This window comes from Natrarchaeobius halalkaliphilus (genome assembly GCF_003841485.1).
In the GTDB taxonomy this organism is placed as follows: Archaea; Halobacteriota; Halobacteria; order Halobacteriales; family Natrialbaceae; genus Natrarchaeobius; species Natrarchaeobius halalkaliphilus.
Genome location: NZ_REFY01000001.1, coordinates 171,637 through 229,307 on the forward strand (window position 1 = coordinate 171,637; position 57,671 = coordinate 229,307).

General features: G+C 54.8%; 49 protein-coding genes, 1 tRNA gene and 2 pseudogenes (1 of these 52 running past the window's edge). 40 read left to right on the plus strand and 12 right to left on the minus strand.

Annotated features, from left to right (window positions below):
* Positions 1-582 carry the 3' portion of a DUF5787 family protein gene (locus EA462_RS00835; protein WP_124176684.1) on the plus strand. Its footprint begins 399 nt before the window's first position, so the window shows 582 of its 981 coding nt (coding positions 400-981); the start codon falls outside the window, past its left edge; the stop codon is at positions 580-582.
* A 168-nt stretch (positions 583-750) separates the two neighbouring features.
* Here EA462_RS00835 and EA462_RS00840 read toward each other — a convergent pair whose 3' ends face one another.
* Both EA462_RS00840 and EA462_RS00845 read right to left on the minus strand, forming a co-directional pair.
* Positions 751-3,333 (minus strand): heavy metal translocating P-type ATPase, encoded by a 2,583-nt coding sequence (locus EA462_RS00840; RefSeq protein ID WP_124176685.1) that lies wholly within the window; start codon positions 3,331-3,333, stop codon positions 751-753.
* Positions 3,334-3,416: 83 nt separating this feature from the next.
* Entirely contained in the window at positions 3,417-3,611 is a 195-nt protein-coding gene (locus EA462_RS00845; RefSeq protein WP_124176686.1) for a cytochrome-ba3 oxidase subunit, read from the minus strand.
* Between the two features lie 98 nt (positions 3,612-3,709).
* Here EA462_RS00845 and EA462_RS00850 point away from each other — a divergent pair, with 98 nt between their 5' ends.
* Genes EA462_RS00850 through EA462_RS00865 form a run of 4 tightly spaced genes read left to right on the plus strand, consistent with a single transcriptional unit; the run spans position 3,710 to position 6,750 of the window.
* Positions 3,710-3,931, plus strand: coding sequence for a hypothetical protein (locus EA462_RS00850; RefSeq protein ID WP_124176687.1), 222 nt, complete (start codon positions 3,710-3,712; stop codon positions 3,929-3,931).
* Positions 3,928-4,770 carry a cytochrome c oxidase subunit II gene (locus EA462_RS00855; protein ID WP_124176688.1) on the plus strand — a complete coding sequence of 281 codons (843 nt, stop codon included), beginning with the start codon at positions 3,928-3,930 and terminating at the stop codon, positions 4,768-4,770. Before EA462_RS00850 ends, EA462_RS00855 begins: the two co-directional genes overlap by 4 nt.
* Positions 4,763-6,550 carry a b(o/a)3-type cytochrome-c oxidase subunit 1 gene (locus EA462_RS00860; protein ID WP_124176689.1) on the plus strand — a complete coding sequence of 596 codons (1,788 nt, stop codon included), beginning with the start codon at positions 4,763-4,765 and terminating at the stop codon, positions 6,548-6,550. The genes EA462_RS00855 and EA462_RS00860 overlap by 8 nt, the downstream gene beginning before the upstream one ends.
* Positions 6,550-6,750, plus strand: coding sequence for a CbaC protein (locus EA462_RS00865; protein ID WP_124176690.1), 201 nt, complete (start codon positions 6,550-6,552; stop codon positions 6,748-6,750). The genes EA462_RS00860 and EA462_RS00865 overlap by 1 nt, the downstream gene beginning before the upstream one ends.
* Before the next feature lie 13 nt (positions 6,751-6,763).
* Here EA462_RS00865 and EA462_RS00870 read toward each other — a convergent pair whose 3' ends face one another.
* Positions 6,764-7,075 carry a DUF7091 family protein gene (locus EA462_RS00870; protein WP_124176691.1) on the minus strand — a complete coding sequence of 104 codons (312 nt, stop codon included), beginning with the start codon at positions 7,073-7,075 and terminating at the stop codon, positions 6,764-6,766.
* Between the two features lie 96 nt (positions 7,076-7,171).
* Here EA462_RS00870 and EA462_RS00875 point away from each other — a divergent pair.
* From EA462_RS00875 to EA462_RS00995, 24 genes and pseudogenes are all read left to right on the plus strand, one after another.
* Positions 7,172-7,278, plus strand: a tRNA-Ile gene (locus EA462_RS00875).
* 281 nt (positions 7,279-7,559) lie between these two features.
* Positions 7,560-7,681, plus strand: a pseudogene (locus tag EA462_RS00880) (IS5/IS1182 family transposase); the annotation flags it as partial.
* Between the two features lie 160 nt (positions 7,682-7,841).
* Positions 7,842-9,869, plus strand: a complete 2,028-nt coding sequence (locus EA462_RS00885) for a DEAD/DEAH box helicase family protein (RefSeq protein WP_124176692.1) — start codon at positions 7,842-7,844, stop codon at positions 9,867-9,869.
* Between the two features lie 27 nt (positions 9,870-9,896).
* Positions 9,897-10,097, plus strand: coding sequence for a hypothetical protein (locus tag EA462_RS00890; protein WP_124176693.1), 201 nt, complete (start codon positions 9,897-9,899; stop codon positions 10,095-10,097).
* Positions 10,097-12,058: an AAA family ATPase gene (locus tag EA462_RS00895; protein ID WP_124176694.1), complete on the plus strand. Its 1,962-nt coding sequence runs from the start codon at positions 10,097-10,099 to the stop codon at positions 12,056-12,058. Before EA462_RS00890 ends, EA462_RS00895 begins: the two co-directional genes overlap by 1 nt.
* On the plus strand, positions 12,055-12,504 hold the full coding sequence (locus EA462_RS00900) for a hypothetical protein (RefSeq protein ID WP_124176695.1): 450 nt from the start codon (positions 12,055-12,057) through the stop codon (positions 12,502-12,504). The genes EA462_RS00895 and EA462_RS00900 overlap by 4 nt, the downstream gene beginning before the upstream one ends.
* 58 nt (positions 12,505-12,562) lie before the next feature.
* The gene (locus tag EA462_RS00905; RefSeq protein WP_124176696.1) at positions 12,563-13,927 is read left to right on the plus strand and encodes a DNA-methyltransferase; all 1,365 of its coding nucleotides are present in this window, start codon (positions 12,563-12,565) and stop codon (positions 13,925-13,927) included.
* Between the two features lie 2 nt (positions 13,928-13,929).
* On the plus strand, positions 13,930-14,532 hold the full coding sequence (locus EA462_RS00910) for a hypothetical protein (RefSeq protein WP_124176697.1): 603 nt from the start codon (positions 13,930-13,932) through the stop codon (positions 14,530-14,532).
* Positions 14,525-16,504 carry a DNA gyrase C-terminal beta-propeller domain-containing protein gene (locus tag EA462_RS00915; protein WP_165872000.1) on the plus strand — a complete coding sequence of 660 codons (1,980 nt, stop codon included), beginning with the start codon at positions 14,525-14,527 and terminating at the stop codon, positions 16,502-16,504. The genes EA462_RS00910 and EA462_RS00915 overlap by 8 nt, the downstream gene beginning before the upstream one ends.
* Before the next feature lie 995 nt (positions 16,505-17,499).
* Positions 17,500-17,871, plus strand: coding sequence for a DUF7344 domain-containing protein (locus EA462_RS17955; RefSeq protein WP_449289197.1), 372 nt, complete (start codon positions 17,500-17,502; stop codon positions 17,869-17,871).
* A 145-nt stretch (positions 17,872-18,016) separates the two neighbouring features.
* Positions 18,017-18,535 carry a DUF7342 family protein gene (locus tag EA462_RS00930; protein WP_124176701.1) on the plus strand — a complete coding sequence of 173 codons (519 nt, stop codon included), beginning with the start codon at positions 18,017-18,019 and terminating at the stop codon, positions 18,533-18,535.
* Between the two features lie 88 nt (positions 18,536-18,623).
* Positions 18,624-18,968 carry a hypothetical protein gene (locus tag EA462_RS17845; protein WP_394341810.1) on the plus strand — a complete coding sequence of 115 codons (345 nt, stop codon included), beginning with the start codon at positions 18,624-18,626 and terminating at the stop codon, positions 18,966-18,968.
* Between the two features lie 543 nt (positions 18,969-19,511).
* Positions 19,512-21,830, plus strand: a complete 2,319-nt coding sequence (locus EA462_RS00940; protein WP_124176703.1) for an McrB family protein — start codon at positions 19,512-19,514, stop codon at positions 21,828-21,830.
* The gene (locus EA462_RS00945) at positions 21,827-23,113 is read left to right on the plus strand and encodes an McrC family protein (RefSeq protein ID WP_124176704.1); all 1,287 of its coding nucleotides are present in this window, start codon (positions 21,827-21,829) and stop codon (positions 23,111-23,113) included. Before EA462_RS00940 ends, EA462_RS00945 begins: the two co-directional genes overlap by 4 nt.
* A gap of 92 nt (positions 23,114-23,205) precedes the next feature.
* Positions 23,206-23,448: a hypothetical protein gene (locus EA462_RS00950; protein ID WP_124176705.1), complete on the plus strand. Its 243-nt coding sequence runs from the start codon at positions 23,206-23,208 to the stop codon at positions 23,446-23,448.
* Positions 23,449-23,813: 365 nt separating this feature from the next.
* Positions 23,814-24,929, plus strand: a complete 1,116-nt coding sequence (locus EA462_RS00955; RefSeq protein ID WP_124176706.1) for a CRISPR-associated protein Cas4 — start codon at positions 23,814-23,816, stop codon at positions 24,927-24,929.
* Positions 24,916-25,482, plus strand: coding sequence for a hypothetical protein (locus tag EA462_RS00960; RefSeq protein ID WP_124176707.1), 567 nt, complete (start codon positions 24,916-24,918; stop codon positions 25,480-25,482). The genes EA462_RS00955 and EA462_RS00960 overlap by 14 nt, the downstream gene beginning before the upstream one ends.
* Positions 25,483-25,543: 61 nt before the next feature.
* The gene (locus tag EA462_RS00965; protein ID WP_124176708.1) at positions 25,544-26,077 is read left to right on the plus strand and encodes a hypothetical protein; all 534 of its coding nucleotides are present in this window, start codon (positions 25,544-25,546) and stop codon (positions 26,075-26,077) included.
* On the plus strand, positions 26,074-27,084 hold the full coding sequence (locus EA462_RS00970) for a tyrosine-type recombinase/integrase (protein ID WP_124176709.1): 1,011 nt from the start codon (positions 26,074-26,076) through the stop codon (positions 27,082-27,084). Before EA462_RS00965 ends, EA462_RS00970 begins: the two co-directional genes overlap by 4 nt.
* Before the next feature lie 544 nt (positions 27,085-27,628).
* Positions 27,629-28,216, plus strand: a complete 588-nt coding sequence (locus tag EA462_RS00975; protein ID WP_124176710.1) for a hypothetical protein — start codon at positions 27,629-27,631, stop codon at positions 28,214-28,216.
* Complete coding sequence (locus tag EA462_RS00980) at positions 28,207-29,289, plus strand: tyrosine-type recombinase/integrase (protein ID WP_124176711.1); 1,083 nt, start codon at positions 28,207-28,209, stop codon at positions 29,287-29,289. The genes EA462_RS00975 and EA462_RS00980 overlap by 10 nt, the downstream gene beginning before the upstream one ends.
* 56 nt (positions 29,290-29,345) lie before the next feature.
* Positions 29,346-29,916, plus strand: a pseudogene (locus EA462_RS00985) (IS6 family transposase).
* A 197-nt stretch (positions 29,917-30,113) separates the two neighbouring features.
* On the plus strand, positions 30,114-31,019 hold the full coding sequence (locus EA462_RS00990) for a site-specific integrase (protein ID WP_124176712.1): 906 nt from the start codon (positions 30,114-30,116) through the stop codon (positions 31,017-31,019).
* A complete protein-coding gene (locus EA462_RS00995) occupies positions 31,016-32,146 on the plus strand; it encodes a tyrosine-type recombinase/integrase (RefSeq protein ID WP_124176713.1) in 1,131 nt (376 codons plus the stop codon). The genes EA462_RS00990 and EA462_RS00995 overlap by 4 nt, the downstream gene beginning before the upstream one ends.
* 287 nt (positions 32,147-32,433) lie before the next feature.
* On the opposite strand, the gene EA462_RS01000 is transcribed toward EA462_RS00995, so the two are convergent.
* Positions 32,434-33,294 (minus strand): restriction endonuclease, encoded by an 861-nt coding sequence (locus tag EA462_RS01000; protein ID WP_124176714.1) that lies wholly within the window; start codon positions 33,292-33,294, stop codon positions 32,434-32,436.
* Positions 33,295-33,766: 472 nt separating this feature from the next.
* Here EA462_RS01000 and EA462_RS01005 point away from each other — a divergent pair, with 472 nt between their 5' ends.
* Positions 33,767-34,600, plus strand: coding sequence for a type IV toxin-antitoxin system AbiEi family antitoxin domain-containing protein (locus EA462_RS01005; protein WP_124176715.1), 834 nt, complete (start codon positions 33,767-33,769; stop codon positions 34,598-34,600).
* Positions 34,597-35,388, plus strand: coding sequence for a nucleotidyl transferase AbiEii/AbiGii toxin family protein (locus tag EA462_RS01010; RefSeq protein WP_124176716.1), 792 nt, complete (start codon positions 34,597-34,599; stop codon positions 35,386-35,388). The genes EA462_RS01005 and EA462_RS01010 overlap by 4 nt, the downstream gene beginning before the upstream one ends.
* Before the next feature lie 118 nt (positions 35,389-35,506).
* Here EA462_RS01010 and EA462_RS01015 read toward each other — a convergent pair whose 3' ends face one another.
* Positions 35,507-35,980, minus strand: coding sequence for a MarR family transcriptional regulator (locus tag EA462_RS01015; protein ID WP_124176717.1), 474 nt, complete (start codon positions 35,978-35,980; stop codon positions 35,507-35,509).
* A 689-nt stretch (positions 35,981-36,669) separates the two neighbouring features.
* On the opposite strand from EA462_RS01015, the gene EA462_RS17850 reads away from it, so the two are divergent.
* Positions 36,670-36,897 carry an ArsR family transcriptional regulator gene (locus EA462_RS17850; RefSeq protein ID WP_394341811.1) on the plus strand — a complete coding sequence of 76 codons (228 nt, stop codon included), beginning with the start codon at positions 36,670-36,672 and terminating at the stop codon, positions 36,895-36,897.
* A 380-nt stretch (positions 36,898-37,277) separates the two neighbouring features.
* On the opposite strand, the gene EA462_RS01025 is transcribed toward EA462_RS17850, so the two are convergent.
* Positions 37,278-38,135 carry a hypothetical protein gene (locus tag EA462_RS01025; RefSeq protein WP_124176718.1) on the minus strand — a complete coding sequence of 286 codons (858 nt, stop codon included), beginning with the start codon at positions 38,133-38,135 and terminating at the stop codon, positions 37,278-37,280.
* A 257-nt stretch (positions 38,136-38,392) separates the two neighbouring features.
* Here EA462_RS01025 and EA462_RS01030 point away from each other — a divergent pair, with 257 nt between their 5' ends.
* The gene (locus tag EA462_RS01030; RefSeq protein ID WP_124176719.1) at positions 38,393-39,004 is read left to right on the plus strand and encodes a hypothetical protein; all 612 of its coding nucleotides are present in this window, start codon (positions 38,393-38,395) and stop codon (positions 39,002-39,004) included.
* Positions 39,005-39,250: 246 nt separating this feature from the next.
* A complete protein-coding gene (locus tag EA462_RS01035; RefSeq protein ID WP_124176720.1) occupies positions 39,251-39,889 on the plus strand; it encodes a hypothetical protein in 639 nt (212 codons plus the stop codon).
* A 508-nt stretch (positions 39,890-40,397) separates the two neighbouring features.
* Here the strand turns inward: EA462_RS01035 and EA462_RS01040 are convergent.
* Positions 40,398-41,411: a tyrosine-type recombinase/integrase gene (locus tag EA462_RS01040; protein WP_124176721.1), complete on the minus strand. Its 1,014-nt coding sequence runs from the start codon at positions 41,409-41,411 to the stop codon at positions 40,398-40,400.
* Between the two features lie 876 nt (positions 41,412-42,287).
* Here EA462_RS01040 and EA462_RS01045 point away from each other — a divergent pair.
* Positions 42,288-45,548, plus strand: coding sequence for an AAA family ATPase (locus tag EA462_RS01045; protein ID WP_243641334.1), 3,261 nt, complete (start codon positions 42,288-42,290; stop codon positions 45,546-45,548).
* Positions 45,541-46,944, plus strand: coding sequence for a hypothetical protein (locus EA462_RS01050; RefSeq protein ID WP_124176723.1), 1,404 nt, complete (start codon positions 45,541-45,543; stop codon positions 46,942-46,944). Before EA462_RS01045 ends, EA462_RS01050 begins: the two co-directional genes overlap by 8 nt.
* Before the next feature lie 7 nt (positions 46,945-46,951).
* Here the strand turns inward: EA462_RS01050 and EA462_RS01055 are convergent, their stop codons facing one another.
* From EA462_RS01055 to EA462_RS01075, 5 genes are all read right to left on the minus strand, one after another.
* Positions 46,952-47,317, minus strand: a complete 366-nt coding sequence (locus tag EA462_RS01055) for a hypothetical protein (RefSeq protein ID WP_243641335.1) — start codon at positions 47,315-47,317, stop codon at positions 46,952-46,954.
* A complete protein-coding gene (locus EA462_RS01060; protein WP_124176724.1) occupies positions 47,314-47,970 on the minus strand; it encodes a nucleotidyltransferase domain-containing protein in 657 nt (218 codons plus the stop codon). Before EA462_RS01060 ends, EA462_RS01055 begins: the two co-directional genes overlap by 4 nt.
* A 700-nt stretch (positions 47,971-48,670) precedes the next feature.
* On the minus strand, positions 48,671-49,618 hold the full coding sequence (gene aglG / locus EA462_RS01065; protein WP_124176725.1) for a glucosyl-dolichyl phosphate glucuronosyltransferase: 948 nt from the start codon (positions 49,616-49,618) through the stop codon (positions 48,671-48,673).
* 73 nt (positions 49,619-49,691) lie between these two features.
* The gene (locus EA462_RS01070; RefSeq protein WP_124176726.1) at positions 49,692-51,047 is read right to left on the minus strand and encodes a molybdopterin molybdotransferase MoeA; all 1,356 of its coding nucleotides are present in this window, start codon (positions 51,045-51,047) and stop codon (positions 49,692-49,694) included.
* A 116-nt stretch (positions 51,048-51,163) separates the two neighbouring features.
* A complete protein-coding gene (locus tag EA462_RS01075; RefSeq protein WP_124176727.1) occupies positions 51,164-52,261 on the minus strand; it encodes an archaeosine biosynthesis radical SAM protein RaSEA in 1,098 nt (365 codons plus the stop codon).
* A gap of 430 nt (positions 52,262-52,691) precedes the next feature.
* Here EA462_RS01075 and EA462_RS01080 point away from each other — a divergent pair, with 430 nt between their 5' ends.
* From EA462_RS01080 to EA462_RS01095, 4 genes are all read left to right on the plus strand, one after another.
* Complete coding sequence (locus EA462_RS01080) at positions 52,692-54,593, plus strand: 2-oxoacid:acceptor oxidoreductase subunit alpha (protein ID WP_124176728.1); 1,902 nt, start codon at positions 52,692-52,694, stop codon at positions 54,591-54,593.
* 2 nt (positions 54,594-54,595) lie between these two features.
* Positions 54,596-55,531, plus strand: coding sequence for a thiamine pyrophosphate-dependent enzyme (locus tag EA462_RS01085; RefSeq protein ID WP_124176729.1), 936 nt, complete (start codon positions 54,596-54,598; stop codon positions 55,529-55,531).
* 135 nt (positions 55,532-55,666) lie between these two features.
* Positions 55,667-56,839: a bifunctional phosphopantothenoylcysteine decarboxylase/phosphopantothenate--cysteine ligase CoaBC gene (gene coaBC / locus EA462_RS01090; RefSeq protein ID WP_124176730.1), complete on the plus strand. Its 1,173-nt coding sequence runs from the start codon at positions 55,667-55,669 to the stop codon at positions 56,837-56,839.
* A 221-nt stretch (positions 56,840-57,060) separates the two neighbouring features.
* Positions 57,061-57,645 carry a DUF7344 domain-containing protein gene (locus tag EA462_RS01095; protein ID WP_124177172.1) on the plus strand — a complete coding sequence of 195 codons (585 nt, stop codon included), beginning with the start codon at positions 57,061-57,063 and terminating at the stop codon, positions 57,643-57,645.
* Positions 57,646-57,671 lie beyond the last annotated feature (26 nt).

A 57,671-nucleotide genomic window follows, 5' to 3' on the forward strand; every position in this document is an offset into this window, starting at 1 on the left:
CTCGGTCGACCCGGCGATCTCGAGGCCCAGCTTCGAACCGATGCGAGCCTCGCGCTGGTCGACGAGATCGTCCTCGCAACCGAGAGTTACGTGACGCGCGCCCACCTGCATCGGATCCCCGATTCGGTCGGCGTCTGGCGCGTCCACCGCGACGACGATCCGGGCGAACTCGAGATCGAGGAGATCCGAGAGGCCACGCCGCTGTCGGTCGACGGTTCCGGCATCGAGCCGCTCGCGTACCGGCCGGGCCGAACCGAGATCGCCGTCGTCTCCGCCGAGGAGAAAGCCCGCGCCCGTCGACGGCTTGCAGAGCGGTCGTACGGCAAGGGCTGGCGAACGTACGACTTTCCGGCGTGTGACAGCTGTAGCCCGACGACTGCGAGCGGTTCGACGCTCCCCTTCTGTGCCTGGGCAGGAAGGGCGGTGCACTCCGATTCGGAGTGTGGCCCGTCTTGTCCGGGCTACGACCCTGCACCCGATCCAGCGATCGATCTCGAGGCGGAACGCGACCGTCGAACGAGATGGTGCCGAGAGCCGGAGGGGAAACGACGACGACAGTCAGGGCTTGATCGATTCGGGTGAGGACTTTCCCCGTCGTTTCCCTTCTGCGATGGGATCCACCGCTGGACAGCCGACGAAGCCGGCGAAACGGCCCCACGTCTGCGAAAACGGCGAACGGGGAGTACTCGAGGGGGAGATCACAACTGCTGAGGAGTGAGCTTCGCACCGATCGCGGGGAGAAAACCGCGTTCACAACGACCGCGCCGAGTTCAGAACCACCAGAAGGCTGCTCGTTGCCATCGCGACGGCGGCAAAGAGCGGGTTCAACAGTCCGGTGATCGCGAGCGGAATCGCGACCGCGTTGTAGACGAACGCCCAGGCGAGGTTCTGGCGGATCCGACGGTGCGTGCCGGCGGCGAGATCGAACGTCTCGAGGACGGCCGACAGATCGTCTCCGACGATCACGGCGTCCGCGGCATCGGTCGCGAGGGTCGTTGCGCTTCCCAGCGCGATGCCGACGTCCGCAGCCGCGAGCGCCGGTGCGTCGTTGCTGCCATCACCGACCATCGCCACCGTTCCGCGGGTACGAAGCCGGCGGACCGTCTCCGCTTTCGCCTCGGGCGGCACCCCCGCGAAGACCTCGTCGATTCCCTCGACGTCCCGGAAGCGATCGACCGCGCCAGCGTCGTCGCCAGTGAGAACGACGATCTCTCGGCCGCCCGAGAGTTCCGCGATAGCCTCCCGCCAGTCGGCTCGGGGTGCGTCTCCGACGACGACCACGCCCCGAACCCGGCCGCCCCAGCCCACGGCGACGGGGACGTCCCCCGCGTCGCGTGCGTCGTCGATCCGGGACTCGAGGTCGGCTGACGTAGACAACCCGCGTTCGCGACACAGATCCGGATGGGCGACGACGACGCGCTCACCGTCGACGACGGCGCTGACGCCACGCCGGTCGCGTTCGAACGCCTCGACGTCGGCGGTCACGTCAGCGACCTCGGTCGCGTCAGCAGGCGGTGAGTCGTCGACGCCCATCGGGCCGCCGTTTTCGTGACGAGACCGATCCGCCGCCGCGTCCGCGATCGCAACGCCGATCGGGTGCTCGGAAAGCGATTCGACCGCCCCGGCGCGGGTGAGGACCTCGTCGATCATCCGGCTGTCATCGGCCGACGTAGTTTCGCTCCCGTCGACGAACACGCTGTCGACGGCCATCTCACCCATCGTGAGCGTGCCCGTCTTGTCGAGGACGACGACGTCGACGTCCGGAGCCTCTTCGAAGATCGTCTCTGCGGAGACGACGATCCCCCGCGTTGCACCGGCCTGGACCCCCGAAGCGACGGCCAGCGGCGTCGCGAGCCCGAGCGCACAGGGACAGGAGACGATAACTACGGTCAATCCGACCAGTAGCGCTGTTTCCGGACTCGAGCCGCTCGCGAGCAACAGCACGATCGTAGCGCTCGCGAGCGCAAGCACGAGCGGGACGAACACGGTCGCGAGCCTGTCCGCGAACCGCTGAACGCCGGGACGCGAGCTCTGGATCGACCACAACAGGGAGACGAGTCGATCGAGCGTACTCTCGGCGTCCTCACCGACCTCGATCACGACCGGCGCATCAGTCACGACGGTTCCTCCCCGGACCGGATCGCCGGGCTCTTTCTCGACCGGCAGCGATTCGCCGGTCACGAGCGACTCGTCGACGGCGACGTCGCCCTCGAGAACCGTTCCGTCGAGGGGGACTCGTTCCCCCGCTCGGATCAGAAGTCTGTCGCCGGGCTCGACCGCCTCGAGCGGGACCGTCTCACCGTCCGTCCGCCGCGCCTCGTCGACCTGCTGTTCCGTGAGATCCGAGAGCAGCGACGCAACGCGGCGCTTGATTCGCTCCTGGTAGTACGTTCCGGCGGTGACGACGAGGACAACGGCGACGGTGACGTCGAAGTAGAGATCCGCCCGACCGAGGACCATCGCGAGCGTGCTGTAGGCATACGAGCCGACGGCGGCGGTCGTGACGAGCAGATCCATGTTCGGCATCCCCGCCCGGAGGCTGACGTAGGCTCCCCGGAGGATCGGATAGCCGGTGTAAAAGAGGACGAACGAGGTCATCAGCCAGATGTTGACGGCGAGGTAGTAGCCGTCGAGTCCACCGAAGTCGACGACGGGCTCGTAGCCGAAGTACGTCGGATAGAGAAAGACGGCGTACCACACCATCACCATCATCCCGAACAGTCCGCCGCCGATGAGGAACGTTACGAGCGCCTGATCGCCGGACCCGTCGTCCGCGTCGACTCCTCGGTCGCGGGCGCTGTAGCCGTATCCCGAGACGAGGTCGGAAAGCTCCGTCCGCTCGAGGCGCTCGTCGTCGTACACCACCCGAACCGTTTCGGTGGCATAGCTCGCCTCCGCTGTCTGAACGCCCGCCGTCGATTCCGCGACGCTCTCTATGAACACTTCACAGGTCGAACAGTGCATTCCCTCGACCGTGAGAAAGGCCTCTTCGAGGCCGTTCGCCTCGCTCGAGGCCGGTGGCGTATCGGAGCCCGGACCGGATTCCGCGTCGGAACCCTCGAGGCGCTCGCGGATCGTCGTCTCGTCGAGATCGTCTCTCTTTCCGGTCTCATCGGTTGTCGCGAGCGTCCGCGCGACCTCGAGACAGCCGCGACAACAAAAGGTTCCATCGACCTCGTCCTCGGTGATCGGATCGCTCGGAGTCCGCAATCCACAGAGCGTACAGGACCGGTCGTCGGACTCAACCGTTCTCGCGTTCGTTCCGGACGCGGCGTCTCCGCTGTCGCTAGCCTCGTCCGAATCGGTGTGTGGGGATGTTACGAAACGGTCCATACGATCGATCGCCGGCGTCTAATACGGTCTGTTATGATTCGTTACCGGTGATCGCTTCCCATCCGGCGTTGGTTCCAGCTGCGTTACGCGCCGGCGGCGTCGCTATGACCACCAACGGGCGAAAACGCCACGTAGAGACAGGCAAGGATCAACAGGACGTTGATCGTCGAGACGATCCCGGCCATCACCGAACTCCCGAGTGCGTACCAGATCAGCGGAAACAGCGCCAACAACCCGACCGGAAGCGCTGCCCGCGGGGAAAGCTCCTCGAGTACCATACCGAAATTACCGAACACGTAACGGTAAACCTAACCCTGGTTCCTACCGTTCGGGAATACGTAGAGCCGTTAAGAGCCGACTATTCTAACGTCGACATATGAGCAAGGTGACCGACGAGCCAGCGCAAACGCGGGAGATCGGACACGACGAGTTCGATCCGGTCGGGACGCTCGCCCTGATCGGGCTGTACTTCCTGATCCTCGTCGTGCTGTGGTTTTTCATGTACTTCGTCGAGTTCCTCGGAAACGATCCGACGGTCGTAACCGGAGCTGTCACAGCGACTCCGCTGGCGGTGATGGCCGGGGTGGTGTATCGATGAATATTCACACCTATGAGAAGCTCTGGCTGATCGCCGCCATGCTGTTGATCGTCGGCTTCATCGCGACGATCACGTACGGCTCCGTCGGACTGGGAATCGCGATGGTCGGGGACCAACAGGAGACGGTCGAGCCGACCCAACTCGGTGAGGACGATCGCTTTGCCGAGCCACGCGTCGAACACGTCGGTGAAAACCAGTACGAGGCCTACGTGATCGCCCAGACGTTCCGGTTCCAGCCCGACCCGATCGAGGTCCCAGCGAACAGCGAGGTGACCTTTCACGTGACCTCGAGGGACGTCATCCACAGCTTCAGCGTCGCCGGCACCAACATCAACACGATGGTTATCCCCGGCGAGGTAGCCGAGATGACCGTCGAGTTCGACGATCCGGAGGAATACGGCATCGTCTGTAACGAATACTGCGGTCCCGACCACCACAACATGGAGGGCCAACTCCACGTCGTCCCCGAAGACGAGTTCGATCTCACCGAACTCTCGGTCGACGCGTCCGACGAGATCGGACCGGACGAGGAAGCCGCCTTCGAGATCAGCGTCGAAAACCGCATGCTCGAGGACAGGGACACCGCGGTTTCGCTCGAGATCGGAGAGGAGATGCAAACGGAAGAGGTGACGATCGGCGGCGAAGAAACCCACGTAACGACGTTCACCGTCGATGGAGCGACGCTCGGAGAGGGCGACCACAGTTGGACGGTTTCCGCCGACGGTCACGAGGAGTCGGGATCGATCACCGTGACCGACGGCGAGAGCGATGAGGACGGTGCCGACGATGGTGAAAGTGATGAGGACGGTACCGACGACGGAGGTGAGAGCGATGAGTAACGCGTACATCGACGAGTTCCCCGCCGAAGCGAAGATCATCCGGGCCGCGTTCTACAGTTCGTTCCTCGCGCTTGCCCTCGGTGGAGTGTTCGGCATCGTTCAAACACTTCACCGGACCGATGTCTATCGGTTTATGGACTCGGTGGACTACTACACCGTGCTCACCGCTCACGGCGTCTTTCTCGTGATCTCGTTTACGATCTTCTTCCTCGTCGGGATCTTCACCTGGGCGGTAACGACCAGCCTCGATCGGGGCCTCGAAGACATCCGGTTTAGCTGGGGCTGGTACTCGCTGATGGCGATCGGGATCACGCTGACCGGCGTCGCGATCCTGGCCGGCTTCACCGACGCGACCGACGTGAGCGCGTCGGTGCTGTTCACGTTCTACGCACCACTGCAGGCCCACCCGCTGTTCTACCTCGGGCTCGTGCTCTTCGTCGTCGGCACCTGGATCGCCGGCGTCGACTGGTTCCGCTCGTGGTGGGCCTGGAAGGCGGACAACCCGGACGAGCGGATTCCGCTTCCGACGTTCATGGTGTTGACGACGATGCTGATGTGGTACATCGCCACGCTCGGCGTCGCCGTTGCGATTTTACTGTTCTTGCTCCCGTGGTCGCTCGGCCTGATCGAGACCGTCAATCCCCTGCTTACCAGAACGCTGTTCTGGTTCTTCGGTCACCCCGTCGTCTACTTCTGGCTCATGCCGGCGTACATGATGTGGTACGTCATGCTTCCGAAGTTCTCGGGTGGAAAACTGTTCAGCGACCCGCTCGCTCGCGTCGTCTTCGTCCTCTTTTTGATCCTCTCGGTACCGACCGGAATCCACCACCAGTACCTCGATCCGGGCATCGCGGAGGGCTTCAAGTTCATCGCGATGACGAACACGATGTTCCTCCTGTTACCTAGCCTGTTGACCGCCTTCACCGTCGTCGCCAGCATGGAACACGGCGCTCGACAACGCGGCGGCGAGGGCTACTTCGGCTGGTTGACGGCACTCCCGTGGCGTGATCCCGTCTTCACCGGGATGGCGCTCGCGGGGCTGATGTTCGCCGCCGCCGGCTTCTCCGGAATGATCAACGCCGGCATGAACATCAACTACCTCGTCCACAACACGTTCTGGGTCGTCGGCCACTTCCACCTCACCGTCGGCACCGCCGTTGCGCTGACGTTCATGGCCGTCACCTACTGGTTCCTCCCGCAGGTGACCGGCAGGGAACTGTGGAATCGATCGGTCGCACTCGGCCAGGTCGTCCTCTGGTTCGTCGGCATGACGTTCATGTCCAACGCGATGCATCGGGCCGGTCTGCTCGGCGTCCCCCGTCGAACTGCCGAACCGCAGTACGAGGGCGTAACGTTCGAGGCAGCCGTCGGCTCCGTCGGAGAACTCGACGCCCAGATCGCACTCGGTGGCATCCTGCTCACCCTCTCGCTCGTCCTGTTCTTCGCGAACGTGATCGGAACCGCGTTCAACGGACGAAGCGATACCCTCCCCGCGAACGGCTACGCCGAAGCGCTTTCCGGGCCGGAAGACGCACCGCTCGTCCTCGACAACCTCAAACTGTGGACCGCGATCGCCGTCGTACTCGTCATCTTCGCCTACACCTTCCCGCTGCTCTCGATCATCCAACGTGGCGGGCTGTTCGGTCCCGAGACGATCGCCCTTCCCCTCAGCATCGAGTCGATCCCGACGGTTGCACGCACACTCGAGTCCCTCGCACTGACGACGCTCGAGTCAACGACTGAACCGATCCAGTCGCTACTCACGGGGGTGGCCAGATAGTGCGGATTTCAAACGGGGCACTCCTCGTCGTCGTCGCCCTGACCGTCCCGCTCCTCGTCGAACTCCGGACGGTCCTCTCGTGGGTCAGCGTCGAACTCACCGTCCTCGAGTCGACGCTGCTCGGCGGCGTGTTGATCGGTACGGTCCTCGTCTGGGCGCTGTGGCCCGAAGACGGTGACACGGACCCGTCCCGACCGTGATCGGTGGTTTCCCTCACCAGGTTTCGATCCGGCCCTCGCGAACGTCTTCGACGCACCCCTCACAGTCGGGATGGTCCGCCTCGTAACAGGCCGGCCGATAGCGCTCGTCGATCATCGCCGCCCGCTGTTGAGCATACCGCCGGCAGACGATCCGCGCCCTTCCCGCATCGTCCGTCGGTAACCTCCGTGCGTTCTTTGCGACTCGATAGGCTTCGCGAGCCTCTTCGAGCTGCCCGTCCGTCGATTCACGCAACTGCTCGTACTCCTCACCCGCCTCCCGCAGCTTCGACCGGAGGAATCGCTCGAGTCGACGACGGTCCGCCATTACTCGAATCGTTCGACCGCCCGGCACATAGTCCCGTCGCCGGAACAGCGACAGAGAGTAAGGATTAACTACGGCCCCTGTTACTTTCCGGACGACGGGCCCTTAGCTCAGTCTGGTTAGAGCGCTCGGCTCATAACGCGGCCGTACTTGCTGCGGTTGTGTGAGATACCGAGTGGTCGATGGTTCGAATCCGTCAGGGCCCATCCAGAAACTGCACGGTTCTGAGCCAACGGGTTTTCGGGATACAGCGTTTGTACCCCTTATTTTCTGCTTTCGGGTAGTGATTGGCCCTCGAGTCGTGTTCGGAGTTCATCCAGCTGCTAGACGCGGGTCGCTGTCGTCGTGCCTTCTCTGATAACCGATGTGCCGTGGACAGTTAATCAATTAGTGGTTGAGACGTGTTCGGACGATTTTTTGCGCATAGTAGAGTTTTGGTCTGTTGAAACCCTTATTGATTTACATATCTAGTCGGTAGTTTGAGTAGATGCAGACTCTCCCAAAGTCTCGGTTGCTCCGGTTTGTCGAAGAAGCATTTCAGTTAGCGCAACGCAATTCGATACTCCTCGAAGTTCTCGAAACAACGCTACACTCTCCATCAACACAGTATAACACCACGCCAAAGGAGTCGGCTGGCAACGAATAGTCGTTGTCTCGGTGAAGACATCAACGATCTCCGTTACGAATAAGCCGTTTCGGATTGTTCTTCTTCCCGATTCGATTCAGTAGGCCGATAACATTATTGTACCACGTGACTGGTTAGTGGTATATGTCCGACGAGCAAAGCGATGGGTTCGGAGCAATATCCGTCAAGCCCGTCATCGACTCGTCTACGACGGATTTCATCCAGGACTTCTACGTTCCTATCCTGTCTGAATCGGTAGAGTACAAGCGGGGTGCTGGCTACTTTACGACAAATTGGCTACAGTCAGCGGCCCGCGGTATTACCGAACTCGCAGAGAACGGTGGGACGGCTAAATGGATCACGAGCCCGATTCTCGACGAGAATGATTGGGAGGCCATTAAGACCGGTGATAAGGCGAAACGAGATCGTGTGCTACGGTCCTCTCTGAGCGGGACAATAAGTGAACTCGAGACCGCACTCGATAATGATACACGAAATGCTATCGCTTGGATGATTGCTGATGGGCTCCTCGAACTCAAACTCGCTGTACCCGAGCCTTCGCTGGGCGGAGATTTCCATGATAAGTTCGGGGTATTTATTGACGGAGAAGGGAATCGGATTGGGTTCCAGAGTTCTCAGAACGACAGCAAGCATGCGATGACCAACTACGAGGGGTATCGTGTTGATTGTGACTGGATCTCCGAGAGGGAGTCAACTGCCGTCTCCCGCCATGAACACCGCTTTGATCAGCTTTGGAATGACGAGAATGAACATGTTCGAACATACTCAATTCCGGAAAGTATCGAGGAGCAGATCGCAAACACCAGAGACTATGGTTCACGGCCGTACGAGCAACCAGAGCAAGTCTCTAGTGGCCCTGAAGATTTCTCACTGCGAGAGTACCAGAAGGAAGCCGTTGATGCTTGGTTTGGGAACGATTGCCGCGGGATGTTCCAAATGGCGACCGGTACCGGAAAGACGTTCACTGCACTGGCAGCACTTGAGCAATACGCGAAATCGGTCGATAAGCCGCTACTGACTGTTATTGCGGTACCTGTTACTCATCTTGCCTCCCAGTGGGCAGACGAGATGGAGATCTTTGATCTTCCGAAGCCCCACCTGCTGTTCGGTAGCGTCTCGAAGGACTGGAAACAGAACCTCTCGAGGATCACGACCAACATCGAATTGGCTACAAAGGACCATGAGATCGTAATTACTACCCACCAGTCCCTTTACAACGATGACTTTCGCGAGATGGTCGAGCGTCTTCCCGGACCGATCGCGTTCATCGGGGATGAGGTTCATGGGCTAGGCTCCGATGAGCAGCGATTGGGGCTAATCGAAGCTTACGATGCTCGAATCGGTCTTTCCGCTACCCCCGAACGGTATTATGACGAGGCTGGAAGCCGATATCTCCTGAACTATTTCGATGGTATCATTTTTGAATATCCGCTTGCAGACGCCATCCCGGAGTACCTGACTCCCTACGAGTACCACCCCATCATCGTAGAGATGACCGAGGATGAGGTCGAGGAATACAAAAAGCAGTCACGGAAGGTCGCTGCTGTCGCTGCAAGCGAAGAGATCGATGACGAGACGGTAAGCCAGGTCGCATCACAGCGTGCGGACATCGTAAAGAGTGCTGAACGGAAGTACGGGGCCCTTCGCGAACAGTTGAAACGGATGGATGATCCACACCACCTCTTGGTATATACTAATGACAGCCAAATCTCCGAAGTTCAGTCAATTCTTACCGAGAACGGTATCATTCAGCATAAATTCACTAATGAGGAAGATGAAGAAGAGCGAGATCGGCTATTAGACGGCTTTGAGCAAAGAGAGTGGGATGCCTTGGTTGCAATGAAATGCCTTGATGAGGGCGTCGACGTTCCTGCTACCAAGCGTGCCATCCTGATGTCAAATAGTGGTAACCCGAAACAGTTCATCCAACGCCGTGGACGGGTGTTACGGAAGGCCGAGGGCAAGGACAAATCGGTTATCTTTGACATGTTTGTCGTGCCCACGATGACTCCAGGCGATGACATCCCCGCGGTTGAGAAGAGTATCCTGGAACGGGAGCTCGACCGTTTCGAAGAATTCGCTGAGAATGCAATAAACAAACATGGGGCTTGGAACACCATTGACCGGGTTCGTCGGGCGTATAAATTATAAAGGATAGATGTGTTGATGGCTATAACGATGCAAGAAGATGAGGTGAGCTCACTCATCACAGAGGAAATAGATGGTATAGAAGATGATTCTCTTCAGTCCTTTATTGAAGCAATTGTTCAGCATGAACGTTCGCATCTAGACAATAAATTTGCGGAGTTTAATGATAAGTACGACGAGTTAGTCAAGAATCATGCCGACAATCAGTCGCTAGACGACTTTGACTCGTAATGGATACAATCCAATTCCTATCTATCGAGGGGAGAGATTACAGGCAATATAATGGAGAATTTAAACTCGATCTGAAAGTATCTGATGACAAGAATGTTAACGTCATCGAAGGGCAGAACGGGGCCGGCAAGTCGAACCTTCTGAACGCTATCACTCTCTGTTTCTACGACGATGAGACACACATCGATGACTCAGTCCTTGAGGCTGATCCACTCGTCAATCTGAAACGTCTCGATGATTTGGATCCTGGAGATACTGCAACGGGATACGTAAGTGTGAAGCTCGGGGATGAAAAGCCGGATTATATTTTCACGCGAGAGTTCACCACTGCGAAACAGCCCGATGGTAGCTATTCCGGATCAACCGGGGATCTCCAACTCAAGCAGCGAATCGGAGAGGACATGCATGACATGGATAACGCGAACGCCCAATTGAACCAGATTCTCCCGACCGGCGTTCACGAATATTTCCTATTCGACGGTGAGCAACTCGATGAATTCTTCGAGGACGGGTACTCAGAACGGGTGAAAGAAGGAATCCTTGATGTTTCTCACATCGAACTGCTAAACGAGTCTCTCGATCATCTTGAGCAGGTCCAATCTCGGCTCGAGAAACAATCTTCGGAGTTCGAAGGAAACGTTGGTGAGGCCGAGGCAGTGTACAGGGCTGAAAAGGAGACTCTTCAGGACCTCAAATCGGACCGTGATACTGCTAAAACGGAATTGGAAGAGGCAAGAGAGAGAAGGGACGAGTTGGACAAAGACCTTCGACAGAGCTCTCAGGAGGATGTCCGCGAGAAGCAGCTCGAACGAGAACGACTTCGGGAGCGACTCGATGACACACAAGAGGATTTGAATGATGCTAAACAGAAGGCCGGAAGCGCTCTAGCAACCGCAGGCATCACTGTATACAACGCAGATGCATTACGATTCGGCCTCACTAAGCTCGAGGAACTCGAACAGCAGGGAGAACTCCCCCCCAAGATTCAGGACTGGTTCATCGACCGGCTGTTGGAACGAGGAAAATGCATCTGCGGAGAGGATCTCGATAACGAGACACGGAAGGAGAACCTTCAACACCTCCAGAAAGAGGTCGCAGACATCGAAGATGAAAATATCGATGGGAAGATCCGAATACCGGATCTCCTTGACGAAGTGGACTCACAAGTACAAGACCTCTTAGACGAACGTACACAGGTTGAGGAGCTCCGGGAGAAACGAGGTGAGATACAGGGAGAAATCGATGATATCTCGGCATTCCTCCAACAGAAAGATACAATCGACGCAGAGGATGCAGCTGCTCTAGAACAGCAACGCGAGGAAGTCAATAAGCGCATCGAGGAGTTGAGCCATAAAATCGGGAAACTCGAGAGGGAAATCGAAGATCAGCAGGATACTGTTAAAGAAAAGAAAGCCGAGTGGGAGACGGAGATGGAGAAGGAAGACCAGCACCAGATTCTCCTTCGTCGGGTACAATTCGTAGAAGAGGCGCGCGAGGAAGTCAAGACAATTCGAACCAACATCCTCGACCAGGTTCGGAGCGAAACAGAAGATCGACTTGAAGAGTACTTCAACGAGCTCATCTGGAAGGACGAATCCTATGAAATTCATCTCACCGAAAATTACGAGGTTGAAGTGCAGGGACCTACCGCGGAGAAGAAACTCGCCTCTCTGTCTGCCGGGGAACGTCAAATTTTAGCATTGGCGTTTATGTCTGCGCTCTCGCGAATTAGTGGCTTTAGCGCTCCAATTGTCATCGACACGCCGCTTGGCCGTATCTCATCAAAACCTCGTAAACGTATTGCAGCACAGCTGCCAGGGTACCTCGAAGGTCGACAGGTGACTTTGATGATGACCGACGAGGAGTACACCGATGATGTTGCTGCCCTGCTTGACGGTCATATCGCTAATGAGTATGAACTGCAGTATAATGACGAAACCACTCAGGTGATCCCACAATGAGCGACACTCAGCAGCAACAGGAGTTCGAGAAAACAGATCCAAGCCGAGAAATTGGTGTAGATCCGGAGAAGCACCCACTGTATAAAGAGTTAGAGAACAACCCAAACTCGCCATTTTACGAAGAGGAACTAGTTGACATCTGGTTATTCACCGTCGGGTACGGACGCCAGCATAGTGAACGTGAACCACTCCCTGGTAATAAAAAGTGGATGCTCCGGATGACATCGCTCGATGATGACGAGGAGTGGATAGTCAAGTCGATCGCCATCGAAGAGACCGGGACCACAGATGTGCTTCAGGATGGGAAACAGATATTCACCATCGCTCAAGAGTACGCTAATTCCGGTATTGAGTTGGTACATGAAGAGGTTACAGATACAGACAGTGATTCTATCAGCGAACTGACTTCAGATGTCGTCCGCACTCATCGGAGTCAAAACGAATGACGGCGATGCGTCCAGTATCCACAGTATTGAATACCCCCAACCGGCCACAGATTAAACAATGAGTGATGATTCCGCTGGCCTTAATCATGAGCTACTCGGTCAGCAGGGTGTCTCGGGCGAAATAGAGGATGTTCTCGGTAGAATCGTGTCGTGCCTTGGAAAAGAAGTCACGCTTGGTCAAGAGCAGGATTCGGCCAATGACCAACTTCCTTCTGAGCTAAACATAAGCCCTACAGAAGCGCAGAAGCTGTACGAGAGCCTGAAGGCCCACTTTCAGGCTCAAAACACCGGTCCTCCTTTCTCTGATGTCAAGGAGGTTCAAGGTGATATCCCGGAAATGGAAGACCGACCCATCGATGTGGAACGCGCCAACGCTTGCAAGATTCACCCTAGCGATAGCGGTCGCGAGGATGACGGTCACAAATTGGAGTTGGAAGGCAATTCGGTAAACCTCATCGTTACCTCACCCCCGTACTGGCAGCTTCGTGACTACGGTGTCGAAAATCAGCTCGGCCAAGAAGATACCCCAGAGAAATACGTCGATGATCTTGTCGATGCACTAAACACCTGGGAAGAATTCCTGCACCCGAAAGGGTCAGTCTTCCTCAACATCGGAGATAAGTATCACGAAAAGAGTCAGGTCGGCATTCCGGGGATGTTCGCAGAAAGAGCTCGACAAGACGGATGGACGGTTCGAAACCATATTATTTGGGCAAAAAAGAATGGCCTCCCCTCCCCAGCGAAAGACCGATTAGTCCCCCGGCATGAGCACATCTTCCATCTGGTTCGCGACGATGACTACTACTATGATCTCTTTGGCTACTCCAAGGTCTTCGGAAACGGCGCGAATCCGGGCGACGTCTGGAACATGAGTCACGACCGTAACACCGGTGGTCACCTTGCCCCCTTCCCAAGTGAACTGGTCTTACGTGCCGTGACCTTAGCCTGCCCACCTGCTGTTTGTCCAAAGTGCGGTGAGCCTCATAGCCGTGAAATCGAGCGGCCGCTGCTGAATCTAAATCAGGATCGGCCACAGGCTAAACGGGCATTAAAGAAGTTCAAAGAATCCGACCTCACAGAAGAACATCTCAAGGCGATTCGTGCGGTCGGAATTTCCGACGCAGGGAAAGCCAAGGAGATTCAGGAAGAGACAGGCACTAACGATGACGAAATCCAGGAACTAGCTGACGAAGCGAAGGAGGTGCTAGGTGGGTATTTCCGTGAATTCACCTTCCCACTCCCGACAACCGTCGGTTGGTCCGGGTGTGAATGTGAGGTGGACCCGCAGCCTGGAATGGTTTTCGACCCATTTTCTGGCTCCGGGACTACCATCAACACCGCATACTCGCTTGGATATCAGGCGTGGGGGACCGACCTTGACCGCTCGAATTTCGAGCCAAAATTGGATAACTTTATGGATTGAGTATGACACGATACATCCTTGAAACGACGGTAGTGCAGAAAGCTATCAGAAGGCTAATAGAGAGCCCAGTCCACCGTATGTTTCCGGGTTATCTATCCCTGAAACAACAGGCTGAAATCCACGGTCGAGACGACAATCTTCCCTTCCCGTATAACGAGTTTTTCAACCAATATCTCCGAGTCCCAGGAGGTGACAAACCGTACCTCGTTCCCTTTACCCCATTGGAAAACCCGTCCGACGAGAATCTCTGGGTTAGCGACAATGTCCCAGGGACATACGCCCCCTCCTCACTCCGTGCTGACTCCCCTTTTACTAAGGTCGTAAAGGTAGAGGAAGGTGGACACAACTCCAGATGGAAGCTTCAGCCAGATCACTGGAAGTTAGCCCGACATCATCTCTGCAATGGCCAGACCATTCCAGCCGAATCCCTGGCTGTGTTCCTGTTCCGTAATTATGCCTTTGAAACTGATGACCCCTCGGCATACACCCTGATCCAGACTTTCGAAGACGAGTTTGGCTATGAGGTCTCTGGATCGCAGTTTACCACTCTGTATCAAACCGGCGATACGAGTATCAACGCGGACTCATTCGAACGATATGACTGACGAAAAACTTGACCTGTCGGGAACCAACCCGCACCGATCGGCAGCACCGGTTCGGCAATTGGATGCGACCGATTTAGACATCGCGACGCCTGCTACGCAGTCAGATGAGGAAACTGATATCTGGCGTGAGCTTCGCGACGCAATCGACGCTATCTCCACAGACGGTGTCCGAGCCGTAGTAGCAACCGATGACGCAACAATCACGACCTCGATAGACATTCAGGAAGGATCATCCCGACCGGTACATGCCATCGAACTTGGTGTCTGGAAGGCGTATTCGGAAACCAGTTCTCCGATAACTCACGTACTAGTTCAGGCGGATGATGATTACACGCCCTGTGGTCGGTGCGTGCAGACGGTACTCGACTACTCGAACGACGCTCTCGTTCGTGTCATGGATCCCTCAGGAGAGACATACGATGAGCTCTCTCTTGATCAGGGATCGCTATTGAGTGTGGGCAGAGGACCAAACGAGGACGGCGACCACCAAGACACCGATAATGATGGTGCTTCCGGAGAAGAAGAATCAGACTCGATGCCAATACCCGAGACACCACCGTTTATCGACATCGAGGTAAGTGACGACGTGGGGATAGAGTACGTCAGGCTGAACGCACCGGTGTATCACCTCAAATACGAAACCTACGACCAGACATTCTGCGGGACGGACTTAACCCACCGTGAAACGGTCAGTAGCACCGAGGCACCGACTCTTTTGGATCCATGTCTGCGCTGCCATGGTGAAACAAGCCAGCAGACAGTTGAAGAACAGCGCACCGAACTCCGGGCCCAACTCGCCGAGCAACTCAACCCCGTCCGTGCAACCGAGGAAGATGCAGCGTCATTCGATGATGATGAGCTGGCTGCGATTCTAAAGCACTTGCCCGTTGAGGTGCCAACGGGAGGGGACGATGCGGTTGCACTTCGGAGTCGACTCTCTCAGGCCATTGTAGATGTCCATGACGATCAGGAGAATCCCTCCACGTTTTCTCGAGAAGAGATGCAGGCTCTTCTAGCTGCTCTTGATGGCGAGGGTACTATCTCCGATGACCCACATCTACTTGTGCACACCTCCGACGGGCGTGTCGCCCGAGTTGCCCTGTCGCATCTGAGTCTACAACGTCGTGCGGGTAAAGGAGAGTTGGCGCTCTCACTGTCAGACAGTGAGGTACCTACCGCTACACTTGCTATGAGTCCTCGTGATCAACTATACGTATTCACTAACCTTGGACAAGTGCATCAGGCCGATGCATACCAGGTCCCTTCGGTCAGTCGCGGTGGCGAACCATCACCGCTTTCGGAGATCCTCGACCTCAATGAAGACGAGACATTGCAGGCTGCCTTCACGTGTCGTAATCTCAACTCTCACGATTACGTAATCCTCGGAAGCAGAGACGGATACATTAAGCGTACGAAGACGGCGGACTTCAAAAACATCCATCGTGGCGGGATTCGAGCAGCTGAGCTAGAGGGGGATGACGTACTGAGAGAAGCCTGCTTGATGAATGACGGCCGGGACCTACTGATGACCACACAGTACGGGCGGGCTATTAGATTCGATGGAGGCGACGTTCGGCCGATGGGCCGCGAGGCGCGTGGTGTCAAAGGAATTGAATTAGACGATGGTGATGAAGTAGTAACAGTCAATGTTGTTAATACCCAGGCCAAGCCTGAAGTTCTCACAGTCACGGAGGAAGGATACGGGAAGCGAACATCTATCACTGACTACCGAAAGCAAAGCCGAAACGGTCGAGGGCTGCTTGACATTTCAACAGATGATCGAAACGGTCCCGTTGTGGCTGTTGAGATGACTGCCTCTGATGATGAGTTCGTCACGATGAGTGAGGCAGGCCGTACGATTCATGCTACCGTCGATGACATTTCTGTCCTAGGGCGTAACACGATGGGGGTTGAAATTATGCGGCTGAATTCGGATGACCAGTTATCAAATCTATCTGTCTTCAATAACTGATAGTTGCCATCTAAACAGCGGCCGTGTATATTGCTACAGATGAGTCGAGGTTCGAGAAAGGGTAGCCGGTCTGATCTAAACACACTCTAAATGTGGAGTTTTTGCCTAAATTCCAGGCAGGGACCTAATAGAATTCATGGTGTGATACTGTCTCGAGTTAGGAAATTATGACCGATGGCCGCCGGACGTCCACCAATTGATCCTACGATGGAATCGAGAATCGCTCGGAGATTCTTTCGATTTCCTCTCTCTACTGGGCGGGTCCGACGCAGAAGATGAAGGGCGTCTACTGAAAGGATTATTAATTGGAGTCTCACCAACACGAACACGGAGGAGCAAAGCGCCGTCAAACATCACCTTAATTTCATGGTGTGAATCGGTCTGATCGAGGGGAGGGTCGACCGTTTTAAAATCACACGGGTCGGCAAATACTATCTGAGGGATCATGAGCCGCTAGTCCTCTATAACTGCCTCCGTACCCGAGTCAAAGGCTTTGTCTACAGTATTGAAATTTCTTCGCGAATATTGTTGCTGTCTTTGTTCAAAGGCAAGTGTTCTGTAGATCTACATAGCGTTAGAGGTCGACGTATGACCAGGATACCACCAAACCATTCCTCGAGCACCAACTTTCTTGCTGTCAAGTACTCCTTCTCGCTCGAGTTTCTCCAACCGATCTCGAACACCTCGATGCGTGATATCAAAATTCGAAGCCACTTCTGACGTAGTCAGAACGGGATCAGAACTCGAACGAAAGACGTCGAGGATATCGTCATCAGTGACTGTAGGTTTCCGACCAGGGCCATCGCTCATTATGAAAATCCCTGGTTAGATCGTAGTTAGCCATTTATTCTCTTGAGAGAACTAACTATCATTAGTTCTTTCAAAAGAACTAATTTGGTGAATGGGTTTGCAAACGTCCATGCGAGAGACCACTTGGAGAATCCCCTTCGGAGCACAGCCGACCCGCTCTCCCAGGTCCAATCAACGAATTCATTATGGGACGTAACAACTGCGGTGACGACTATCTCTCGAGGGTGTATCACTCTCTCAGAGCGCCACGACGCCGTTATGTGATTGAGTTGGTTGCAGAGAGCGATAACGACCTCTCGGTTCGCACGCTCGCTCGAGAAATCGCTGCTCGAGAACAAGATGTCCCAATGGACTGTGCAACCGGTGAACCGTACCGCAATGTATACAACGCGCTCTCCCAGACGCATCTATCGACGCTTTCGGACACCGATGTTATCATCTATGACCCCGAGCGCCAGACCGTTGCTCCAGGCCCAAATCTCACAATAACTCTCCTCCTAAGCAATCTTAATCAAGCTGCGTTTCAGACGCTTTGGAACCCCGAGGAGGGGAGGTGATCAATCTAAAGTGGCTCCGTAAAATCCTCTCTGGGGCTGTGAGCTCCTTGGAACGGCATACATAGATTTGCCTGAGAAGCAGGGTATTAGATAATATATTTTGGGTGGAGAAAGAGATATATGGGCTAGCCCCGTTGATGGAAGTATGACAGACAACACACGTCGCGAGGGCCCACCCCCATTCGATAGACCATTCGAGGGTGAGGACACGAAGCAGCGCGTATACGGGACGGTGTTACACGCTCGAGAGCCGATGACGGCCGCTGAGATTGCCGAGCAAGCAGACTGTTCGGCGGAGTCGGCACGGACCCATTTGTCGTTCTACGCTGACCTCGGTATCGTTATTCGGCATGAAGGGCGACCAGTCAGGTACGAGCGCAACGATGACTACTTCGAGTGGCGTCGAGTGAACGAGTTAGCGCGGGAGAATACCGTCGACGAGTTGCAGGCCCGTGTCTCAGCGCTGACCGATCGAATTGAGGAGTATCGCGACGAATACGACGTCGATTCACCCGCCGAGGTCGACGTCCTCGAGTTCGACGCGGCGCGGATCGACGATGTGTATGTCGAACTCGGTGATTGGGCCACCGCTATTGAGGAGCGCCGTCATCACGAACGTGCCCGGAGAAAGGCCGCCAGTTCAACGACTCCGTCCCACAGCTGACATGGTACCAGTGAATGACGGTCGGAGCCCTGCGCCAATCGACCGATCGGTGTTAGAGCGACTTCGATCCCAATTTCTCGGCAGCCGTATGTTTCAATCGGCAGAAATCGTTACAGCTGGAAAGCTACACCTTCGTGTCGATCTGTCCGACGAGTACTACCCGAACGAGGTATCCGCTCGTCTCGAGATCCGCTGGTACCGCAACGACGAATTTAACGTTCACTATCAGGAGGAACGACAAGATAGTGCGTGGAAGTGTCGATGGGATCGGCATCCAAACGTACACAACTCGAGAGATCACTTCCATCTGCCGCCGACTTCGAGTCGCAGTGACGCACAAAACGAGCAGTGGCCAGTTGACCATCGCGACGTGAGCCGTCTCGTCCTCAACCGCATCGAGGAGCGAATCGAAGTTTTGTGGGAGCAACAATAGAAAGGGAGTCGAACGCTGTTGAAATCCCTCTTTGGCGTCGCCAACGAATGCACCGTCGCGCGTCTGCTGATGCTCAGCACTTCCGACATCTGGTTGCGGGAACACCCGCTGGAGGGTCTGTTGAAACCCTTAGTCGGTGATAGGTTTTAGGAGTTGTGCTGAATACATAGCGCATAGTCAGCATGACAAACTCCGTAGAAATCATGTTCTCTTCCAACCGTCGCGGTGACGTGTTAATCAATGTCTCTCTCTCTATCTATTCCTCGCCTCACCACGTACTGGTGGTGACTATGTTGAGCAACACCGCGGCAGTTCCGACCGCGACCGTGACGAGCGAAACCGACTGTTCCGCCCACTGGTTCGTTGGCACGCTCACTCGGGTCAAGGTCAACCAACTGGGCCAATCGGAACGACCGCGTGTTCGAGATCACCGTGACGAATGAGGTTGCTGAGTTGTGAGCCGGTCAAATTGAGCCGTATAGGGTTGGATGCTTATATGCTATCATAAATATTTTATATTTGAGATGTATTCGTCAATTCATCATGAGTTCCTCTGAACAACGAACTAAGCTAACTCTCTTCTCAAGCACTTCCACCGGGAAGTTGAAAAAGACGACACAAGTATTGCACTGTATTCGAGAGTATGGTCCTGACCTTTCTGAGGTGAAAGAGAGATATCAAAGAGAGTCTGGCACTAACACGAAATTAGCAGGCACTTGGATTGAGCAGTTGCAGGAGTTGGGTGTCGTCAGTACTGACTACAGTGTAGAAAGGATTCGGCTCACCGACCAGGGCGTAGATATTTTAGAATGGAGGAATAGCCCTTCGAAGGAACCGGTCCCCCTGTCAATGGTAAGGGCATTCGCAGAAACGTACGTTGGTTTCTATGATACGATTGCACTTTTATCTGTAATCCCCGCAAGGGTAAGTCAGGTCAAGGAACTATTGAATACTCTGTATGACCTAAACTTAGAATCAAATACTCAGGCAAAGCAACGTGTAGGCTGGCTCTTGTCGATGGACCTAGCAAAAAGGAACTCTGGTCATGAATATTCACTAACAGAACGTGGCCACGATGTGTATGAGGATTTTCAAACAGAAATTGGACCCCCAGAGGCTTCTTCATTACTAGTTCCAGGTGAGGCGGGACAAAGTAGCACCACTGGTGAGGTTGTTGATTCCGGCCCCACTACTAATGCAGATCCTAAGTCAGGAACTAGAAATTCGACTCCCGATGAGACCATCGACCTCCCCTTTCTCGAGGACAGACCACGCAAGGTAGTTTCAATTCACGTAGCTAAGTCTGATGGAACAGATGAGCGTTACGAACGGACCGTCGGAACGGATGTCACAATTGATGCGGCAGAGCCGCTTCCTCACAAAGAATATCAGAATAAAGCTGTACGGTATTGGAGTTGCGACCCAAAGCGAGAAGAACAGGTCGGAGACCTCGGGAGGGGGGACGTCGTACTGTTCCACCACCATGATGAGGGGTATTTGTCCAGCGCCACAGTGCTCGACACCTTCCGAGGCAAAATGCAGGATACTGAGCATGAGCTCCATGTTCTATTTGAAGAAGTGTGCGAAGCTGCTGTTGAACGGGATGACCTATTCGAGGTTTATGGGTGGAGGTCACACCCAACTTCCCACTGGGCACGCATAGACCAGAAGGATAACGCTGCAATCTTAGATCAGTACGAATCGATAGACGAATTCATCAGTGACACGAAAGGAACTGTTCAATTCAATTACTGGTCTTATCAGAATTGGTCGATCAAGCAAGACTTTGCGCGGCAGCTCAGTCGTCAGCTTCAGCGGAAAGGTCAGGTGATTCTATATGGCCCTCCCGGGACTGGGAAAACGTTCGTCGGTGAGGCATTCGCAAAGTGGTGGACCGGGAAGCAGACAGAAACGAACCCAACGACATATCAAACGGAGTCTGTCACCTTCCATCCTGCATTCTCCTATGAGGACTTCATCGAGGGGTACTCAGTCATCGGTGGTGACAATGAAGAACCAACCAACGGGACAGATGAGGCACGTAGCGATACCTCCGTCAAGTCACCGTACGGTCTGAAACGTGGGGTATTCAAGCAGTTTTGCCGCACAGCTTCTCGAGCGCTGGATGCCACGCCAGACGGCCGGCTCCCACCCCGGTATGTCTTGGTGATCGACGAGTTGAACCGCGGAAACGTCCCTCAAATATTCGGCGAGATCATCACTCTTCTCGAGAAGGATAAGCGGGGAAGCAACCGCCAACTCTCACAGTCCGGTCAAGAGTTTGAGGTCCCAGAGAATGTCTATATCATTGCAACGATGAACACCGCTGACCAGTCCATCTCGAAGCTTGACGCTGCATTGCGACGTCGGTTTGCAGCGATGTCCCTCGCCCCTGAGTACGATACGCTGTACGACTCCATAGAAGAGTTTCCGGATAACAAGCAGGATGCAGCGGAACTCGTCGGTTCATCACGGAACGATGCTGAAGCAATGATTGCTGCATCAGTGTTAGCACTCGAAATCATCAACAAGAAGATCACCGCTGTGCGAGGTCTGGGGAAGGGAAAACGAATCGGGCACGCCTATCTCCACCCAGATGTCTGGATGACATCAAACGGAGACACCTCGACAGACACCGAATTAGCCGATGTATGGCGCTATGATATCCTGCCACTACTCGAGGAGTATTTCTTCGATGACCTTGAGCAGTTGGAGCAGCGGGTGTTCGAAGGTGACGCAGAGTTCGTCAAGGAGGGGACGAACGATGTGCTCAAACTCACTCCAAGTGATCTTAAGGAGAATCTCCGTATGTTCGTGATGGACAATCAACACGAGATCGATATCGAGTTCGAAACTGAATGAGTTCGAACCCAGATGAGGGCGAGGATGTAATCACACTCGAAGAGCGGAGCGAGACAGATCTGTCTGATTGCGGACTCAAAGATGATGATTTTCACTTCTTAGAGGAACTGGAGCACATCTCAAGCGCATCAATTACTAAGCAAAAAGTTGAGATCGGCCCCTACATCGGGCACATCGGCCTTCCGAGCGGAGCGTTTCTCGAAGTGCTCCCGAAAAGCTCGCTTGACGGATTCAAACCTCTCTATTTCCTTGCGAAGGCTGGTCGAATAAGTGAGGAACTCGTCACCGGCTCGCAGGAAATTGGCTTCTCCGTCGGAGAGTCATTCATTGAGGTCGTTGGAGAGGTCTATGCAGAAGAGGTTAATCGGCTTCTCCAAGCTGGTATTCACAAGCAGTATGTTCCACGCCAGGCAGCAACAAATCACGTGAAGGGAAGGCTACGTGTTGCTGAGCAACTTTCCAAGCAAGAGCCGTATGCGACATCGTTCGAGAGCCAATTCAATGATCTCACGGCAGATATTCCACTGAACCAACTCATTCTATTTGCGGCCGTTGAGGTGGCACGAAAGATTTCTGATAAGAGGGTTGAACGGCGACTGCAGCGTCAAATCTCGGACCTCCAACGAGTGGTGTCACTGCCTCGTACCGCTCCTCATCCCAGTCAAATCACGCTGACCAGGGAAACACAGATGTATAAGCCGATTGTGAAATTCGCTGAGCAGATACTCAACGAGACGTATATCGACACATTTGGCCAACGGGCTCGCCTCCTACAGTCAGTCTTGATCAACACTGAGACACTGTTCGAAGAGGTCGTTTATTCATTCGTAGCAGATCTCATTCGCGGATCTAGATACATCATCCAGGGAGACGGCGATCCAGAATCATCAGTCAAGCGTGACATCGGACATTTATTGCGAGATAAGTTCGGCAATGGCCTACAGGGAATGCAGCCAGACGTGTTCCTTCGGAGCCGAGGAAATCCCGTGTGGGTTGCTGATGCAAAATGGAGAGAGGATAGCTCGCCAAAACGGAATAATCTCTATCAGGTGACAAGCTATCAGCGGAAAGTGGGTGGGCCCGCAATCATGTTCTATCCAGAGCAGGGGGGACAAATCGAGACCGTGTACGAACTCTCGGATGATGAGTACGACGACAGCTCGATTACCGAATTGCGTGTCGTAGAAGTCCCGCTTGGTGGGGAGAGCTATGAGGAGTTCGAGACGAAGGCGCAAAACAAGATTCGGACAGCCATGCAAGCCCAACTACCAGGACTAGCATAGTTGCTGCTACTCCACACTTTATTCACTGAGTGGAGTCTCAACCGCAATGTAGGCCTACTATCGCGCTGCTTCGTCGGAAGGAGACATCGATCGTGGTCTTTGATGCCAATGTTTTCAACAGGGCCTGTCGGGGAACCACCGAACGCAGAGGCATCTTTCGGGGCGATGCCAATATCGGCGAGGGGCCGCTCAATGAGGAGGCTCACGCGCTCGATGTCCTCTGTCCGGACCGTGTCGTCGAGGCGCTGGCCGATGCTTCGACCAACCGTTCGCGCGCGACTTGCTTCTGTGATCGAGAGAGGCGGACCGTCGTCCCCGGCCCGCTTCCCGAGTAAGCGGCCCCGGACCCCATAAACGCGATCGACCACCTCTTTGTTCACTCAGCAACTGATGCTAACGTACAATGCTGAGTGCCTGTAGATAGATCCTCTATATTCAGCACCCGCGTTCTATCAGCCATTGAGATTTTTAACAGATCCGGGAGAGAGAAAGAATATCGACAACACCGCTTTAGTACGTTTTCTATCGAGTAACTCGACAGAATTGATTTGAAAGTCTTTGAGTAAGTGATGTTTCCTTTACCTATCCATGTTATCTACATTACTGGCGTCCGTAACCACAATTGGCGATTGATCAAGTGATTTCTCGTTGGCACTCACCTGTATGGTTTGTAACCAAATCAGCAGGCGAGGGGGTCAACATGGGAGAAATAGATAAGGAGACGACTAGAGCCGGGTCGTCTGACCCCAATCTGGTCGATAAAATCTCTGGAAAGGAGTTTCAAGACTGGTATCAGGAGCGGGAATTCCGAAAAAACATCGAAAACGGAAAGCCGTATTTCAACGGGCCACCGTCGGTTCCGTCACCCCGAAAACATAGTCCAAGCCAGATACTGCAATGCCACCGAAAAATCGCATACCGTCAACACAATGCGCCGGCAGAAAAACCAAATCCAACAGGGATCTTTTGGTTTGGGTCACGGTTCGAGGAAGATCTCGTGGTGAAATTTCTCAAAGAGACTGTTGTCAACGACCAGGAGTACGTCACGAACTCGCTGTGGGTTGATTTTACTGCCCAGACGGATATCGGCGACATTCAGATCAAAGGAGAAACGGATCCAGTAATCGTGGATACAGATGGAGAACCGTTGCTCCTCACGGAAATTAAGACCAAGCAATCGGTAGAAAACGTCCGGTCGCCCAACAAGCACCATCGGGCTCAAGCGCATGCGTACATGAAAGGATTGTCCGAGAAATACGATCGGACAGTATCGGAGGCCGTCATCCTGTACGGAAGTCGAAAAACGTTCAACGCTAAAGCGTTCCACATCGAATTCGATCCCTGGTTTTGGCGCAACACAGTTCTAAAGTGGGTGGAGACACACACGACGTACCGTCTCAACGAAGATCTGCCACCAGCAGCCCCGGAGTACAGTTGGGAATGTAGCTCTTGCTCTTATAGAGAGCGATGCGGACGAGGTAGTGCAAGTTACGAGGACGTAGATGCTACCGGATTGCTACCTCTCCATGAGTACCCTAAAGAGGTAGTGAGAGAGTATTTAGAGGGCCACGAGGATGCAAAGGTCACACCAACCCTTTCAGAACGGTATCCAGAATTGGCGGACAAATTTGGGGTACACGATTGGCGATGTGAGCGTTGCGATAGAACCTATCCACACAATTCACCTGACTGGACTGGAAACGTATCGGAACCGCCTCTCTGCCCATCTTGCTGCGATGACGGTGTACCAGCCACATTGAGGGCAGATTCCATACCTCCCCAAAAAACAGGAGGTGATCGTTGTGTCTCGAGGTAGCTGGCTGCACCTTGACGATCTCCGGGAGAGTTGGCTGTTCCTCATCATTGGCGAGGCCGAGAAACCTGACCACCACCAGGATTCGCAGAGTTCTATCGCGGAGATAGAGTACTGGGAACTCGGTGTTGGGAATCCGGAGACGTTGGTTGAAACGACCGCGTCGAGTCTATCAGGTGAGCACGTCCATTCCCAGACCGAGTTGCTCTCCAAATTACTCAACGAGTTGCGTACATACCGCTACCAAGGCACAGTGCTCATCACCCCCGACCGATCCACGATACAACGTCTTCGAGCGGCTCTAGTATCAGGTGACGTTGAGACGCCGTCGCTTCGAGGGTTTGCCCACATCGACATCGAGTCCCAGTTACAGTCTCAGTTCGGGCAAGCACTTGGTGACTACGGGCTTGCTGAGGAGGAATGGCGGCGTCCACGTGTGACAGATGACGATCAACAGCGGGTCGTGAACACAGGGACAGTAGAACGCATCTGGGAGGTGTGGACGCAAGTGTATCGGTTGGTTCCCGGGAATTCGCTCGAGGGGGTGGCGCTATGAACACAGCCAGCAGATGGTTCACCAGTACTGCTATTCAGAGAATAAACGGTGGTGAGTGACCATGACTGAAAGGAATCCGACGTTCGTGCGTCGGAAGTTCACGATCACAAAGGTACTTGACCAGATGTTACAGGAGATGGCCACACGGCACTACCAAGGGAACGTGAGTTTGTGCCTGCGTGCAGCTATTGAAAGTCACCGTGAGAACTTGGAAGGAGAGGGAGAGTTCGCCGCACACCAGATCAAACGGCAGTTAGACGGGCTAGAACAGCGGGTTCAGAAAATTCAAATGAATGTCGACGAGTTGCCTATCGAGACGGCTAAGAACGAGAAGAAGGGGATAGCACAGTCAGTCCAGTGGGGGATCAAGATGGCGGACGGGATGCCAGCTATCGTTGAAGTACTGGACAATGCTTCGTCACCGTTGCGACTGGAGGATCTTCTCGAGCAAACTGAGTTGTCTCCACCACGGCTTCAGGCGGATCTTTCGCAACTGGTCGACCACGGGCTTGTGGTCGAGACAACGGACGAGCAACAGAGATTCGGGCTCGCTGGTTGGGTCAATTCGCCAGGAGATGGAGAGACGGGACAATGAACCAGCCTAGCATGACTGATAGCTTTCGAGTACCGGATGACTACGCAAGAGAGTATTTAGCGCACGCAGCGGATCTGAAGCTATCTACGAGTTCCACAGACACGTACGAGTCTCATCTTCGTGGCTATGTTGTGTTTCTCCACGACGGTGAGATATCAGTCCTTGATGCAGCGTTTACGGATGTAATTGAGTTCGTTGAGGAATGTGTCCGGCGTGGAAATCGTCAGTCAACGATTGAAGGCAAAGTCGCGACGATTAGTGAACTGTACAAGTATATTCGGCTTCGAACAGAGGTTGGCGATGAGCTTTCGTTGGAGCCACTGCGGTTGGACGACATTGATGTGAGTCGATATCGGACACCAGAACCAATTGAGCGGGAAGCCTTGTCGCGAGAGGAATTACGGCGATTGTTCGACGCGTTCGATTCCTACCGAAATCGACTCATGGCGGTGGTTGCAGTCGAGACAGGTCTTCGAAACTCGGATTTGCGGGAGCTTCGGATCGCGGATTTAGATTTCGATAATCTGGAGATTCATGTACTGAATCCCAAGGGGTCAGATCCGTATGATGTCCCGATGAGTGAGGAGTTGTCGTATGAGTTAGATTTTTGGCTTCGCCATCATCGGGCTGGCTACGCGAGCGCAGACAAGAGCCCGTACGTGTTTCCGAGCCAATGTGGCCTGAAGCTCGAAACGAATGGCAGCCTGAATCAGATTATTCGCGATGCAGCGGATAGGGCAGGGTTGCAAGAGGTAATCGGAGAATCACGGATTTCGAAAAAGCAGGGCACGGCAACGGAACCTGAGGACGAGACACGCCAGTGGCATCGTGTGACGCCGCATACGCTTCGCCACTCGTTCATTACGCTTCTCGCTGACGCGGGTGTGGACCTTTCGTATCGGCAGCTGGTTGCGAATCACGCAAGTGCAGAAACTACCCGTGGATACACCCATACCGCTGATGATAGATTTGGAGAAATTAGGGAAATATTCGTTTCGCCTAGGTAAAATCTGGTAATGTCTCCATTCATTGTAGATATTTCGGCAGATTGGGTTAGATTTCTAAATCTGTACTTTTGTGAAATGAAGTTAGGGATTTCAATCATCTATTTTCAAGCTCCTAACTAGATACTACATCCACATTACCTGCACAATTTTCTTACTTGCCATTGGAATACCACATTCATTGGGATAACTTCTCATATACGAAACTTACAAATTAAAATACAGCGCATATCCACTACAATTAAGTTCTTGGAGGTGGTATTACCGGATGTCTCACAGCGGAAACGCTGGACAGACCCACTCCGACGAGGCTTCCCCTTTTCCAACAGCCACAGGTTTGGTCTGTTTGTTGGGGAAGCCCCGGGGCGTTACAGCGCCCCAAGAACGGAGTTTCACCCATGAATGGTAAAAACTCCAATCTAACGATCCAAGGGAAGAGCCAAAAAGATGTTGTGCGACGATCAACAGTTAATATTAATTCAGATCCTGATGTCTCCTCGTTTGCGTTAGCCTGTCTCTGCTTAATCGTCTCTGCGGGGGGATTTCTATGACTGAGGATGAGACAAGTTGTTTCGAGATTCATCTAGATCCCGATAAAGCCAGTGAATCGGTGAAGCCAAACAGCACGATTACTCGTAGGCAAAAACAGTTACTCAACCAGATGGCCGACTCACGGTTCGCAAGCCGTAGCGAAGCACTTCGGGCGGCTATCGAAGGACTGCGAGAGCGTCTTGAAGGGGATGGAACCCGAGCGATTGATGAACTCAGACTTGATGTACAATCTTTGGAATCTTCTGTAGAAGAATTAGGAGAGGAGATTGAAACAATCCATTCTGCGTTAATCTCTCCGCAGATCAATTCGGAAATTACACAGGTTTCCGGAAATAAAGCAACTCTTGGCTCTCGGGATTCGAGACAATCCAATTGTAATAGAGTAGCTGATACTGTGCATAAATCGATGATAGAAGTCGCAGAACCAACGCTTGAGACTCTTGTGGACCATAGTGAGTTGTCGACAAGACAAGTCCACAGAGGACTTATGGAACTTGAAAAGAGGGAGCTAATCGTGTTTTCGGAGACAGATACAGGCATTGAGTATCGACTTGCCTCTTTCGAGGGAAACTCATGGGACTGAGCGCTGGATCTCATGAGGGGCAGTCGGTGCAATGCCCGGTTTATGAGCAAGCGCGGCAAAACCCGGAGTGGCAAGACTTGCTTTCAGGCCCAGTTTGTACAGAACCAAAATGCGGTCATCTAATAAATCGGGTCGTGAATAAAGCTGGCTATTGGTCTGATTCTACTATCCGTAAGTATTGCTACGCCGGTTCTCACTATATCATTTATCTGCACGATCAGGGAAAGACCACTTGTGACGCGGAATACGAGGATGTGGAGAGGTTTTTCGCTAAGCTATCAAAAAGGAAACTTCGCAAAAACACATATATGAATTATCGCACAGCGATAAACCATATTTATACATCAATCGCATTGAGCCCAGATCATCATTCGTATCTCTCTGCACAGAAAATTAACGAATGGCTTAATTTGGAAGAATTGCCAACTAGGAAGCAATTAGAGCGAGAATCGTTATCCGAGGAGGAAGTAGAGAAATTATTCGAGGAACTGACTTGCTTTCGTGACCGATTAATGGCTCAGTCAGCTATTGAATGGGGTGGTCGGAATGAAAGCCTTCGAGCACTGAAAACCAGTGACGTGAACTTGGGGACTCAAATAGTTCGTTTGAAGAATACAAAATCTGGTGGGACATACCCAGTTCCGATATCTGATAAACTGACGATGTTGCTACGACATTGGATAAATGTTGAACGCAAAGCGTACCTAGTATCTAGCGAAAACGATTATTTGTTCCCGAGTCGCAGGGGCGGCTCTCTTTCGGGAACCTCATTCTCAGAAATGGTTCGAGAAGCTGCCGAAGAAGCAGGAATTCAGAAAGTCATTGGTACGATCAAACACACTGAGCGTCAAAAGGAGGCGTTTGGGAAAGAGAAGAGAAACTTTTATCGAGTGACTCCTCACGCTTTACGGCATACGTTCAACGAATTACTACGAGCTCGCGGAATTCCTCGAGAAGTTCGAAGTGACGCGCTTGATCATTCGAGTACTGATGTGACCAAAGAGTTCTATGAGCATTCTACTGAGAATTATCACAGCCAAATAAGAAGGCACTTTTCAGACATGTCCTTTTAGCCGTCACTATATGGATGAGAGTCTGAGGAATGAGTAGGAGGTAGCGAGAAGTGCTCATACAACTCGTCAACCCGTTCAGAGAGACCTCAAACGTGAATTGCGATGAGTTTGGGGAACGAGCGCAACCCAACCCAGTTAGGGTGTTCAGGGTGCATCTCGATCCAATGGAATTGTCGGTTTGGAAGTCGACTTACTCGTCGAATTACTCGGTATTGATCTCTCACAGCGTAATTTGGAGCTATACGTGAACGCTTAAAGGAGCTAGAGAGACCCGCCGACGTCCACGAGAACGTGTCCCCGCGACGGCGTTCCTGCATCGACTCACCACGAAATATAATCTTGGCGAAGCAGAGTTTCTCGTCGATAGTGGCGGCTATCTGACTTCCTTCCTCGCCACAACTTGAGTGGTCAGCTCAAATATAATGAGCGAAACCACGTCGAAAAGGTTTCAGATTGTCTCAATGGAGATCTTTTATTCCGTCTGGCGGTGTGGACAGTCCAGCCAGCGCTCGGTGCGCTCAGACGGTTTAGACGCCACTACAACACGATTGACAGAATCAAGCGCTCAATAGTCGGATACCAGTCGGGAAGCTACTAAACTATACAATCTCTTTTAATTGTATTTGATAATCGTCTCTACCATTTTGAGTTTGATTGTAGACAATTCGATTCTCAATGGTCACTGAATACCCATTACAGTTCTATTAAAACAATTTCTTGGAGCTGAGGTGGTCACTGAGTGACCACTCACCAGAGAACTCTCTGAAATGGCATAATTTCAGTAGGAGATTCTCTCCCAGTCGAATAATTGCAGGGGTGGTACTATGACCTGCTTTGAGCAGGTCGAGGAAACTAGTGGCTTTGAGTCTCTCGACAGTGCGGTTGAATCCTACCTGAGTGAATTATCAAGTAGTGTACCAGACTCTACTTTTTGGTCACATCAAACTGTAATCACTAAACTCAGAGAGTGGATTTCAGAACCCAGTTCCTCTGAAGCCTGGTTGGAAAGTCACCAATTATGCCAATTTGTTGAAGACCTAGCAGAGAACACTGCTCAGGATATTACTACCATCTGTGGACATATAAACACATTAATAAATTTTCAATCATTCATCCACCAAGAAGATCCTATTATTCTCAAAGCAAGATTGCTCTTGGAGGTTGAGTCATCTAGCATACTAGTGTATGGCGAGATCGGTAAACACATTCTCGGCATCTCTACTGAGGTTAATTTCCAAAACCTATCCGATCGCCTTTCGCCGTTGGTCACCTACTTCCGTGAACGCCAGTTTGGTACTCGAGGCCACGCATATGTAGAACTCATACTTGATACATGTAGTCGACCAGGATGTGTGCGAAATCTCGAGCTTGAGGACTTCAATTCGGATAACGATACAGTCACAATCTCGATTCCAGAAACGCATCTCGTAAGCAGTGCCGGGCTCGTCACACAGAGAGTTGCAAATATTTCTCCAGAGACTTCTGAAGCCCTTGAAGAGTTCATAACCTATGGACGGAAAGAGCCAACAGCAGCCACTAATAGACCACTATTGACAACATCTCATGGAAGGGCGAGTGAATCGACACTTCGACGGGAAGTCAAACAAGCCAGTGGGAACGCAGACGAATATCCTCATGTATCGACTCCTCTTCCACACGATCAAGTTAGCTGCGTAGTGCCCAGTGAAATCTGGCAGTACTCAATTTTACAGCATCTGGAGGGACAATGAACGAGAATATTGTCCGTCTGTTATCGGAGATCGATGATCCAGAGACTATCGAGAAAGTGCTGGAACAAACGGATGTAAGCAGTATGTCCCACGAGAAAACCAATCGCAATGGATTTGCTCGAGCTACCCTCTCTGATCTCTACAAGCGATTTCTCTCGCGCAGGCAGAATCGGAGCCCGTCAACGCGGGCCCAATACAAGCGAACGATTCCTCAATTCGTTGAATTCGCAGAAGACAACGACATTACGAACCCAGTAGAAATTTCTTCACCGTTGGTTGATGCGTACGTCGACTACTTACAGTCGGAATATGACTCCGACGCAACGATCCTTACGTATACGAAGAACGCACGCACATGGCTTCGGTGGCTCAGCCAACGGGAACTATGCGACGAATCAATTTACAGGATCCTCGATAAGGAGGAACTCGGTCTGACTCCAAGAGCTCGTGACGAGGCGATTCCGGAATCTGAAGCCACAGGTCTCCTTCAACGACTCCGGCGACGTCGACGAGGTTCTGGTATGCATGCTCTCACAGAGGTTCTCTGGAACGGTGGACCACGTATTGGTGGCGTTCACTCTCTTGATGTCCCCGATTTTGATCCCGAGAAGAAAGAACTCCGCTTCCGTCATAGACCGGAAACAGGGACGAGGCTAAAGAATGGTAACAAAAACTCGAACACAGCTGGTGATGGTGAGCGAAACATCGTGATAAAAGACGAGGTCATAAGCGCAATTCAATTGTATATCGAGACAGAACGGCCAGACGTTACTGACGAGTACGGCCGAGAGCCGTTATTTGCGACAGAATACGGACGGGCTTCTCGGTCGACACTTCGTCGATGGGTGTACGAAGCTACGAGCTGTCGCTGGAATCCAAAAGATGCGGATGAGTGCTCGTGTGATGGTAGCTGTAATCCTGATTCAAGCGTATGCCCGGAGTCATATTACCCACATGCGATCCGTCGAGGATCGATTGTCAGCCATCTCAGCGGTGGCCTCAGGAGAGAACGAGCAAGCGAGCGATTTGATGTCTCTGTGAAGGTGATCAAGAAGCACTACGACCCTCGTACAGAACAAGACCGTCTCAACGATCGACGCGAAGCAGTCAAGCAGTCGTGGAATTGAGCTACGAGACTATTAGCTTAAAATGGCTCTGTCGAGGTCCATTTTTCATATGATACTCTCGTGAAACTGCTGCTCATTACATGTACGAATTGACTGAGGATTCCTACCAGATATGGATAGTGTTCGTAACTTCGTGCAAGATACAGAGCACAAATGAACTACTGATTCTGTTGGATCAACGAAAGTAGTGACTGCTCAATGTAGGGTGCCCTGGGTCCGGGTACATAGAACTTTTTTCATCGAAATCCAGTTATCCCGTTCCAAAACCTACATCGCCAGATAATTATTCAGTTCTCTCTTTCAATTCGAAGGAACTGACGCTTAATATCGTCGAATAACACATACTCGGACTGATCAGCAAGTACATCACGGAGCTTGAGATCAATCCGATCCTCGAAATCAACCTTGAAGCTCGAACCATCGCCGCCATCAGGCTGTGGGTGAGAAATTGCCTGCCATAACTCGTATTCGTTCCCATTAACCTGAACCATCTCACCATCTTCGAACTCAATTTCAACCGTTCCCTCTTCTTCCTCACCTGGTAACCGATCCTCTAACGTGTCACCCGTCGGGTCTCCGGATCTATCCAGAATTGGCAACTCCAGCTGCTCATGGATGCTGTAGAGGCCCTCCGAGAGCTTCATCCAATCCTGTGACTTGGGATCCTTCACAAAGACGTGATGACGGTAAGGACCGAACCGGTGAGTGAACGTCCCGTCTACGGATTTGATAGCGCCATCGGTGATCTGTGAGATTTCAAAGAGCTGAATACCACACTCTTTTGCGATCCGCTTCGCACCAGATCTGTATCCGCTTCGAGATACGTAAATACCTTTGTCTGCGTCGGAGTGTTCCAGATAAAAGGCGAAGCTCGCCAAATGATCTTTCTCCATCGGGCTATTTCGACCCTTACATTCCACGATGGCCGTGATCTCGTCTTCGCCGTCGCCTAACTGGAGATACACGTCCATCTGCTTGTAACCGAAGTCACACTCAAGATTGTGGTGGTGTCTCACCGTGTGGACATCCGAGATTTGTTGAAGTTTACTCTCAAGAATTGTTGCCGTAACTTCTTCGTACACATCTGAACGAAGACGCTCGGCGTTTCGTACGTGTTCGAAGAGACGCTCTACACCATCCTCGTTCATTACTCCACGGTATGAGAGCCGCCACCTTAACACATCGTGGCGAGCCGAGTACACTCTAAAAATGAGATTCCTCTCACAGACCCACGTAGCAGAAAACCGACGAACTGAATCCGTGAATCAAAATGGCCTCCGTGCTGAACTCAGGCTCTGTATTTAGCACATCGTTTTTGGAAGTCAACAGGGAGGCAAGAACTTGCCCTGGTCACGTTTATACTGATCGCAGAGGACTCCAAATATACTTCCTCATAGATATTTGATAGAGCTACTGAAACCTTAGTCGCTAAAAGAGGTACAGTGTATGAGGCGGATTCTGCGGCAAAGTCCTCCAGTGGGCTATACTAAATAGAACTTTTCTAACTATTTTTAGAGTTTATGTTCTTGTAGCGACTTTGGAGCCGATTTTAACGATAAGGATACACAACAAATACCTTTATCTCTGGGTAGATTTAGACTCTATGTATACTGAGCGGCTATGAGCCCAACAAATGAGCCAGAGATTCAAAGGAAGAGTCTATCGACGCGCGAATCCCGAACTCTCTCGCGACTTGCAAGCGAAGGACGGCAGATCATCACTATCGATGATATCGAGGATACACTGGACATTCCTCGAAAATCAGCGAAGGACATGGCGTACTCTCTCAAAGAGAAAGGCTGGTTGGAGCGTCTCACCCCCGGAAAGTACATGATCCTGCCGCTCTCTGCTGGAGAGAAGGCAGTATATACAGAACACGAGTTCGTCATTGCCTCAGCACTCGTGGATCCGATGTACGTCGGCTACTGGAGTGCGATGAATCATCACGGTCTGACGGAACAACTATCGCGGACAGTGTACCTTGTGACGACAGAACGAGTGCAACCACGCGAGATCCATGGTGTTGAGTATCGGCCGGTGTCGGTTACTGAGCAGAAATTCTTCGGCTATCAACCGTCAGCGGTCGGATCGACGCAGGTAAACATCGCCAGCATCGAAAAGACGCTCGTCGACTGCGCCGACCATCCCGAGTTCTGTGGTGGAATCGGCGAACTCGTCAAAGCGATGCAAAGAGCGACGGAAAAGCGTTGTTCGTGGGAAACCGTCGTCGAATATCTTCGCCAAGTTGGGAATGGTGCTGCAACGAAACGCATCGTCTACCTCGCTGACCAACTCGATATCGATCTCCCGGAGTACCGGGATCTCGTCGAGAATTTTACGACTGGATATCCACTTCTCGATCCAACTCGAGAAGCGACGGGTACCCGAGACAGCAAGTACCAGCTGCGGCTGAATGTAGAACCTGAAGCGTTCCTTCCAGACGACTTTGCATGATCACTGACACACGACTGAGGCAGTTAGCCAGAGAACTAGACGTTCGCCTGGGTTACGCGGAGAAGAATTACGTCAACTCGTGGATCCTGTGGGCGATCTATACCAGTTCGTATGGCGATAATTTGCTGTTCAAGGGCGGCACCGCTCTTAGCAAGCTCTACTTCCCAGAGACGTGGCGATATTCAGAAGATCTCGATCTCGGTGTCGAAGGGGGCTATCGGGGTAGCGAGGAGGAACTGGAGATGGCGTTAGACGACGCAGCAAGGCGATCCGGGATCGACTTCGAGGTTACCCAACATCGCGAGTTGCGGAATGAGGGTTATCCGACCCATTACGTCGACATCGACATCCAGTATAACGCCGTTCTTGGTCACAGGAATACGACGAGCTTGGACGTCATGATTGACGAGTTCGTAGCGTTCGATTCCGTGGAGCACACGCACCAGTATGAGGACACGCCTGAATTCATATTGACTGCGTACAGCCTCGAGGAGATTTTTGCAGAGAAACTGCGAGCGCTCTACCAGCGGTCACAAGCGCGTGACTACTACGACCTCTATCGGATGATTACAGAAGCCGACGTTGATGACTCTGTTATCGTGCCAGCCTTCACGAGGAAGTGTGAACACGACGGCTTGGAAATCAACCTCGAGGACGGACTTCCGAGCGAGAAGCGTGCTGAGATTCGTGATGGCTGGCAGAATACGCTCCCTGATCTCGTTGCCAATCTCCCCGAGTTCGATTCTGTCTATGAAATACTCGAGGACTATATTGAATCACTGGCGTAACTCTGCTATATTGAATCCGTCTGCTCGAGTGCGTTGATTGGCTCGCCAGTGAGATAAATTCGACCAGGGTAAAAGCCGCGTTTCGTGGAGGTCTGGGACTGGAACAACACGCTCGTGCTTACAGATCGTCACTCGTTTTTCCCTGGTTGTCCTCGAGGTCCATGATTAGGCGCTCGGCCTCTGCGTCGACGGTTGTCGAGTCTCGGGTTTCAGCAGTAGCCGGTTCGTCGTCTGGATTGATGCTCGGTAGTTCCTCTTCCCATCCTTCTTTGGCGTAGGCGTCGTCGTCCGGTGTAGAATCGAAGAGTCTAACGGCTGCGTCGAGCGATTCAAGTCGCTGCCGTAATACGTCTGCGCGATCGGGTTCGACGTAGTATACCCCGCTCGATCGACTGATAAGGTCCTTTTTAAAAAGACGCGCCATCGTTTTCGACGCGCTTGACTTGCTGATGTTGGTGTGGTCTGCGACCTCGAGAGGAGTGAATCCGTACTTCTGGTTGGCGACGAGGAAGCGAAGCGCTTCGTATTCGTTCGTATCAGGTTTGATTGGGAAGGGTTCGTCGTTCGTGAGTTCGTCAACGGGGATAGGCATTCTTGTCACTGCTTGTCACCGACTGCCATTGAGATTTTCGCCCGTGATCTTGACTGGATATTAGGGATTTCACCGACATATTCTCCGGAAAACCGACCTAACGCACAAGAACCTCTGCCATTAAGGTTCGTTGCTGCTTGATTCGCGAGTCTTCTCGGGACCAGGTTGAACGAAGCTATTCATAAATTCCTGATCAGCGTCCGTGAATGCGCCGAGTGGGGCCTCAATGTCCTCTGTCCGTCTCTTCCGAGAGCAATATTCCAGTTCGAATTTCGTGTAAGGACCCATCAGATAGGTGTAAAAACCGGATAGGACGGCTCAGTAAGCCGATCAAGAAGAACATCGCGCATCGGCATAGCATCTTAATCGCGCATAGAAGTCACTACTGATGAGATGGTTGATAATCTACCTGTTCGCTCTACACCCGATTTCCACCGCTCACAGCCTGAATCATAGAAGGTAACAGTCTGTACTTTCTTGATGAGCGAGCCCGTACCGGCTCATATGACAAGTAAACAGACGGGGGACGACGCGGACAACAATGCGGACGCGCAGCCGGTTTCTGACGTCACAGCCGAGTTATTTGAGGAGGTGACCCACATGAACTCGGCGACTACACCGACCGATTCAAGGCTGTGGCCCATCCACTCCGGTTCACCATCCTCTACCGATTACGTGATGTCGATGGGATGAATGCGAAAGAGCTCTCTGCGCTTACCGGTCGGAGTGGGAACGCCCTCCACACGCATCTTAACACGCTCGTGGACGCCAACCTTGTGACGAATTGGAAGCAAACCAATCCCAACAAGCATCAACCCTACTCCTATTATGCGATCAGCGGCCAGGGGGCACAACTCATCGACCTCGCAGTTGAGTCACTCAGGCACGAACAGGATGTCCTTGAGACTTATCAGTAATAGTAGCTGAAAATACACCAATTCTATTTAACTCGGTAGTAGGACCACCCCCGATATCGGTACATAAGGATGCTTATTGACGACTCCCACCCTCTGATATTATGAGACCAGTCTGTGGAGTGACAGTACTAATAGGGACTGATACGCGCTTTGTATCTTGCAAAGGTGTAACGAACTATTGATTTTCTGTCGGTAGGTGCGTGCGAGATACAGAGAGTGGGCCTTGTTTAGACGCAGCAGGAATCGGCTCTAACGCTTCGTTCTCAACGTGTGAATCTGTACCGTGAGGTGCTCTCTACTGCGTTCTGCTCAGCCGAAATGACTCCTGGACCGCCCATTCGGGAGCGTCTAAACAAAGCCGTGGAATTGTATATAGGATGTTACTGCATCGGATCATCAAACAAGTCTGATTGTATCACCTCTACATCGATTTTAGAGTTGTCAACAATATCACCCACTACATCTGGGAAATAGCTATCAGCAGTTGGCGAAATGTATACTGATTCGACCAATTCATTGACATCAATAGATATTTCGAGGCCTGGATCATATGGCCATTCTACTCCATCACTTGTGATTGTAGGAGCCCCCTCAGTAGCGGATTGTAAATAATTAGATATAACAACCCTATATTCCTTTTCGTAGTCAAAGCTATTTCTCTTGTGGTAAACCGGTGCAGAAATACCACGGGGCATAGTTTCCTCATAATCAGTATATTCTACTTTGCCAAACCGAAACGAGATATAATCAGTTCCTCGCCGTTTATCAGTGATAGCGGCTCGAAGGTTACTTGCCCTAGTCTTAATTGCAACTCCCTTATTACCTTCAACGAATTTTTCCCATAAAGCTACTGACTGATGTGGGCTATTCGTCCAACAGTTGACATATGAAGACAGGTTTCCTGCTTTTGCTTTTTTGAGGGCCTCTTCCTCGGAAAGGTCAAACCAATCAACATGCATTTCAGCAATTTTCTTAGCCGTCTTCTCTGAATAGACACCCTCATACGGATCATCGAAATTTGTGACATGGTTGAACCACAGGTACTCATCCTCTAATATTGTATATAGTTTCGAGAGGTCCATATACTTCCATAATGTATCGTCATCATCTTCATTAATATCATTAGGACACCAATTTTCGCGTTCTGGCTTTTCTAAGTCGAAATCCCCAATATTATCGTGTCGTTCAGGTTGGAAAATATGATCGTGGTCCTCAATACGATCTGTATGTTCCTCCATATTGGTTATTCTGAGCTACATGATGTTAGCTTAAGGGATATAATCTTACAAGACTCAGTTACTATAACTCAAAAAACAGGAATATGGTTTCTAATCGATACATGTGAGTATAACCATAGTGCAGAGAGTGTATTCAGCAGATTGAGATCATTTGTTCCGGATGATTCGACCTGAATCACCTGCTCGTTAAATATGCTTCCTGACCTCAAACTTGGATAGTACACAACATCTATTTACTGACAGTATAATTGTATGATATGGATCTCTACAACAAAGACATTGACCCATTTGGCCATAGGCCAATTACCTCGGTAACGGCGAGAGACGTGCTCTCAAACCCACGATGGGCATATTTGTTATTTGAGCTTGGCGTCATCAATAACCAGGATTCCTCCCAAACAGCCGATGGGCTGGCAGACCAGTTGGAATTAGCCCCCGAAACAGTTTCTGAAGATTTAGATGCGCTGGCGGACCGAGACGCTGTTAGTGTAACATCCGAATCACCTCCACGCTATCGATCAAAGGGGAGTCATTTTTACGCAGAAAACTGGGTAGAACTCCCCGACCGTGAGCGTGTTGAGTATATTCCGAAGGTTATGTTTGGTGCTATCGGATACGGATATATCGATCCAACGGTACAGCAGGTGATTGACGAGTATGGGTATGGGAAGTTTCATGCAGCCGCCAGCATCTATGAAGCCGCTATCCTCGATGGAGAGTTAGATTATTCATTTGGAGAAATGTTCCCAAGTATACCCCACCGTGATTTAGCTCCGATCAAGCGGGCGTATAAATACGCATATGGCCGCCTTTCCGTGGACCCACTCTGGGGGAAGACGTACGATATCGAGTGTACGACTGAAGAGTAACCGAACTCTCGCTATCAGAACCGTAGTGACCGATTCGCGCTCTGTATTTAGCACGACTCGTCGAACACCATCTGTAACTGGAAAGAGTCACAGCGGTAGATACGTACCTGTAGTGTGCAGTGGTTTCGCGGGGTTTAGTATTTAAAGAAAAGGATTTCAACAGAGCGGGAGGGTTCTATGCTACGGTCCTCCAGATAGCAATAATGAGCAGAAATATTACCAATTGGTTTTCTAAAGGAATAGTATATGGCTACCCCAGAGCCTCAGACACTCCAAGACATCTACAACCGGGCAGAATACTTCCTCGGGCAAGCAAAAGAAACCGAAACCGACGACGAAGTTCGGTGGAACCTGAGCGCCTTCCTTACGGCAGTCTACTCCTTAGAGGGCGTGCTTCGAGACGAATTCAATATCAAGAATTGGATCTCCAAGCAGAAGAACTTAGATCTATATGAATATATCCGTGAAAACCGAACTGTGACAGATCACGTTGGAGCCCCAGCTACATATCCGACGGCTCGTCCTGCTCTTACAACTCGGTATGGTTCTGGTGATGGTCGCGGTTTCATCTTTGAAGCACCGAACACACCGGGCGATAGGAACATCCATACCAGTCAAATCGAATTAGAGAAGCCGCCTCGAGGAGCTCTTTCCGGAGAGTCCATTTCACCGGAAGATAGAGAAAAGCGACACAAAGATCAGACCAGTTCTAATGACCACACCATAGAGTCTGCATTGGTTTTCCATGACTTGCCTAATCAACCGGTTCCAGAGCAGTATAACGGAGTTCCTGCAATAGAGGTTTGCTGTGACTACCTTAGCCTGCTACAGGACTACCTGAACGATTGGAGAGAAATATCAACGACCAAAAATAGTGAGGTTTAAAAACTGATCGCAGGGAAACCTCAAACAGGTTATTTGGTAACTCTATCACTGGGCCAATCAGAAATCATAGTGCTAATTGGTCCAGTGCTTTTTGAATGGATTCTCTGGGACCTGTTCGATGACACCCCCTTCCCCATGTGCTGGGAAGTAAGAATCCCCATGGGTAGTCTCACTTCCCACCTTAGGACGATAACAACGATTGCATCCCTATCTGAAGAGATCATATAACGTTTACATGGCTACTGTATAGCGGTCTCTAGTAAGATTAACAACCAGTTCTGGACACTATGTCCGAACTCAACTGCTAATTACTCACTTCACACCAACCATGACAAGCGTTCTATGACTTCCACTTACTAATAGCAAAATAGGTTACCGGTAGTTGTTCACATCTTCGACATTATACATCTGGAGGGGTATGTAAACGAGGTATTCGGTTCGTTTCTGTATCTTCTCGATCGAACGGTTACTGTTTGAATCTACGATACACTACGTCATCTTGTAGGCACTATCCATCTGGAAGGTACTGTCGGCGTTGTTCGAGTTTTTCTCGAGCAGACCGTTGATCATAATGTCGCTCCAGTACATCCATGCCAACGTCCATCCGATCACTTACTATGCGTTCAGGGGTATCTGATTGAAGATGATGCGTGATGGATCCCCGACGAACGGGATGCGGGCTCAGTGCTGACGGACACTTGTGAGCATACTCCGTCGGACGCGCTTCGCACTCGTCGATATCGCGGTTGTGTGGGCACTTGTTCTCGTATACACACGGGCGCGTATACTGGTATGCGATTGTTCGTCCCCGATTACGGCTGAGCCGACTGCGCTTCGTCGCAAATAGCGGAGTTCGATCATGGTCATCGACTACCCCTGGATGGTTGACCTCGAGCCAGTCGTCCAGTACCAGACAGACACGATCATTCAACGCAACCAGTCGCTCACTTTTCGAGCCGTTCTTGAGAGAGGTTCCCTCGTCTGGTCTGTGTACTAGAGCCAGGTATTGATCATCGGATCTGTAGTCCTCGACATCGATTCCGGTTGCAGCACCGATTCGAAGCCCAGTGTGCCAGAGTACTTCGAGCAGCGCGTGCTCGAGTCTTGCATAGCGATATCGCTCGAGATAGTCCAGGACCTTCTGAGCGCGATCTCTGCTGAGTAACTCGTCGCGTGCGTCGTCAGCTGTGGTCGTCGGCAGGATAATTTTCTCATCGAGTCCTGCTTGCACTGCATCGATACTCACACAGAACCGGAGGAAGACACGTAAGGTCGCCAGTTGTCCTTTCATGGATGCAGTGGCGAGTTCGTCTTCGTTCCGTCGCTTGACTCGGAATCTGTGGATATCGCGTGCGGAGAACTCGTTCAGGTTGTCAATCTCCTCGTTTTCACACCACTGTACGAACTGCTTGAGCCGGTAGTCATGTGATTGCAGGGTTGCATCGGCGAGTTCCTGTTGCCGTTCATCGAGGTACATCTGCTTGGCCGTCTCCGGGCCAAGCGGTTCGAGTTCGGTTGTCATGTCGTCTCACTCACGAAGGCAGAAGACAGCAATCTCTGAACAAGCGTGTTAGCGCTTGTCTGCTCGCCTAACAGCTAGCTGATGGCCCCGAAGATTCTGGATAATCCCCGTCAGGGCCCATCCGAATTCTGGATGAGTGAGATCCAAGGGAAGACGTCGGGATATATTTAAACGGCGCGTCGTTCGCCGTTTAGAGTCAGTTCAGATTGTGAACGGGGGTCAACGTTGTCAGGTGGTCGCTAAGAGCCAAAGCACAGTCTTGGTGTATAGTTGTTTCGTGCAATCTTGGTAAGTCGAGAGCCAAGTTCGAAACCTGACTTAATAGTCATTTGTTCTCATCCAAGCAGTGACCCCGTAGATCGGTGAAGATGCGCCGAAACTCGAGAGCGGGCAGTTTATGCGATCTAAGCGTACCTACGATGTCAGAGCTTGGCCAATTGGCGGGCAGAGTCTTGACAGGATTTATGATGTAATGCTGTCTCGAGTTAGGAAACTATGACCAACGGCCGCCGGATGTCCACCGATCGATTCTACGGTGGGATCGAGAATCGCTTGGAGATCCTTTTCGATTTCCTCTCTCTGCTGAACAAGCCCGACGCAGAAGATGGAGGGGTATCTAGTGAAAGGATCGTCAATTGGATTCTCACCAACACGAATGCAGAAGAGCAAAGTGCCGTCGAACGCCACCTGAGTTTCATCGAGTCAATCGGTCTAATCGAGAGCGAGGGCGGTCGTTACAAACTCACTCGAATTGGTAAATGCTATTTGAGGGATCGAGATTCACTAGTTTTATACAACTTCCTACGTACCGGAGTCAAAGGATTTGATACGATCGTCCGCACGTTAGCGATTGAACCGCGAACCGACGACGAGTTGATGGAGCTGCTGGTCTCCGAGTTCGAGGAGTGCAACATGGGAACATCCGCGGTGGCGAAGCGCCATCGAGAATGGTTGCAGGCGATCGGATACGTCGAACGGATCGATGATCGAAACCGCCTTACCGATTCGGGGGAAGCAGTAGCGGACCAACTTCGAGGCGTGTCTTCTCTTACCCTCGAACCCGGCTCGATCTACGAGCGGACAGAGTTACACTCGAGGTACGGGGGGAGCAGACAGAGCGGAATAGCGCCGTCGCGCGACGAACCGGTCGTCTTCCTTTTCACGGGTGGGTCCGGGGAGGAATACGGCTACCGAGATAAAATTCGGTCTGACGGGACGGCGATCTACACCGGTGAGGGCCAGGTCGGCGACATGGAAATGAAACGCGGGAACCGGGTGATACGAGATCACGTCGAGGAGAGGAGAGAGCTCCACCTATTCTCGATGGAGGACGCTGGGGTGCGATACATCGGCCAGTACCTGTATGTGGGACACTTCTTCGAGGAACTGCCCGATGCAAACGGAGACCCAAGAGAGGCGATTCGGTTCGACCTCTCGCCAGTCGGGGAAGTAGCCACTCCCGATTCATTCGAGAACGCTCGTAACGAAGACGTGAAAACGCTGGAAGCGGATCCTGATCGAATAGACGATCCCATCGTCTACCAGGTCCCTGTGAAGACCGGCGACGGCCCGATCCGAAACAATTTCGACCGAACGATCATCGAAGGCGTCGACCGAGACCGGATCGAGGCAGTCTACGACCCGCCGGGTGACCACAAAACGCTCCGCATCTGGGGGAATCAGGCAAACGAACCAGCAGAGGAAGGTGACTACCTGCTGTTCGCCGATCGCGACGGACGACATGACGGCGAGTACACGAACCTAGCCCGCGTCGCTCATGCGACAGTCCTGGACGATGAGACGGCCACTGCGTTCACGGACGCCGTGAGCTGGGGCGAGGTCACCGACAGGATCTTCCCCCACGTCATGTTCCTCGAGCCGGTATACGAGGCTGACTGCGACCGCGCATCCGTCTGGGACACGCTCGGTTACAGCGGATGGCCGAACGACACCTACAGCGCCATCAACTTCGACCGCCGCGATGGGAACTTTTCTGAGGAGTACGACTCGGTCCAAGCGTTTGTCGAGGAGATCCAGGGACGACAACGGTATCCAGAACCATCCATACCAGTGTACGACTCGCTCTCGGCGGCCTGTGACGACGTTCGAACGAAACGATCGCGAGACGACAACCGTCTGACCGCCCGCATCGGCGAGGCGGTCATCGAGGACTGGTCTCGAGCGCTCGAAGGATTCCGGCCGTCCGACGAAGTATCACCGGCGAGAGCAGCGACGTTCGACCAGGTTCGGATGGTCTACGAGTTCATGGAAGCCGATCTTGAGACCGCGGCCACCGATCTCGGCACAGGGACGCTCCACCCCTTCACGGACGCCCAGACGCTGTTCCTCGCCGTGGTGCGCAACGCACAGGATGATCTTGGCGTCCCTGGTGGACCGCTCAACCAACCCAGATTGAACAGCATCTTCCACGACAGCTACACCATCGATGAACCGGACGAGCCAGAACCCCCGACGGAAACCAGTCATCCCGTCGTCGATCACCTCCGAAACGGACAGCCAACCGTCTACAAGTTCACCGCCCCGCCGGAGTACTGGCTGTCGTCAGTAGAGTATGGCTCGGTCTCGTTCGAGGATCGACACCGTGATCGGTGGAAGGAGATCGAAGAAGGGGACGTTGCCTTACTCCACTCCCGTGCAGAACCGTCGATCGACGAGTTCGAAGAACAACGCGCCGGGCTGATCGGTGTCGTTATCCTTGGAACGAAGTTCGAAAAAGCCGATCCTTGGTGGTTAGACGAACACGAGGCCGACAGGGAGTTTTCGATGATCGCCAGCTTCGACCGGCTGTTTCTCACCAGCGAGATCGACGACATCGACACCAGCCTCGGTATCGATGAAAAGGACCGGTCGACGATTAACCGTGAACTCAGTGCGCTCGCTGCAAACTGCCTGCCGATCGAGAGAGCCAACGCGATCTGCTCGGACATCGCTGAGGCCGCGTTCCCCGCGCAGGGGATGTTCGCACGATTCCGCACTGACGACGACGGGGTCGATTACGACCGACCGCGAGCCCTGATCGAGGCGATGGCCAACGATCTCTCCGAAGTCGCTACCGTGAACCTCCACAAACCCTTCGAGGGGACCCTCACCGAGCACAAAGACGAGATTCTCGGGGGACTTCACTTCCCTGGAAATCAGGGCCACGAAATCCTCGAGACCATCGAAACGGCCCTCAACGCGGGCAAACACGTCTTGCTGACGGGACCGCCGGGGACCGGCAAGACCGAAATTGCCGAACGGGTCTGCGAGTACCTCGCTGATCGACACCCCTACCTCTTCTCAAATTCCGAAATGACCACGGCCACTGCCGACTGGTCGACGTTCGACACTGTGGGCGGCTACATGCCGACCGAATCCGACGAGACCGACGGTGACCTCTCGTTCACGCCGGGGATCGTGCTCAACCGGCTCAAAAACAACCGAACGGGCGTCCAATCGAACGAACTCACCATCATCGACGAACTCAACCGCGCGGATATCGACAAGGCGTTCGGCCAGCTGTTCACGTTGCTCTCGGGGCAGTCGGTCCAATTGCCGTACACCGTCGAGGGCGAAGAGGTCGAGCTGACTACCTATGAAGACGTCGACGGATCCGCGGAGCCACACCAGTACGTCGTCTCCAACTCGTGGCGCATCTTCGCCACGATGAACGCCTACGACAAGACCTCGCTCTACGAGATGAGCTACGCGTTCATGCGCCGGTTCGCGTTCGTTCGCGTGCCGGCGCCGGAGTTCCCTGAGGGCGATTCACAAGAGGAGACGCTCGAAGTCGAACGGACCGTGAAAGACTACGCCGACGAATGGGGACTCTCCCCCGATCGGAATGAGCGGATGGCAATCGGCAACGTCTGGCGAAAAGCCAATCACGCCGTCGACGAGCGCGCCATCGGGCCGGCGATCATTGAGGACGTCCTTCGGTACGTTACCCACCACGAAGACGAGATAGATCGTCCGCTCACAAAGGCCGTTATCAGTTACATCCTACCGCAGTTGGAAGGCGTCCCGAGGCGGGATACGATCGTTCGAAAGATCGCCGACGTCGACGAAATCGAGCGAGACTGCCTCGAACGAGCCGCCCAGGAGATGCTCCAGATTCAGCTCAGCCAGAATGAATAGAGACGAACTCCTCGCAGAACTCACTGAGGACATCCTGACCTACGCGATGCACGGGTCGTTCCCTCAAGGCGAGGTCGCCAAATCGATCAAGCCGAAGACCCTCGACGAGCGCTTCGAAGAGTACGAACTCCTGCTTGATCTCCACTTTGTACTCCAGCAAGAGGTCGTCGACTTCGTCGAGGCGCTTCCGGAACGCCTCCGGAGCATCCGCACGGAAACCAGAAACGTCTCGCGGACCCGGCGCGGCACCGTCGACGGCCGGATCAACTGGGGAGCCACCGTCAAGCAGCGCTACTCGGAGCACCCGCGGGACCGATCCATCTTCGTCTGCGACAACCGATCGGAGAACTACGACATACCGGAGAACCTCGTCCTCAAGAAGCTCGTCTCGGTGATCCACCGGACCACTCGCGAGGCGGAGGAGTACCTGCGACAGGACTACGACTGGGTGACCGACACGTGGAAGGAAAACGGCGAGTTGATCGACGATCTCCAGCGCGTCGTCGAGCGGAACGTCCATATTCGGCGGATCCGCAAGCCGGACGCCTACGAGCCGACCGAGCGAATGCTGACCACAGCGGCCAACTCGCGACACGAGATCTACCAGGACGCCGCGAAACTCCTCCGGACACGTCGACGCCTTTTCCGCGGTGAATCGGACGCGATCCGGCGACTCCTCGACGAGACAGCCATCGCCCCGGACGATACGGAGACGCTTTTCGAACTCTTCGTCCTCTTTCGCTTCGTCGCGACGCTCGAGGATCTCCGGAAGACCCGACCAAACTTCCAGACCATCCGCTCCGGTCGGCAGGAAGTCGCCCGCTTCGAGGGGGAAACGGAGCTCGTCCTGTATCACGACACCGCCGGCGGCGACCAGGGTCTCAATTTCGTCGCTGTTCCGGACGAGGACAAAGACGAAAAAGCCCTCTCTCGCACGGAACAAGTGCAACTTGTCGCCCAGGAGGTCGCGGAGAACTACTTCGGGAAGAAGTACCGGAACACCACTGGCCGCCCCGACGTGATCGTCCTCGAGATCATCGCCGGGGACGATGACCGCGAGTACCTCATCACCGAGGTCAAAAACAGCACTCGCGAGAAGACGATCCGGCAGGGAATCAAAGAGACGCTCGAGTACATCGCTTTCCTGCGCGTCAACGAAGAATTCGTCTTCGGATCTAGGGAGGACGCCGACGTCAGGGATGTTGATGTGGCTGACATCGATGAAAGCTACTTCGGCGACGGTTGGAACGGCATGCTGGTCGTCCAGGACCTGGATCGCGAGACATCGTCGCTCGACGAGCAAGGGGACAACGAGATTGTCATCTTGCAGGCTTCGGAGTTGCGAGACAACTTGGAGCCGGTGCTCCTGCAGGCGGTCGATGGACTCAACGAGTGACGGCCCATCAGGTAATGAAATCGTGGAGCGCGGTCTCCTCGAGCCGGTCGGCCACGTCCCGCGAGAAGAGGCCGGCCCTGACCCCCAGGTCGTACACCTCCGTGTGGCGCTGACCGGCGACGTCGTAGCCCTTCTCCTCGACGTAGAACTGAATCGAGCGTTCGATCGCGACGAACGAACTCTCGATGATGACCGTGAAGTGGCCGTTCCGATCGAGGAGGAAACCGGCGGCGTGAAGGAGGCGACACGCCTTCCGCAACTGGAGGACGGCCGGATCGGAGACGTGCTCGAGTCCGACCTCCGGATTCTCGGGTTTTCGCTGAAACGCGTCCTCCGCGTCCGCGAGCGCCGCCTCGAGTTCCTTCGAGGTCATTCGCCCACCTCGAAGACGTCTCGCTTCACCCGCCGGAACGTCTCGCTCTCGACAAGGGGAATCCCCTCCTGCAAGATCGGCCGCAAATCTTCGCCGCGCTTGCGGGCGCTCTCGGGCGACTCGACGAAGACCTCGAACTCGTATCGATCGCCGTCAATCGGTTCGTCCTCCAAGTCTCGAACGACGTCCGAGACGGTTCGTCGCGCCGAAACCGGATCCTCGTCCTCGTCGACGAGGACGAAGACGTCGACGTCGCTCGCGCGGTCCGCCTCGCCGCGCGCCACGCTGCCGAAGCAGAGGATTCCAGCGATCGAGGGCACTTCGTCGTCGACTCGTTCGACGAATCGTCCGAGCGGCTCACGAAACTCCGCCTGAGGGATTTCGAGAAGCGGGTCGTCGGAGTCGAGAAGCCGGCGTTCGTCGATCCGGTAGAGGGTCCGATTCCCGACGTCGCGCCTGACGATGAGTCCCATCGCCTCAAGGAGCGCGAGGGCCTTCGAGACGCTGGGACCGCCGTAGCCGGTCAGTTGCTGGAGATCTCGGTTCGAGAACTCCTCGGTCGGGTTGCGAGCGAGTATCTCGAGGGCTTCGTCCATCGCCGCGTACCGAAAGACCTGCTCGTCCGGGAGCGGGAGTCGTACTTCGACGGCCATACGTTACATCTCTTGTAACGCGTTATACTGTATATGTCTGCCGATCGACTGAAGGATTTCAATCCGCCTCGGCGCGAACTTCCAAACGGCCAAGCGATTCCGTTCGGTTACGACAAAGACGCCGACGTTCGAGACAGGTAGGTGAGTGCCGAGCTCAACGTCCTGAAAGGACTCGGTCACCTGGACATGGTGGACGTGTTTTCGATACGTACACGAGTGCGGGGGAATTAAAGGATACGAGCTGGAAATCGAAACGGTTCGACCACGTCTTCACTTCGTCGTCGCTCCGTCCGATCCGGTGCTATTGCGAGTCGGTCGATTGTAGCGACCACGCGCCGATCATCGCCGAACTCGAGGTCTGAGGTCGATCGACGCGTCGGTCCAGAATCGGTTTACTCGCTCCCGCTTGAGACGGGATGCGAATGGGAATCGGTTCGCGTTCCCTGTGCCGAGATCGTGGTCGTTAGATGTTGCCCAGATACGTCCTGCACTGCCGTGACGCTCACCAACAGTGGGGAATTGCCATCAGCCGCCATCCGTGAAATCGAATCCTGGCCGAACCGTATTCGGCTGATAGTCGGGGAACGAATCACTCGAAACGCCCCTTTTTTGTTTCGGGGTGTTTGAATCGGAGCCGAACCATACCAGTCGGCATGAGTTCACGTTTTGGGAACCACCGATCGGTACGTCACCGTCCCGACTAGATGTCCGTGCTCGCTTTCAATTCGGCGCGGTCGACCTCGAGCAGGCCGTAGAGATACCCGAATCCGACCGCGGCGGTGAAGACGAAGATTGCGATGAGCTGTTTCGCTTTCGGGACCGACGGCCGTCGGAACAGCTCCGAGAGTCGGTCGGGGACGAACTGTACCATGAGCTGTTTTAGGTAGTCGTTCTTGTCCCCCGACGCCTCGGGCAACAGGACGTCCATGATCCGTTTCGAGTAACCCTGCCAGAACGACCGAAAGACGAGCCATCGGAACTCACCGCGGTAGTCGAACAGTTTGTGGTTGACGACCGCGTCGGTGTTGTAAATCACGCCCTTTCCGTACCGGTTTGCCATCCGGATACAGACCGGCGCTTCGTGGGCCTGAACGTGGCGATCACCTTTCCGGCCCGTGTTCTCGTCGTAGCCGCCGACGTTCAAGAAGACGTTCCGTCGAAACGAAATGTTCGATCCGTACGTGTTGCGAAGCTCCTCCATGTGCTCGCCCATGCCGCGTTCGTCACAGCCGACGAGCCAGTAGAACTCCGCGGGGAAGAAGTCGGGCTTTTCGGTGATCCAGTCGGGTTTCGCGTGGCCGCCGACTGCGATCGCGTCGGTTTCGTCGTAGACGCGAGCCAGTTCCTCGATCCAGTCGGCCTCCGCAACGGCGTCGTCGTCGATGAACGCCACGACCTCGCCGGTCGCGATCTCCGCTCCGCGGGTCCGACTGTAGGAGATTCCCTGGTTATCGTCGTTACAGTGGAGAACGACGCCCGCGCTGTCCCCGTAGTCCGCCCGAACGCGATCGAAGACGTCGTCGTTGCCGTCGACGACGACGACGACCTCGAGCGGATCGTACGTCTGTGCGAGAACGCTGTCGACACAGTCGGAGAAGACGTCGTAGCGGTCCATCGCGTACGTACAGATGACGACGGAGACCTTCATCGTCCGCTCGATTACCGTGGCCGGCGAATAAGGTTTTCTGTCGGCGGGGCGGAGCCCGCGTTCGAAACTGGCCTCACCGTCCGGGCTCCCAGTTTCGGACGGCGACCGTCTCGCCGGCGGGGATGCCTTCGCGGCCTTCGTCGACGACCACCCAGCCGTCAGCGAGCGCGACGCTCGAGAGGATGCCGGAGCCGCTCGCTCGGGTCGGCACTGCCGTGACCGCCGGTTCGTCGTCGGTCTCGGTCGCTCCTCGTTTGTCGTCCGGCTCTCGTGCTCCTCGCTCGTCGTTTCTCTCCTGCAGTTGCACCCGCGCGAACGTACGGCTACCCGGCTCGCTCGGAATCTTCCGCTCGAGTGTCGCTCGCGTGGTCGGGTGTGGCTTCGGTGTCGTCCCCTCGAGCCAGGCGAGCGCCGGTCGGAGGAACTGGACGGCGTTAACGATGCAGGCGACGGGATAGCCCGGCAGCGCGAGGACCGGCGTCTCCTCGACGAGACCGAGACAGATCGGGTGGCCGGGTTTGAGGCCGACGCCGTGGACGAGCACCTCGCCGAGCTCGTCGATCACCTCCGGGAGGAGGTCACGTTTGCCGACCGACGAGCCGCCGGTCGTGACGACGACGTCGGTGGTCAGGTCGCGCTGGATCGCGACCCGTAGGGAGTCGGGATCGTCCGTCACGACGTCGCGGCAAGTGACTCGAGCGCCCCAGCGTTCGGCCAGTCTGGAGACGGTGAGTCCGTTGGTTTCGATCACTTCGCCGGGTTCGGGATCGTTCGTGACGAGTTCCTCGCCCGTCGGGACGACGCCGACCGTCGGTTGGGCCGCGACCGAGACGCTGGCGTAGCCCGTCGAGCGCAGGAGACCGAGATCCGAGGGGCGGAGCCGGTGGCCCTCGTCGTAGAGGTGCTGGTCCTCCTCGACGTCCTCTCCGATCGGCGCGACGTTTTCACCCTCCGCGACCGCGTCGTCCACCTCGAGTTCGCCGGCCGAGGGCAGTTCGGTCACTCGTTCGATTTTCACCACGGCGTCGGCTCCGTCGGGCAGCGCGCTTCCGGTGTGAACCCGTGCGGCGGTTCCGGGATCGACGCTGGCGTCGCCGCCGATTCCCTCGGTGATCCGGAGTACTTCGGGGGACCGCTCGCTTGCGCCGAACGTATCCGACGCCTGAACGGCGTAGCCGTCCATCGCGGCGCGCCGGTAGTGGGGAACGTTCCGGGCCGACGCCACGGGCGAAGCGAGCACGCGTCCGTCGGCTCGCTCGAGATCTATGCGTTCGGTTCCCGTCAGTGGCGACCCCGCGCGATCGTCTTCGACGTCGCCGTCCCCGCCCCCGCCCGCGAGGATCGCCTCCCGAAGGGTCCGTCGCGCCTCGTCGACCGATGTCCGGACTTTGAATCCGGACTCGGTGCGTTCGCTGTCGGCTCCTTTCATACCCTGACTCGAGTCGTCCGAGGCCAAAAGCGTAGGGGAGTCGTCGATCGGTCAGAACCCGTGACGTTCTCACCGGGCGGTGACGTGGATCCCCGCGGGTCAGCCTCCTCCTCTGGTTATCGGGTGAGCGGTTGGTTGTAACTTCGTTCGCGCTCCATCACGACCGTCCACGTCCGCTCGCACTCGCAGGAGACTTGCTCGAAGACCGAAGGGTCCTGTCGGAGGCCGAAGTCTTTGATCGCCTTCTGGACGAGGTCGTCGCACTCCCCACAGTTGTGCGGGCCGCGGTCTGAGCCGTGACCGACCGGATCCGAGACGACGATCGCGTCGACGTCGGCGGTCTCGCGGAGGACGTGTGCGACCGACCAGAGCCACGGCGGTCGGTAGCCGTCGTTGAAATAGAGGTCGTCGACCATGGTGTATCGCTGGACGTTGCAGGGGTTCATCGAGACGGTGTGACAGCCCTCGACGGCGCTACAGCGTTCGACCGACGAGACCATGTCCTCGACCGCTTCGGATTCGGTGAGAAACGGCGGTTTCATCAGGAGATAGGCCTTGATCCCGGCGGCTGCGGACTCTCGTTCGTCATCCGCGGCGACCGCCTCGGCACAGGCGTCCTCGAAGTCTGTAAAGTCGAAGTATTTGTTCACGCAGTCGTGACGAACGCGATCGCTGGCCGTCTCGAGGCCGATCGCCACGTCGGTATCGAGACCGTGACGGGTGAACTCGGAGAGCTTCTCGCGGTCGACGAAGTCCGGGAGCGATTCGACGACCATCCGCTCGCGATCGGAAAAGGCGTCCGCGATCGCTCGACGGGTTCGTCCGCTCACCTCGCGCTCGTCGAGGAAGGAGCCGGAGGTGTAGATCTTGATGAGTTCCGCCGGCTCCGTCGCGTTTTCGGCTTCGTGCTCGAGGCAAACGTCGATCTGGTCCAGCAACGCCTCGTGGCTGACGGAGCCGCCGTCGACGCTTTCTGCGACGTACCCGCACATCGTACAGCCGCCGGCGCGCGCCCAGCGACAGCCGCCGGTGTTCAAAATTATCGTGAGGCTGGTTTTGACGCCGTTCGGCGTGTTGTCCTCGTCGAGCCAGACACGGGTCGGCTCGTGAGGGTCATAGCTCGCCTCTTTCCGGGACCGAATCTCCCGCATCACCTGATTGTGGGCGTCCATGCCCTTGCCCTGCTCGTAGACGCCGGGCGTGGGTTTACTCATCGTGTAGGGAAAGCGTGCGAGCGCCTAAAGCGCCTTCGTTGAGACTCCATCCCCGTTACAGACGCTTCGCTGAGTTCATTCCGCGTACAGACGCTCGAGCCACGCTTGCAGAGACACGGTCCCGTTTGCAGAGATTCGAGTACCGCTCGCAGATGCTCGCGCTCCGGGCGTGTCGTCGCCGGTTGTCGGGGACTCGTCGTCATCCCTTGCCCACCCCAGTATTCGATAATTGTCGATAGTAACCATCGTCCCCTGTTAGTGGTCCGGTGAAACAACGACTGCGTCTCAGCACCAACGTAACGGTTTGTAACGAAAAATACCCCATGGACGTACATTCTTCACGAAAGATCCTTGGTAATGTATAGCAAAGGCTTTAGGGTCGGTAGAGCAAATTTCCGGTACGGTTGGCCCACTGGCCACTGATTTACCTATGAGCGACGACGAACTCATCTGGCGAATCGCAGGCGGTTCCGGAGACGGGATCGACTCGACGAGCCAGAATTTCGCAAAAGCGCTGATGCGCTCGGGGCTCAACGTATTTACACACCGCCACTATCCGTCCCGGATTCGCGGCGGCCACACCTACGTCGAGATCCGAGCCGCTGAAAACGAAGTACAGTCACGCGGAGACGGCTACAATTTCCTGTTGGCCCTTGGCGACTCTTTCGCCCGGAACCCACAGGAAGAAGCCTACTACGGCAACGAAGAGATCAAGCCACTCTCGGAGAACCTGGACGAGCTCCGAGACGGCGGAATCATCGTCTACGACGAGGGACTCGTCGACGAGGACGAAGTCGCTGACCTCGATCTGGAAAAGCGCGCCGAAGAGAACGATTGGCACGTCTTCCCGGTGGATCTCCGCGGCCTCGCGAAAGAACACGGCCGCGAAGTCATGCGAAACACCGCTGGCGTCGGCGTCACCGCCGCGTTGCTCGATATGGATCTCGAGCACATCGAGGATCTGATGGCAGACGCGATGGGTGGCGACGTCCTCGAGGCGAACCTCGATATCCTCCACGAGGCCTACGAGACGACGAGCGAAGAGTACGACTTCGAACACGACCTCCGCGCACCCGTCGGTGACCACGACACAGAGCAGGCGCTGTTGTCGGGTTCGAACGCGATCGCCTACGGCGCGATCGACGCCGGCTGTCGGTTCATCGCCGGCTATCCGATGACGCCGTGGACGGATGTCTTTACGATCCTGAGTCAGAACTTCCCCGATATGGGCGGGGTCTCAGAGCAGGTCGAAGACGAGATCGCCGCCGCGGCGCTCGCGGTCGGTGCGAGCCACGCCGGTGTCAAAGCCATGTCCGGGTCCTCAGGCGGCGGATTCGCGCTGATGAGCGAACCGCTCGGACTCGCAGAGATGACCGAGACGCCGCTCGTTCTCGTCGAATCAATGCGTGCCGGTCCCTCGACCGGAATGCCGACCAAGCCCGAGCAGGCCGATCTCGAGTTCGTCCTCTATACGAGTCAGGGGGACTCCCAGCGCGTCGTCTTCGCGCCCGGAAACATCGAAGAAGCCTACGAACAGACGCGTCTGGCGTTCGAAATCGCCTGGGACTACCAGATCCCCGCGATCATCATCTACGACCAGAAGCTCTCGGGCGAAAACGCCAACGTCGACGTCGAGTTCTTCGACCGCGAGCCGAAACCGGATCTCGGTGCGACGCTGACCGAAGAAGAACTCAAAGAGGCCGCACACGACAACTCCGGAAAGTTCCAGCGCTTCCAACACGAGGGCGAAAACGGCGTCAGTCCGCGCTCGCTCCCCGGCCAGAAGGGGGGACGGTTCCTCGCGACCGGGAACGAACACAGCCCGGTCGGTCACATCGAGGAGGATCCGGACAACCGCGTCAATCAGATGGATCGGCGCCTCGAGAAACTCGAGGCCATCCGCACCGAACTCGACGACGAGTACGAGTCCACGCAGACGTACTTCGGTGACGACGACGCCGACTACGGCATCGTCACGTGGGGCTCGAGCCAGGGTGCCGTCGAGGAAGCAGTCGCTCGACTGAACGAGCAGGGCCACTCGGTCAAGGGACTCAGCGTCTCCGACATGTTGCCGTTCCCGAAGACGGAAGTCACCGAGTTCTTAGAGAGCGTCGACGAGGCGATGGTCGTCGAGATGAACGCGACCGCCCAGTTCCGCGGCCACATCCAGCGCGAACTCGGTCGCTTCGGTGAGAAGCTGACGAGCCTGCTCAAGTACAACGGCAATCCGTTCGAACCCGCCGAAGTCGTCGAAGGCTACGAGGTCAACATCGCCGACGAAGAGCGCGAACCGACCGCACAGGTTCGAATCGAACCAGCAGCAGGTGACTAACAATGAGTGCATTCAATGCGATCGGTGACGAGCGAGAGATCGACCGGGACGAGTTCACCCCCGGTGTCGAACCGCAGCCGACCTGGTGTCCGGGCTGTGGCGACTTCGGCGTCCTGAAGGCGCTGAAGCAGGCACTCCCGGAAGCCGGCAAGACGCCCGAGGAAGTGCTGACCGTCACCGGGATCGGCTGTTCCGGCAAGCTGAACAGCTATCTCGACACGTACGGCTTCCATACGATTCACGGCCGTTCGCTGCCCGTGGCTCGAGCCGCCAAACTCGCGAACCCCGAACTCGAGGTTATCGCCGCCGGCGGTGACGGCGACGGCTACGGTATCGGTGGAAACCACTGGATCCACACGGCTCGTGAGAACCACGACATGACCTACATCGTGTTCAACAACGAGATCTTCGGGTTGACGAAGGGCCAGACCTCTCCGACCAGCCCGAAGGGGCACAAGTCGAAGACCCAGCCGTCGGGCAGCGCCAAGACGCCGCTTCGACCGCTGTCGATGTCGCTCAACGCCGGTGCGAGCTACGTCGCACGCACCGCCGCGGTCAACCCGAACCAGGCCAAAGAGATCATCAAGGAGGCCATCGAGCACGACGGCTTCGCCCACATCGACTTCCTGACGCAGTGTCCGACCTGGAACAAGGACGCACGCCAGTACGTCCCCTACGTCGACGTCCAGGAGTCCGACGACTACGACTTCGACGTCCACGATCGGAAGGAAGGCGCCGAGATGATGCGCGAGACGGAGGACGTCCTCAACGAGGGAACCGTCCTGACGGGTCGGTACTTCGTCGACGACGACCGACCGTCTTACCAACAGGAGAAGAAAGCGGTCGGTGAGATGCCAGAAGAACCGCTTGCCGAACGCTACTTCGACGACGACGCCGAGTGGGAACGGAGCTACGACCTCCTCGAGCGCCACACCTAATCGCGTCGAGTTTGAGCGATATTTTCTCAAGCCGTCCAGCCGTGCCGTCCACGACTCACGCGAATCCGTGTCGACGCTCGGACACCATTCGGCGGCTCGCTACGCTTAACACGGTTCCGTGAGAAAGACGAACGAATGCTCGAGGGAGTCAACGTTGCACTCGGAGTGACGGGGTCGATCGCCGCCGTCAAGACCGTCGAACTGGCCCACGAGTTGCGACGGCGGGGTGCCGACGTTCGGGGCGTGATGACCGACAGCGCACGGGGGATCGTCCACCCCTGGGCGATCGAGTTCGCCACCGACGACGACGTCGTCACCGAGATCACGGGGAGCGTCGAACACGTCGACCTGTGTGGATACGACGGGTGGGCCGACGTCTTCCTCGTCGCACCGGCGACGGCGAACACGGTCGGCAAGATCGCCGGAGCCGTCGACGACACGCCGGTCACGACGTGTGCGACGACGGCCCTGGGTGCCGACACCCCCGTCGTGATCGCGCCAGCAATGCACGAACCGATGTACGATCATCCCGGCGTCCTCGAGGCGATCGATACCGTCTCCTCGTGGGGCGTCGAGTTCGTCGATCCGCGAATCGAGGAGGGGAAAGCCAAGATCGCGCGCGAAGAAGCGATCGTCTGCGACGTCGCACGGGCGGCGAGCGACCGGCCGCTCGAGGGTAACCACGTCGTGGTGACGAGCGGGGCGACGAGCGAGTCGATCGATCCCGTTCGCGTCCTCACGAACCGTTCCTCGGGGAGGATGGGACGAGCGGTCGCGCGAGCCTGTTACGTTCGCGGAGCCGACGTTACGCTCGTCCACGACGGTGACGAGGTCCCGTACGCGAACGTTCGCGCAGTCGAGAGCGCCGCCGAGATGCTCGCGGCGACGCGAGACGCCTGTGCAGACGCCGACGCGCTCGTCTCCGCGGCTGCGATCGGGGATTACACCGTCGAGGCGAGCGCGGAGAAGATCAGATCGGGCCAGGACCTGACACTCGAACTCGAGCCGACGCCCAAGCTCATCGACGAGATCCGCGACGAGCGTCCGGCGGTTCCCATCGTCGGTTTCAAAGCCGAGACATCGGGGGACGAGCGTTCGATGCTCGAGCGGGCGAGGGAGACGCTCGAGCGGGCCGATCTCGCGTTCGTCGTCGCCAACGACGCGAGCGTGATGGGCTCCGATCGAACGCGCACACTCCTGGTTCACGAGAACGACGCCGCCCGCTACGAAGGAACGAAAGCCGGGTTAGGCGACGAGATTGCGGATTCGATCGCGGCTATCCTGACCGACGACATGCCGAGAAACTAACGGGTCAGGAGAATTATATAGGTGGCGTTCTTGCCAGGAAATAATGGGTGTACGTCCGGCGACGAAACCGAACGATATCGAGAAGCGGGAGGTGATCCGTGGTGGCACAGCGACACCGCGCTGAGGAGGTCGCGACCGACGACAGTTCCGGTGGGATCGGCGGCCTCGAGGCGACGAGCGATGACGGTGACGTCTGCGCCGACGATGGTACAAACGCGGACGTGTCGACCGATTCCGAAGGCGGGGACGGTGCGACGGATCCACTTCCCAAAGGGGAGATCTTCGAGGTTCTGCGGAATCAACGACGACGGTACGTCCTTCACTATCTCAAACAGGACGATCGACCCGTCGAACTCGGTGACCTCGCACAGCAGGTCGCCGCCTGGGAGTACGAGACGACGCTCGAGGACGTGACGCCCGAACAGCGAAAACGGGTCTATACCACGCTTCAACAGACTCATCTCCCCAGGATGGACGAGGCAGGCATCCTCACGTTCGATTCGGACGACGGCGTTATCGCGGGAACCGATCGTACGCGAGACATCAGCGTCTATCTCGAGATCGTTCCGAGCCACGAGTTCGCTTGGCGAGAGCTGTATCTCTCGCTCGGTGCGATCAGTTGTGCACTGGTCGCCGCTCTCTGGCTCGAGATCTATCCGTTGACGCTGCTTTCTGCGCTGACCTGGACGGGGATCGTTGCCGTGACGATAACCGCGACCGCGGTGGCACACATCTATCACGAACGCCACATGCGGCTGGGACACGGCGAACAGCCACCTGAGCTGAGCTTTCGGACCGACGACTGATTCGACCGGGCGGATCGTCAGCTTTT

Excerpts from the sequence above, each read along its gene's own strand:
- EA462_RS00840 (WP_124176685.1), bottom strand. The coding sequence starts at position 3,333 with ATGGACCGTTTCGTAACATCCCCACACACCGATTCGGACGAGGCTAGC.
- EA462_RS00845 (WP_124176686.1), bottom strand. The coding sequence starts at position 3,611 with ATGGTACTCGAGGAGCTTTCCCCGCGGGCAGCGCTTCCGGTCGGGTTG.
- EA462_RS00850 (WP_124176687.1), top strand. The coding sequence starts at position 3,710 with ATGAGCAAGGTGACCGACGAGCCAGCGCAAACGCGGGAGATCGGACAC.
- EA462_RS00855 (WP_124176688.1), top strand. The coding sequence starts at position 3,928 with ATGAATATTCACACCTATGAGAAGCTCTGGCTGATCGCCGCCATGCTG.
- EA462_RS00860 (WP_124176689.1), top strand. The coding sequence starts at position 4,763 with ATGAGTAACGCGTACATCGACGAGTTCCCCGCCGAAGCGAAGATCATC.
- EA462_RS00870 (WP_124176691.1), bottom strand. The coding sequence starts at position 7,075 with ATGGCGGACCGTCGTCGACTCGAGCGATTCCTCCGGTCGAAGCTGCGG.
- EA462_RS00885 (WP_124176692.1), top strand. The coding sequence starts at position 7,842 with ATGTCCGACGAGCAAAGCGATGGGTTCGGAGCAATATCCGTCAAGCCC.
- EA462_RS00890 (WP_124176693.1), top strand. The coding sequence starts at position 9,897 with ATGCAAGAAGATGAGGTGAGCTCACTCATCACAGAGGAAATAGATGGT.
- EA462_RS00895 (WP_124176694.1), top strand. The coding sequence starts at position 10,097 with ATGGATACAATCCAATTCCTATCTATCGAGGGGAGAGATTACAGGCAA.
- EA462_RS00900 (WP_124176695.1), top strand. The coding sequence starts at position 12,055 with ATGAGCGACACTCAGCAGCAACAGGAGTTCGAGAAAACAGATCCAAGC.
- EA462_RS00905 (WP_124176696.1), top strand. The coding sequence starts at position 12,563 with ATGAGTGATGATTCCGCTGGCCTTAATCATGAGCTACTCGGTCAGCAG.
- EA462_RS00910 (WP_124176697.1), top strand. The coding sequence starts at position 13,930 with ATGACACGATACATCCTTGAAACGACGGTAGTGCAGAAAGCTATCAGA.
- EA462_RS00915 (WP_165872000.1), top strand. The coding sequence starts at position 14,525 with ATGACTGACGAAAAACTTGACCTGTCGGGAACCAACCCGCACCGATCG.
- EA462_RS17955 (WP_449289197.1), top strand. The coding sequence starts at position 17,500 with ATGGGACGTAACAACTGCGGTGACGACTATCTCTCGAGGGTGTATCAC.
- EA462_RS00930 (WP_124176701.1), top strand. The coding sequence starts at position 18,017 with ATGACAGACAACACACGTCGCGAGGGCCCACCCCCATTCGATAGACCA.
- EA462_RS17845 (WP_394341810.1), top strand. The coding sequence starts at position 18,624 with ATGTTTCAATCGGCAGAAATCGTTACAGCTGGAAAGCTACACCTTCGT.
- EA462_RS00940 (WP_124176703.1), top strand. The coding sequence starts at position 19,512 with ATGAGTTCCTCTGAACAACGAACTAAGCTAACTCTCTTCTCAAGCACT.
- EA462_RS00945 (WP_124176704.1), top strand. The coding sequence starts at position 21,827 with ATGAGTTCGAACCCAGATGAGGGCGAGGATGTAATCACACTCGAAGAG.
- EA462_RS00955 (WP_124176706.1), top strand. The coding sequence starts at position 23,814 with ATGGGAGAAATAGATAAGGAGACGACTAGAGCCGGGTCGTCTGACCCC.
- EA462_RS00965 (WP_124176708.1), top strand. The coding sequence starts at position 25,544 with ATGACTGAAAGGAATCCGACGTTCGTGCGTCGGAAGTTCACGATCACA.
- EA462_RS00970 (WP_124176709.1), top strand. The coding sequence starts at position 26,074 with ATGAACCAGCCTAGCATGACTGATAGCTTTCGAGTACCGGATGACTAC.
- EA462_RS00975 (WP_124176710.1), top strand. The coding sequence starts at position 27,629 with ATGACTGAGGATGAGACAAGTTGTTTCGAGATTCATCTAGATCCCGAT.
- EA462_RS00980 (WP_124176711.1), top strand. The coding sequence starts at position 28,207 with ATGGGACTGAGCGCTGGATCTCATGAGGGGCAGTCGGTGCAATGCCCG.
- EA462_RS00990 (WP_124176712.1), top strand. The coding sequence starts at position 30,114 with ATGACCTGCTTTGAGCAGGTCGAGGAAACTAGTGGCTTTGAGTCTCTC.
- EA462_RS00995 (WP_124176713.1), top strand. The coding sequence starts at position 31,016 with ATGAACGAGAATATTGTCCGTCTGTTATCGGAGATCGATGATCCAGAG.
- EA462_RS01000 (WP_124176714.1), bottom strand. The coding sequence starts at position 33,294 with ATGAACGAGGATGGTGTAGAGCGTCTCTTCGAACACGTACGAAACGCC.
- EA462_RS01005 (WP_124176715.1), top strand. The coding sequence starts at position 33,767 with ATGAGCCCAACAAATGAGCCAGAGATTCAAAGGAAGAGTCTATCGACG.
- EA462_RS01010 (WP_124176716.1), top strand. The coding sequence starts at position 34,597 with ATGATCACTGACACACGACTGAGGCAGTTAGCCAGAGAACTAGACGTT.
- EA462_RS01015 (WP_124176717.1), bottom strand. The coding sequence starts at position 35,980 with ATGCCTATCCCCGTTGACGAACTCACGAACGACGAACCCTTCCCAATC.
- EA462_RS17850 (WP_394341811.1), top strand. The coding sequence starts at position 36,670 with ATGAATGCGAAAGAGCTCTCTGCGCTTACCGGTCGGAGTGGGAACGCC.
- EA462_RS01025 (WP_124176718.1), bottom strand. The coding sequence starts at position 38,135 with ATGGAGGAACATACAGATCGTATTGAGGACCACGATCATATTTTCCAA.
- EA462_RS01030 (WP_124176719.1), top strand. The coding sequence starts at position 38,393 with ATGGATCTCTACAACAAAGACATTGACCCATTTGGCCATAGGCCAATT.
- EA462_RS01035 (WP_124176720.1), top strand. The coding sequence starts at position 39,251 with ATGGCTACCCCAGAGCCTCAGACACTCCAAGACATCTACAACCGGGCA.
- EA462_RS01040 (WP_124176721.1), bottom strand. The coding sequence starts at position 41,411 with ATGACAACCGAACTCGAACCGCTTGGCCCGGAGACGGCCAAGCAGATG.
- EA462_RS01045 (WP_243641334.1), top strand. The coding sequence starts at position 42,288 with ATGGAGCTGCTGGTCTCCGAGTTCGAGGAGTGCAACATGGGAACATCC.
- EA462_RS01050 (WP_124176723.1), top strand. The coding sequence starts at position 45,541 with ATGAATAGAGACGAACTCCTCGCAGAACTCACTGAGGACATCCTGACC.
- EA462_RS01055 (WP_243641335.1), bottom strand. The coding sequence starts at position 47,317 with ATGACCTCGAAGGAACTCGAGGCGGCGCTCGCGGACGCGGAGGACGCG.
- EA462_RS01060 (WP_124176724.1), bottom strand. The coding sequence starts at position 47,970 with ATGGCCGTCGAAGTACGACTCCCGCTCCCGGACGAGCAGGTCTTTCGG.
- aglG (WP_124176725.1), bottom strand. The coding sequence starts at position 49,618 with ATGAAGGTCTCCGTCGTCATCTGTACGTACGCGATGGACCGCTACGAC.
- EA462_RS01070 (WP_124176726.1), bottom strand. The coding sequence starts at position 51,047 with ATGAAAGGAGCCGACAGCGAACGCACCGAGTCCGGATTCAAAGTCCGG.
- EA462_RS01075 (WP_124176727.1), bottom strand. The coding sequence starts at position 52,261 with ATGAGTAAACCCACGCCCGGCGTCTACGAGCAGGGCAAGGGCATGGAC.
- EA462_RS01080 (WP_124176728.1), top strand. The coding sequence starts at position 52,692 with ATGAGCGACGACGAACTCATCTGGCGAATCGCAGGCGGTTCCGGAGAC.
- EA462_RS01085 (WP_124176729.1), top strand. The coding sequence starts at position 54,596 with ATGAGTGCATTCAATGCGATCGGTGACGAGCGAGAGATCGACCGGGAC.
- coaBC (WP_124176730.1), top strand. The coding sequence starts at position 55,667 with ATGCTCGAGGGAGTCAACGTTGCACTCGGAGTGACGGGGTCGATCGCC.